The 57,267-nt window shown below is 60.5% G+C and carries 53 protein-coding genes and 2 pseudogenes (2 of these 55 running past the window's edge); 12 read left to right on the plus strand and 43 right to left on the minus strand.

Translation table 11 applies throughout. The features are described 5' to 3' along the window. On the minus strand, positions 1–62 hold the beginning of the coding sequence (locus JG743_RS33560; protein ID WP_199201109.1) for a phosphotransferase. The gene continues 949 nt to the left of window position 1, outside the view; 62 of the gene's 1,011 nt are visible here — the first part of the coding sequence; the start codon lies at positions 60–62; the stop codon falls past the left edge of the window. Between the two features lie 687 nt (positions 63–749). On the opposite strand from JG743_RS33560, the gene JG743_RS33565 reads away from it, so the two are divergent. Then, complete coding sequence (locus JG743_RS33565) at positions 750–1,226, plus strand: Lrp/AsnC family transcriptional regulator (RefSeq protein WP_199200886.1); 477 nt, start codon at positions 750–752, stop codon at positions 1,224–1,226. Between the two features lie 160 nt (positions 1,227–1,386). Beyond that, the gene (locus JG743_RS33570) at positions 1,387–2,076 is read left to right on the plus strand and encodes a haloacid dehalogenase type II (protein WP_199200887.1); all 690 of its coding nucleotides are present in this window, start codon (positions 1,387–1,389) and stop codon (positions 2,074–2,076) included. Positions 2,077–2,439: 363 nt separating this feature from the next. Here the strand turns inward: JG743_RS33570 and JG743_RS34920 are convergent. The 6 genes and pseudogenes from JG743_RS34920 to JG743_RS33600 all read right to left on the minus strand — a co-directional run. Further along, positions 2,440–2,640, minus strand: a pseudogene (locus JG743_RS34920) (Tn3 family transposase); the annotation flags it as partial. Beyond that, positions 2,640–3,167 (minus strand): annotated as a pseudogene (locus tag JG743_RS33580) (DUF4158 domain-containing protein); the annotation flags it as partial. The pseudogenes JG743_RS34920 and JG743_RS33580, both read right to left, overlap by 1 nt. A gap of 268 nt (positions 3,168–3,435) precedes the next feature. Continuing rightward, a complete protein-coding gene (locus JG743_RS33585) occupies positions 3,436–4,941 on the minus strand; it encodes an NCS1 family transporter (RefSeq protein WP_199201111.1) in 1,506 nt (501 codons plus the stop codon). 70 nt (positions 4,942–5,011) lie between these two features. Then, a complete protein-coding gene (locus tag JG743_RS33590; RefSeq protein ID WP_199200888.1) occupies positions 5,012–6,811 on the minus strand; it encodes a hydantoinase B/oxoprolinase family protein in 1,800 nt (599 codons plus the stop codon). A 17-nt stretch (positions 6,812–6,828) separates the two neighbouring features. Then, positions 6,829–8,910 carry a hydantoinase/oxoprolinase family protein gene (locus tag JG743_RS33595; protein WP_199200889.1) on the minus strand — a complete coding sequence of 694 codons (2,082 nt, stop codon included), beginning with the start codon at positions 8,908–8,910 and terminating at the stop codon, positions 6,829–6,831. A gap of 49 nt (positions 8,911–8,959) precedes the next feature. Beyond that, complete coding sequence (locus JG743_RS33600; protein WP_199200890.1) at positions 8,960–9,682, minus strand: isochorismatase family protein; 723 nt, start codon at positions 9,680–9,682, stop codon at positions 8,960–8,962. Positions 9,683–9,874: 192 nt separating this feature from the next. Between JG743_RS33600 and JG743_RS33605 the strand changes: the two genes are divergently transcribed. After that, positions 9,875–10,774, plus strand: coding sequence for a LysR family transcriptional regulator (locus tag JG743_RS33605; RefSeq protein WP_199200891.1), 900 nt, complete (start codon positions 9,875–9,877; stop codon positions 10,772–10,774). A 25-nt stretch (positions 10,775–10,799) separates the two neighbouring features. Here JG743_RS33605 and JG743_RS33610 read toward each other — a convergent pair whose 3' ends face one another. From JG743_RS33610 to JG743_RS33635, 6 genes are all read right to left on the minus strand, one after another. Next, the gene (locus JG743_RS33610; protein WP_199200892.1) at positions 10,800–12,197 is read right to left on the minus strand and encodes an L-serine ammonia-lyase; all 1,398 of its coding nucleotides are present in this window, start codon (positions 12,195–12,197) and stop codon (positions 10,800–10,802) included. A gap of 106 nt (positions 12,198–12,303) precedes the next feature. Beyond that, positions 12,304–13,578, minus strand: coding sequence for a serine hydroxymethyltransferase (gene glyA / locus JG743_RS33615; RefSeq protein ID WP_199200893.1), 1,275 nt, complete (start codon positions 13,576–13,578; stop codon positions 12,304–12,306). Positions 13,579–13,595: 17 nt separating this feature from the next. Continuing rightward, positions 13,596–14,156, minus strand: a complete 561-nt coding sequence (locus JG743_RS33620) for a sarcosine oxidase subunit gamma (RefSeq protein WP_199200894.1) — start codon at positions 14,154–14,156, stop codon at positions 13,596–13,598. Between the two features lie 10 nt (positions 14,157–14,166). Continuing rightward, positions 14,167–17,166 (minus strand): sarcosine oxidase subunit alpha, encoded by a 3,000-nt coding sequence (locus JG743_RS33625; protein ID WP_199200895.1) that lies wholly within the window; start codon positions 17,164–17,166, stop codon positions 14,167–14,169. Next, positions 17,163–17,465: a sarcosine oxidase subunit delta gene (locus JG743_RS33630; RefSeq protein ID WP_199200896.1), complete on the minus strand. Its 303-nt coding sequence runs from the start codon at positions 17,463–17,465 to the stop codon at positions 17,163–17,165. The genes JG743_RS33625 and JG743_RS33630 overlap by 4 nt, the downstream gene beginning before the upstream one ends. An 11-nt stretch (positions 17,466–17,476) precedes the next feature. Further along, positions 17,477–18,730, minus strand: a complete 1,254-nt coding sequence (locus JG743_RS33635) for a sarcosine oxidase subunit beta family protein (protein ID WP_199200897.1) — start codon at positions 18,728–18,730, stop codon at positions 17,477–17,479. A 122-nt stretch (positions 18,731–18,852) separates the two neighbouring features. Between JG743_RS33635 and JG743_RS33640 the strand changes: the two genes are divergently transcribed. Next, complete coding sequence (locus JG743_RS33640) at positions 18,853–19,854, plus strand: GlxA family transcriptional regulator (protein ID WP_199200898.1); 1,002 nt, start codon at positions 18,853–18,855, stop codon at positions 19,852–19,854. Between the two features lie 17 nt (positions 19,855–19,871). Here the strand turns inward: JG743_RS33640 and JG743_RS33645 are convergent, their stop codons facing one another. The 5 genes from JG743_RS33645 to JG743_RS33665 all read right to left on the minus strand — a co-directional run bounded on the left by JG743_RS33645 (position 19,872) and on the right by JG743_RS33665 (position 24,889). Beyond that, entirely contained in the window at positions 19,872–20,966 is a 1,095-nt protein-coding gene (locus JG743_RS33645; protein WP_199200899.1) for an ABC transporter ATP-binding protein, read from the minus strand. Further along, positions 20,963–21,796, minus strand: a complete 834-nt coding sequence (locus JG743_RS33650) for an ABC transporter permease (RefSeq protein ID WP_199200900.1) — start codon at positions 21,794–21,796, stop codon at positions 20,963–20,965. The genes JG743_RS33645 and JG743_RS33650 overlap by 4 nt, the downstream gene beginning before the upstream one ends. Further along, complete coding sequence (locus JG743_RS33655) at positions 21,793–22,638, minus strand: ABC transporter permease (protein ID WP_199200901.1); 846 nt, start codon at positions 22,636–22,638, stop codon at positions 21,793–21,795. The genes JG743_RS33650 and JG743_RS33655 overlap by 4 nt, the downstream gene beginning before the upstream one ends. Before the next feature lie 108 nt (positions 22,639–22,746). After that, positions 22,747–23,883, minus strand: coding sequence for an extracellular solute-binding protein (locus JG743_RS33660; protein ID WP_199200902.1), 1,137 nt, complete (start codon positions 23,881–23,883; stop codon positions 22,747–22,749). A 91-nt stretch (positions 23,884–23,974) separates the two neighbouring features. Next, positions 23,975–24,889, minus strand: coding sequence for a LysR substrate-binding domain-containing protein (locus JG743_RS33665; RefSeq protein WP_199200903.1), 915 nt, complete (start codon positions 24,887–24,889; stop codon positions 23,975–23,977). Between the two features lie 100 nt (positions 24,890–24,989). Between JG743_RS33665 and JG743_RS33670 the strand changes: the two genes are divergently transcribed. Beyond that, on the plus strand, positions 24,990–25,769 hold the full coding sequence (locus JG743_RS33670; RefSeq protein WP_199201112.1) for a creatininase: 780 nt from the start codon (positions 24,990–24,992) through the stop codon (positions 25,767–25,769). A gap of 357 nt (positions 25,770–26,126) precedes the next feature. Here the strand turns inward: JG743_RS33670 and JG743_RS33675 are convergent, their stop codons facing one another. Next, complete coding sequence (locus JG743_RS33675) at positions 26,127–27,341, minus strand: M24 family metallopeptidase (RefSeq protein ID WP_199200904.1); 1,215 nt, start codon at positions 27,339–27,341, stop codon at positions 26,127–26,129. 258 nt (positions 27,342–27,599) lie between these two features. Between JG743_RS33675 and JG743_RS33680 the strand changes: the two genes are divergently transcribed. Together JG743_RS33680 and JG743_RS33685 are read left to right on the plus strand one after the other, a co-directional pair. Further along, entirely contained in the window at positions 27,600–28,814 is a 1,215-nt protein-coding gene (locus JG743_RS33680; protein WP_199201113.1) for a M24 family metallopeptidase, read from the plus strand. A gap of 100 nt (positions 28,815–28,914) precedes the next feature. Continuing rightward, positions 28,915–29,808 carry a LysR substrate-binding domain-containing protein gene (locus JG743_RS33685; RefSeq protein ID WP_199200905.1) on the plus strand — a complete coding sequence of 298 codons (894 nt, stop codon included), beginning with the start codon at positions 28,915–28,917 and terminating at the stop codon, positions 29,806–29,808. A gap of 44 nt (positions 29,809–29,852) precedes the next feature. On the opposite strand, the gene JG743_RS33690 is transcribed toward JG743_RS33685, so the two are convergent. The 5 genes from JG743_RS33690 to JG743_RS33710 form a co-directional block, all read right to left on the minus strand. Continuing rightward, positions 29,853–30,662, minus strand: coding sequence for an ABC transporter permease (locus tag JG743_RS33690; RefSeq protein WP_199200906.1), 810 nt, complete (start codon positions 30,660–30,662; stop codon positions 29,853–29,855). Positions 30,663–30,666: 4 nt separating this feature from the next. Continuing rightward, positions 30,667–31,899 carry an ABC transporter permease gene (locus tag JG743_RS33695; RefSeq protein ID WP_199200907.1) on the minus strand — a complete coding sequence of 411 codons (1,233 nt, stop codon included), beginning with the start codon at positions 31,897–31,899 and terminating at the stop codon, positions 30,667–30,669. Between the two features lie 3 nt (positions 31,900–31,902). Then, the gene (locus JG743_RS33700; RefSeq protein WP_199200908.1) at positions 31,903–33,009 is read right to left on the minus strand and encodes an ABC transporter ATP-binding protein; all 1,107 of its coding nucleotides are present in this window, start codon (positions 33,007–33,009) and stop codon (positions 31,903–31,905) included. A gap of 45 nt (positions 33,010–33,054) precedes the next feature. After that, positions 33,055–34,107, minus strand: coding sequence for an ABC transporter substrate-binding protein (locus JG743_RS33705; protein ID WP_199200909.1), 1,053 nt, complete (start codon positions 34,105–34,107; stop codon positions 33,055–33,057). 267 nt (positions 34,108–34,374) lie between these two features. Beyond that, positions 34,375–34,641 carry a hypothetical protein gene (locus JG743_RS33710; protein ID WP_202303213.1) on the minus strand — a complete coding sequence of 89 codons (267 nt, stop codon included), beginning with the start codon at positions 34,639–34,641 and terminating at the stop codon, positions 34,375–34,377. Positions 34,642–34,844: 203 nt separating this feature from the next. On the opposite strand from JG743_RS33710, the gene JG743_RS33715 reads away from it, so the two are divergent. Then, on the plus strand, positions 34,845–35,090 hold the full coding sequence (locus tag JG743_RS33715) for a DUF982 domain-containing protein (protein WP_199200911.1): 246 nt from the start codon (positions 34,845–34,847) through the stop codon (positions 35,088–35,090). A gap of 191 nt (positions 35,091–35,281) precedes the next feature. On the opposite strand, the gene JG743_RS33720 is transcribed toward JG743_RS33715, so the two are convergent. After that, entirely contained in the window at positions 35,282–37,090 is a 1,809-nt protein-coding gene (locus JG743_RS33720; RefSeq protein ID WP_199200912.1) for a chloride channel protein, read from the minus strand. A 151-nt stretch (positions 37,091–37,241) separates the two neighbouring features. Here JG743_RS33720 and JG743_RS33725 point away from each other — a divergent pair, with 151 nt between their 5' ends. Beyond that, positions 37,242–37,670, plus strand: coding sequence for a MarR family winged helix-turn-helix transcriptional regulator (locus JG743_RS33725; protein ID WP_244673250.1), 429 nt, complete (start codon positions 37,242–37,244; stop codon positions 37,668–37,670). 128 nt (positions 37,671–37,798) lie between these two features. Here JG743_RS33725 and cydB read toward each other — a convergent pair whose 3' ends face one another. The 17 genes from cydB to JG743_RS33805 form a co-directional block, all read right to left on the minus strand. Beyond that, positions 37,799–38,809: a cytochrome d ubiquinol oxidase subunit II gene (gene cydB, locus JG743_RS33730; protein WP_199200914.1), complete on the minus strand. Its 1,011-nt coding sequence runs from the start codon at positions 38,807–38,809 to the stop codon at positions 37,799–37,801. Further along, positions 38,806–40,209 carry a cytochrome ubiquinol oxidase subunit I gene (locus tag JG743_RS33735; RefSeq protein ID WP_199200915.1) on the minus strand — a complete coding sequence of 468 codons (1,404 nt, stop codon included), beginning with the start codon at positions 40,207–40,209 and terminating at the stop codon, positions 38,806–38,808. The genes cydB and JG743_RS33735 overlap by 4 nt, the downstream gene beginning before the upstream one ends. Positions 40,210–40,303: 94 nt before the next feature. Continuing rightward, positions 40,304–41,464, minus strand: coding sequence for a cystathionine gamma-synthase (metB, locus tag JG743_RS33740; protein WP_199200916.1), 1,161 nt, complete (start codon positions 41,462–41,464; stop codon positions 40,304–40,306). A gap of 38 nt (positions 41,465–41,502) precedes the next feature. Further along, positions 41,503–42,135, minus strand: coding sequence for a peroxiredoxin (locus tag JG743_RS33745; RefSeq protein ID WP_199200917.1), 633 nt, complete (start codon positions 42,133–42,135; stop codon positions 41,503–41,505). 30 nt (positions 42,136–42,165) lie between these two features. Then, entirely contained in the window at positions 42,166–43,887 is a 1,722-nt protein-coding gene (locus tag JG743_RS33750; protein WP_199200918.1) for an NADPH-dependent assimilatory sulfite reductase hemoprotein subunit, read from the minus strand. Positions 43,888–43,896: 9 nt separating this feature from the next. Further along, positions 43,897–45,744, minus strand: a complete 1,848-nt coding sequence (locus tag JG743_RS33755; protein ID WP_199200919.1) for an assimilatory sulfite reductase (NADPH) flavoprotein subunit — start codon at positions 45,742–45,744, stop codon at positions 43,897–43,899. Between the two features lie 299 nt (positions 45,745–46,043). Next, on the minus strand, positions 46,044–46,277 hold the full coding sequence (locus JG743_RS34525; protein WP_244673251.1) for a hypothetical protein: 234 nt from the start codon (positions 46,275–46,277) through the stop codon (positions 46,044–46,046). Then, positions 46,274–46,888, minus strand: coding sequence for a patatin-like phospholipase family protein (locus tag JG743_RS33760; RefSeq protein WP_244673252.1), 615 nt, complete (start codon positions 46,886–46,888; stop codon positions 46,274–46,276). The genes JG743_RS34525 and JG743_RS33760 overlap by 4 nt, the downstream gene beginning before the upstream one ends. Before the next feature lie 60 nt (positions 46,889–46,948). Beyond that, on the minus strand, positions 46,949–47,260 hold the full coding sequence (locus JG743_RS33765; protein WP_244673253.1) for a cupredoxin domain-containing protein: 312 nt from the start codon (positions 47,258–47,260) through the stop codon (positions 46,949–46,951). Positions 47,261–47,271: 11 nt separating this feature from the next. Beyond that, the gene (locus JG743_RS33770; RefSeq protein ID WP_199201114.1) at positions 47,272–47,796 is read right to left on the minus strand and encodes a DUF4142 domain-containing protein; all 525 of its coding nucleotides are present in this window, start codon (positions 47,794–47,796) and stop codon (positions 47,272–47,274) included. A gap of 115 nt (positions 47,797–47,911) precedes the next feature. After that, on the minus strand, positions 47,912–48,592 hold the full coding sequence (locus JG743_RS33775; RefSeq protein ID WP_199200921.1) for an RNA polymerase sigma factor: 681 nt from the start codon (positions 48,590–48,592) through the stop codon (positions 47,912–47,914). Between the two features lie 59 nt (positions 48,593–48,651). After that, positions 48,652–49,239, minus strand: coding sequence for a GTP cyclohydrolase I FolE (gene folE, locus JG743_RS33780; protein ID WP_199201115.1), 588 nt, complete (start codon positions 49,237–49,239; stop codon positions 48,652–48,654). Positions 49,240–49,789: 550 nt separating this feature from the next. Continuing rightward, positions 49,790–51,808, minus strand: coding sequence for a hydantoinase/oxoprolinase N-terminal domain-containing protein (locus JG743_RS33785; protein ID WP_199200922.1), 2,019 nt, complete (start codon positions 51,806–51,808; stop codon positions 49,790–49,792). A 5-nt stretch (positions 51,809–51,813) separates the two neighbouring features. Further along, positions 51,814–52,152: a ferredoxin FdxA gene (fdxA, locus tag JG743_RS33790; protein WP_199201116.1), complete on the minus strand. Its 339-nt coding sequence runs from the start codon at positions 52,150–52,152 to the stop codon at positions 51,814–51,816. After that, positions 52,149–52,553, minus strand: coding sequence for a group III truncated hemoglobin (locus JG743_RS33795; RefSeq protein WP_202303215.1), 405 nt, complete (start codon positions 52,551–52,553; stop codon positions 52,149–52,151). Before JG743_RS33795 ends, fdxA begins: the two co-directional genes overlap by 4 nt. A 27-nt stretch (positions 52,554–52,580) precedes the next feature. Next, entirely contained in the window at positions 52,581–53,279 is a 699-nt protein-coding gene (locus JG743_RS33800; RefSeq protein WP_244673254.1) for a CBS domain-containing protein, read from the minus strand. A gap of 11 nt (positions 53,280–53,290) precedes the next feature. Beyond that, positions 53,291–54,103 (minus strand): hypothetical protein, encoded by an 813-nt coding sequence (locus JG743_RS33805; protein ID WP_199200924.1) that lies wholly within the window; start codon positions 54,101–54,103, stop codon positions 53,291–53,293. Between the two features lie 38 nt (positions 54,104–54,141). Here JG743_RS33805 and JG743_RS33810 point away from each other — a divergent pair, with 38 nt between their 5' ends. Continuing rightward, positions 54,142–54,444, plus strand: coding sequence for an XRE family transcriptional regulator (locus tag JG743_RS33810; protein WP_199200925.1), 303 nt, complete (start codon positions 54,142–54,144; stop codon positions 54,442–54,444). Between the two features lie 605 nt (positions 54,445–55,049). Here the strand turns inward: JG743_RS33810 and JG743_RS33815 are convergent. Beyond that, entirely contained in the window at positions 55,050–55,907 is an 858-nt protein-coding gene (locus JG743_RS33815) for a universal stress protein (RefSeq protein WP_199200926.1), read from the minus strand. Positions 55,908–56,366: 459 nt separating this feature from the next. Here JG743_RS33815 and rnk point away from each other — a divergent pair, with 459 nt between their 5' ends. Together rnk and JG743_RS33825 are read left to right on the plus strand one after the other, a co-directional pair. Beyond that, positions 56,367–56,831, plus strand: a complete 465-nt coding sequence (gene rnk, locus JG743_RS33820) for a nucleoside diphosphate kinase regulator (protein ID WP_199200927.1) — start codon at positions 56,367–56,369, stop codon at positions 56,829–56,831. Positions 56,832–56,993: 162 nt separating this feature from the next. Further along, a protein-coding gene (locus JG743_RS33825; RefSeq protein ID WP_199200928.1) for a nucleoside-diphosphate kinase crosses the window boundary here: on the plus strand, positions 56,994–57,267 show its 5' end (the start). Its footprint extends 290 nt past the window's final position; 274 of the gene's 564 nt are visible here — the first part of the coding sequence; the start codon lies at positions 56,994–56,996; its stop codon lies off the right edge, out of view.

Consider the following 57,267-nt stretch of genomic DNA (forward strand, 5'->3'; position numbering starts at 1 on the left):
GTGGCCGAGCCACGCACGCCATATAGAAGTTTGGCGATTTCTTCGGCTTCCGCCGCACCCACAGGATGGCACGCCTCGGAAAGCTCCGAGGTGCGCGCCGGCTGAACCTGATGATTGTGACCCATCTTCCACTCAATTCTTATGCTGCCTCAAGAGTGCGCAGCGCCGCTTGACTATCTCACATTCCATTTTTGTACAACAATTTGTTTCTCAATCAAGGCGATTGCCGTTTTGGGATCGAAGGTCGCAGTCCAATTTTGACCCAATTTTCGACAGGATCATGCAAGTGGCCTGGATGCACTTTAACTGGAAGGAGCAGTAATATTGAGGCATATCAATGGTATACCAAGCCGTGGTCGAGGCGCGGTTCGCGATATACCAACGCTGATGAAAACTGGCTGGACGTTTGATGCCCCTATCAATTGTTGGACAATCTATTGCAATCGCCGCCTCGCTATGCTTTTATGCTCCGGCGGAACCGGAGTGCGGCAGCCGGCGCGGCGCTCGGCCTGGGTGGGGTGGGCCGACGTGAAAATGGGGAATGAAATGAAACTGGTCAGATGCCTTGAAGGTACCCACGTCGCTACGGCATCGCGGTCCGTCGGCACGCTCGACCTTCTTAAGCAAACAGCGTTGATCGGGGGCCTAGCTGGGCGAGTTCAAGCAAGACGGTCCGCCAACAACCATGCAGCGTCGCCAATGCGAGGCGCCAGGCCACCCGCGGCACCAATATGGGACGGACTTTCCACATGAAGCTCGACAAGATCGACATCAAGATCCTGTCTGAGCTGCAGAAGAGCGGGCGGATCTCGAACGTCGAGCTTGCGGACTTGGTCAGCCTCTCGGCAAGCCCGTGCTTGATGCGGGTGAAGAAGCTGCAGGAGGAGGGCTTCATCATAGGCTATTCTGCCCGGGTCGACCTGGCCAAGCTGGGTCAGACAGTGACGGTCTTTACCGAGATCACGCTCAAGAACCATCGCCCCACAGATTATTCGCGGTTCCTCGCGACGGTCGAGAAGATCGATTGCGCGATCGAGTGTCACCTTGTGTCTGGCGGCTACGATTATCTGGCGAAGTTCGTCACGCCGGGGATCAGCGAGTATCAGGCGATCATGGAGCGCTTGCTCGAGCTCAACATCGGGATCGACAAATATTTCAGCTTCGTGGTGCTGAAATCGCCGATCGTTAAAGCGCACCTGCCGATTGACGCGATCGCTACTCACTAGAGATTGAGATTCAGAAGATAATCTGCCAAATAAATTGCAAAATACAAAACAATCCGCTTCAAATGGCGAAAAATTTGGCAAATGATATTCTGTATTCCATACTACGTTGGTGCGACTTGAACAGGAATTCTGTGTCGTAGAATTAAAGGGAACACACACCATGACCACTTTTATACCGAAATATGTCACCTTCGACTGCTACGGCACGCTGACTAACTTCGATATGGCTGGTGCAGCGCGGCGTGTGTACGCCGAGCGTCTCTCCGTTGAGGCGATGGCCAGCTTCGTCGAGGCTTTCAGAGGCTATCGCCTGGACGAGGTGCTGGGGTCATGGAAACCTTTTCTCGAGGTGGTGCACAATGCCGTTGAACGCAGCTGCAAGCGCATCGGTATCCAGTTCAAACCCGAAGACGCGCGACGCATCTATGACGAAGTGCCAACGTGGGGTCCGCACCCGGACGTCCCGGCAGGACTCACCAAGGTGGCCAAGGAAATCCCACTGGTGATCCTGTCGAACTCGATGAACGACCTGATCATGTCGAATGTGGAAAAGCTCGGCGCGCCCATTCACACCGTCATCACCGCTGAAGAGGTTGGCGCCTACAAGCCACTGATGAAGGGCTTTGAATACATGCTCGACAAGCTCGGCTGCGGTCCCGAAGACATCACTCATGTTTCCTCCTCCTTCCGCTACGACCTGATGCCGGCCTATGATCTGGGGATCAAAAACAAGGTCTGGGTCAACCGCGGTCACGAACCCGCCAATCCTTTCTATGAATACACCGAGATCAAGGATATCGGCGGACTTGCCGCCGCCGTAGGCTTGGATCCCGCCCGGAAGCGCGCCTGAAAGATCGGTAGTGAGCCCTGCTGGCTGTCTCGCAAGAACGGGGCGATCCATCCGCCCCTTTTGGCGAAACGCACGTAGGGCTTGGCTCACCAATGTGAGCGGCTGCTTCGATGCCGGCTTCAAGTAGCCGGACATGACAGAGTCGACCTACCGACGCGCTTCGTCGGAACAGGGTTGTTCGCCACGTGGCGTTTGGGAACTGGTCCAATGAATTGAGTTTGCCGAGCTTTCTGCGCCAGAGCGCACTCTTGGAGGTACTTCCTTAGGTGACCAATCCGTTGCCGACCCGAAGTGGGTTGACCAACAAGGGGTCGGAACAAGAGCAGTGCGAAATCGTACGCTAAGGTCGAACGGAGCAGGAGTTTATGCGGCACGGCGTAGCCCTGCCGGGAGGCGAAGCGACCTGAAGCCTTCGGGGAGATGTTGCTCGCTATCCCAGGTGTAGATACCTGTCAGGTTGATGTGCTCCCAACTCAGCGGCGAGATATGCTTCAACAGCGTATCTGGGATGTTCAATCCCGTTCGTTTGAGCTCTGTGACCGCGCGGTCGAGATAGACCGTGTTCGCCGACGGGCAATGGCGCGGGCGGCAAGACCGATCCGTTCGATCGTGTCGATAGGCGGCAGATGAGATCCGCGTTCACGAAACATGGAGACAGTAGCACTCGCTATCGCGCCACCGACGTCGGAGATCGCGGCCGCCTGAATTGCAGCCAACAGCGCGGCTCTACGGTCTTGCCCCGTCGCGCTCCGCGCGGCCAGATAAACCATCAAGCGAGCAATGTGATCGCGACGCGTTTCTTCACGGCGTGCATAGAGCGAAAACTTTCCAGCGTCGGCGCCGATCTGCTCAGCAACGTACTTTAGCATTGCACGAGGCGGAGTTTCGTCGGTCGCCAACACCCTGCCTGGATATCGCATCAGGCAGGGCTGAACGGCAAATCCGAGCTGATTATGTTCTCGCCTGCGAAGTCCAATCTCAAGCCTGTCCGCCGACGATAACGAATAGTGTCGGATGAGGCCGTCCTCATCGGTTGGTATATCGAAAAGTCTCTGTCGATCCTGAACCTTGAGAAGCCTCCGTTTACCCATCGCCCAGCTCCATCTACGACTAATGTGCCGGGAGCGTCGCGAAGAAATCAAAACTGGTGCCCTGCGATGGCAATCCACAGGGATCGGATGCTGCATAGCAGCATGAGAGTTCATGATCCGTTCGCCCTTAGCGTACGATTTCGCACTGCTCTTGTTCCGACCCCCCATGGGTTCAGAAAACTTCGACCTAATGCTCGCCCATGACGATGGGCGCCGCAACAGTCTCGCGGCACCCCGATTGCCTGGCAGCGTTCCGAGAGTTCTACAACTAAAGGTCTTCGCGACCTGCACTGGCAGTGCCCAATTCGGAAACGCTCATCCGCTGAAAAGCGCCCTGGCCGAGATGGACCCAGCTCTTGCCGACGGACGTTGCCAAAAAGCCGTCAGCATACCCACTTTCGATTTCCTGCTGCGGATTGGTTGGCAAGACGAGCGTTTTCATCAGCACATAATATAGCCCCACACCGAGCGGGAAGCCGATGATAAAGGCATAATCTGAATAGTATGCAGCGATACCGCCCGCGATCACCCAGGCGATCATCCCGGCCCAGTTGACGCCACCGGTATACCGAAATTGCCCGGTCATGCTGTAGAGATCGGGCACATTCAACCGACGCCGCCGGATCAGGTAATAGTCAGCCGTCATGATGCCGCCGATCGCCGACAGGAAGGCGCCGTAGTAGCCGAGGAAGACGAAGAGATTGTTGAGGATCAGCCACGGGAAGCACAGCGTGCCGATGATGCCGGCTAATGCGACGCCGAGCTTATAGTTGATGAAGCGCGGCGAAAGATTGACCAATGTCAGGGCAGATGGGATCAAGTTCGCTGCAGTATTCGTTGACCATTGTGCCAAAACGACCAGCACCAATAGCATGATCAGGGCGAAGCCTTGGCTCTCGGCCTGGATGACCTCGATGGGGTTCCAGTTACCGGTGGCGATAAACGATATGCCGCCGATGCCGGCGATCATAGCCTGGGTGAGCGGAAGGGCAAGCAGTTGCGCTGCGAAAATGCTTTTGTTGCGCTTTAGAAAGGCTCTTGCACCAGGTTCGGTCTTCACGAAACGCGTGAGGTTCGGAATGTCTATCGCCATCGTCGACCAGAAGCCGAGATTGGCAACGAAAAGCACGATGAGCGACATATGGCCTTCGGCATGGAAGTTCCAGATGTTCAGTCCTTTGGTCTGGGCAAGGCCGTCGAGTGTGAAATACATCCATACGGAGATCGCAATGATGCATGGCGCAGCCAGTGCAGCCAGCCTTTCGATCGCCTTGATTCCGTAAGCCGTGTTGACGACCTGGATTATGCCAAAGGCGGCATACCAGACGAACCAGTTGTCGAAACCGAGGAAGTGGGAGCCGATGCCATTGAGCGCCAGCGCCCCAAGATAGGTTTGGATACCGAACCACATCGAGGCGACAAGGCCGCGCGAAATAGCCGGCAGGTGCGTTCCGTGAATACCGAAAGGTGCACGCAGATAGACGGCGAACGGCAGGCCATGCTCGGTGCCGATGTCTGCGGTCAGAAGCATGAACAGGCCGATGCCGATATTGGCGAGGAAGATGGTCAGGATGACGCCTGTCAGAGAAACCCCTCCGCCGACACCGGTGGCGCCGAGCGAGTAGGTCGCGATGATGACGGCGATACCGATCCAGATCCAAGCATAGCCCAACATTGTGATAGGCCGCTGGCCAAGACTTGTAGGCAGGATCGATTCCTCGATGAGCGTGCTTCGCTCACGCTCGACTGATACCGTTTGAGCTGCAATAGTCACGGGTTCCTCCATCTAGGGTTGCAAATCTTTTCGTGTTTTTTGCGGATGCGAGTCTCGCTTCGTGACGAACCTATGCCTGGTTCTTGGCTGCTCTGAGCTTCGCGGTAGCTTCGATGTCGACTGTTTCCTCCTCGACATCGACAACCACGCCATAGACTTCGCGGGCATGGTCGGCGGAATAAAAGCCGTCCAGAACGTCTTCGAGCACCTTTTGAGCAGGCCGTTTCAGCGGCGAGCCGTAGCCGCCACCGTTGGGACTGTAGTAGGCCATCGCGTCATTGGCCTCGACGGCCAGGCCGGAGAACTTCGAATACATCTCGCGCGCACCAGCCGGGTTCGCCGTGTTGTAAACGACGCATTTGCCAACCGCGCCCTCGGTTCCGCCGAACACTCCCCAAGGAGCCTCCTTGTGGCGTTCGGATTCGTGGGTGATGAAGCCGGAGGAAAGCACGCGCTGCGCCTTGATCACGCCAAGGCCGCCGCGGAACTCGCCGGCGCCCGGCGGCATGTCGTCGCGAAGCTCATAGCGGTCGCAGATCATTGGAATGTGCATGGCCAGATCCTCGAGCGGATTGTTGCGCGTGTTGGCCATCAGATTGTCGATGCTGTCCGGACCGTCGGAGCGCGGCCGCCCGCCATACGCGCCTTCGTTCACTTCCAGGAACACCCAGTAGTCGCCGCTTGGACGCACGCCGGAATAGGCGGCGAAGGAGATCGAGGCTGAACTGCCGGCGATCACGGTTTCGGGCATCACCGGCGCGAGCGCCTTGATGATCAAGTCGATCATGCGGTTGCACTGGGTGAAACGGGCTTCGGCCGAAGCCGGCGCCTTCGGATTGAAGATCGAACCCAGCGGCGCGATCACGTTGATCGGCCGGAACGAACCTTCGTTGGATGGCACGCGGACATCCGAAGTGTAGGCGTCGAGCAGCAGTTTACGAAAGGCCGCATAGGCCGCAACCTTGGTGGATCCTTCGAACGGCACGTTGTAGGCGGTCGGCGTCTGGTCAGCCGACCCGGTCAGGTCGACATCGAGTTCGTCGCCCTTCACCCGGATCGTGACTTTGACCTTCAACTGCTTGTCGCGATTGCGGCCGTCATCGTCGAGCCACCCTTCAGCCGTGTACTCTCCATCCGGAATGTCGGAGATGCGGTTGCGCATCATGCGCTCGGCGTAGTCCATCAACTGATTCGCTGCCTGGAAGACGATGTCTTCGCCGAATTTTTCGATCAGCTCAACGAAGCGTTTGGCGCCAAGACGAGCCGAGGCGACCTGCGCTTCGATGTCGCTGACCAGTTGCTGTGCCGCGCGGCTGTTATTGCGGATGAAGTTCCAGATGGCATTGTTTGGCTGGCCCTTGCGGTAAAGCTTGGTGCCGGCAAACAGCATGCCTTCGGCGAAAACGTCAGGCACGTCGATGATGAGGCCCGGTGTCGCCGCACCGATATCGACATGATGGGCCGTATTTCCGGCGAAACCGACCAGACGGCCGCCATAGAACACAGGCACGACGATGGCGAGGTCGGGGGAATGGCTCGACCCGTGGTATGGATGGTTGTGGACGACCACGTCGCCCTCATACCATTCGCCGTCTTCCAGCGTCGCCCGGATACCGCGGAGGTAACCGGGAATCGAGCCGATGTGCATCGGGGTCGATTCGGACTCGCAAAGCGTGTTGAAGTCGACATCGAATAGTCCGGCGCCGAGATCCTCGGACTCACGAATGATGGACGAAAAGGACATGCGATAAAGCACATGCGCCATCTCTTCCGCGATGGTTTCGAACGAGCCGCGGAGCACCTGCAAGGTGATCGGATCGATTTCCGCCGGCGTTTCCTTTAGCGCCACTGCCTGGGCCATGCTTATCATGAAAAATCCTCCCTTTCTCAGGCAACGCCGGCGCGATGGACACGCGTGTTACCGTATTCGAGCGTTTCGGCGACATAGCCGGGCGGCACCAATGTCGTTGAGTCATGCTGAACAAGAATTGCTGGCCCACTGACCCGATCGCCCGCGTAAAGCTTGGTGCGGTCATAGCGCGGTGTCTCCAACGTGCGTCCGTCGTCGAAAGTCGTGGCCCTCACGAACATCAGCGCACGGTCGATGCTGGAGCCGTCGGTCGGCCGGACCTTAGGCACTTGAAGCCGTTCGATGGCCGCACGGCCGATCACTCGCAGCGTAATCAGTTCTACCTCCCGGTCGCGGTAACTGTAGCCGTAGTCGAGCTGATGCTGGTCGTGGAAACTTCCGATGATGCTCGCCTTGGTGACCTGTGTGACCAGCCCCTTGGGCATCGTTGCGCGAAGCTCGAAACCTTGGCCGTGATAGCGGCATTCGGCGACGATCTCGATTAGTTGCTTCTCGCGCGGTATTCCGTCATCGTCGAGTTCGGCGACAACTCGGGCGCGCAGCGTTTCAGCGGCGCGATTGATGCGATCCAGGTCGCTATTGCCTGCAGCGTTCAATTCGACGATCACGGCTTCGGTATGCTCGTACTGCAAGTCGGTCTTCAAAAGACCAACCGCCGCAGTGATGCCCGGCGCGACAGGGACGATGACGTCCTTGGCCGAAATCGCCTCGGCCAGCGCTACACCATGCAAAGGCCCGGCGCCCCCGAAAGGCAGGATCGAGAACTCCCGAGGGTCGATTCCGCGCGCCACCGAGTTGGAGCGAATGGCCAGCGCCATATTGTTGTTGATGATCTTGATGATGCCGAGCGCGGCATCCTTGACGGACATGCCGAGCGGCTTGGCGATCTTTTCTTCGATCGCCTTTTTCGAAAGATCCGGATCGAGCTTGAGGTCGCCGCCCAGAACCAGGTCTGGGTCGAGCCGGCCGAGCACGATCTGCGCATCCGTGACGGTCGGTTCCGTGCCGCCGCGCCCGTAGCATGCCGGACCGGGTTCGGAACCGGCCGAACGCGGACCAACGTTGAAAGCGCCGGCCTCGTCGATATAGGCGACGGAGCCGCCGCCGGCGCCGATGGTGACGAGATCGATCATCGGGGTCAGAACCGGATGACCTGAGACAAAGGTGTCGCGTGGATTCATGATCTTCACGCGGCCGTCCGGAATGGTGCTGATATCGGCGGAGGTGCCACCGATGTCGACCGTGATAACGTTCTTGACACCGGCCATTACGCCTTCCGAGGCGCCGCCGATGACACCGCCGGCTGGTCCGGACATCAGGATGCGGACCGGGCGCGTGGCGCAGGATTCCACCGTGGAGACGCCGCCATTTGACTGCATGATACGCAGCTTCGACGAAACGCCTGCTTCGCGCAGCTTCGATTCCAGATCGCGCAGGTAGAAGGCGGTTTTCGGTCCGACATAGCAATTCATCGCCGCCGTCGAAAAGCGCTCGTATTCACGCATGACATTGGCGACTTCGCTCGACAGCGTCACATAGGCGTCGGGCATTTCTTCCAGGACAATTTCCTTGGCGCGACGCTCATGCTGGTCGTTAAGAAAGGAAAACATGAAGCCGACGACGATGGAATTGATGCCGCGCTTCTTGAAAATCTTGATCGCATCGCGGACTTCCTGCTCATTGAGCTCGGTCTCTACCTCGCCCTTGGGAGGCAAGATGCGTTCCGAAATCGCGATCCTGTTGCGGCGTTTCACCAGCGGCTGGTCCTGCCACGGAACGGTGAAGTGAAGGGAAAAATTGTAGGGCCGCTTGTGCCGGCCGATATGCAAGATATCGCGGAAGCCGCGCGTCGTCAGCATGCCGGTTTCCGAGCCATTGTGCTCGATGGTGATGTTGGTGGCGGTGGTCGTGCCGTGGACGATGACGTCGACATCGGCTGTGTCGATGCCGGCGATGTGGCAGATGCCCCTGACACCATCGACAACGCCAATCGATTGATTTTTCAAGGTCGTCGGAACCTTGTGATAGAACACGCCCCTGGCGCATTCGAGTACGAGGTCGGTATTGGTTCCGCCTACATCCACGCCTATGCGAGCCATACTATTTCCTCCTTTGAAAAAAAGCGCGCCCCAAGGGACGCGCCCGATTCTACTCAGCCGCAATACGCGTGGCGTTGACGGTATTGAGGTAGTCAACGCACTCGTCGACGCTGTGGACGTCGGCGAACTTCGCGTCGATGTCGTAGAGGTTCCAGGCGACGGCGCCTGGGACGCGATCACCGATACATTCGCGCACTGCAATGGTGCGGAAGCCATCGGCGAGCCCGTCACAAATCGTGGTACGAACACAGGCAGTGGCCGTGACGCCGGTGACGAGGATGGTGTCGACGCCAGCAGCGCGCAGCAGGCCCGCAAGGCCGGTGCCGTGGAACGAGCTCGCACGCTTCTTCAGCATCGTATACTCGCCTTCGATGGGCGCGATACGCGAGTCGATCGCCCACAGGTCCTTGTTTTTCAAATCGACGACATCGATCGGGATCTTGCAGTGCCACAGGCCCATATCAGTGAAGCCCGCGTTGCGATCGGTGATCTCATAGGCCGTGGTCACGTGTATGACCGGATGACCGTTAGCGCGGCAAGCCTTCAGAAGGCGCTGCATGCCTGGAATGATTTCCTGGTCCATGGCTTCCTGATCGCAGGTGAACGGATTGCCGGGGCGCGTCCAGGCATTGGCCAAATCGACGCTGATCAAGGCTGGCCGTTTGCCGAAGCCAACACGGCGTTGAAAGCCGCGCTCCTGATATATTTTGGTCGAGGCTTCAAAGGCCTGCTGCAGCATGCGGTCGAGTTCTTTGTTGTCTACGTCACTCATAGCGGTTCCTCTTGATCGGCCGCGACAGCCGGCCTTGATTGCGATCCGATGACCTGCGGGTCGATCCCGTCTGGTTACCGAGCGAGAACATGGCGCACGGCAACTGCGAACTGAATTGGTGTGTTGCCAATTATTGTTGCGCGAAACGCATCAATCGATAGATTGCCGTCTGGCTGATATTGGACGTGCGCAATGGACCCGGAAGCCGGCCTTGAACTGACGCATTCCTTCGTCATCGTCGCGGAGGAACTGAGCTTCAGGCGTAGTGCCGAAAGGCTCAATCTCGATCAGTCGGCGCTGACCCGACGGATCCAGAAGCTGGAGCACATTCTTGGATTCGCGCTCTTCGAACGCACCACGCGTGAGGTTTCGCTGACCCCGGCGGGGCGCTCCTTCTATGAGGAGAACGCCCAGTTGCTGCAGAATTATTCGCGTTCGGTGAAAGCAGCAAAACTGGTCGCCGAAGGCAAGACCGGCGTTCTGCGCCTCGCCTACATGGCCTTCGCGGCGACCGAACTGATGCCGCATGCGGTGTCGCGGTTCCGACGGCTCTACCCGCACGTTGACGTCAATTTGCGTTACATCCGCACGCAGGGCCAGAAGCTGGCGCTCGCGCATGACGAGGTCGACATCGGCTACATGATCGGCCCATTCGACCACAGCGATTTCCACAGCCTCCTCCTCACCGCTGATCCGCTCTATGTGGTGACGCCGAGAAATCACCGCTTTACCCGGCTGCACGAGGTACGCCCGGCGGATCTAGCCGAAGAGGAGTTGATCCTCGGCGACATGATCGAATGGGAGGCTTATCGGTGGCGGCTCAACGATATGTTCTCCGGCGAAGGCGTGCCGCTCAACATCAAGCTCGAGGCATCCAACACACTCGCCTTGCTCGGCCTGGTGGCGGCGGGCCTTGGTGTGACGGTCTATCCAGAGAGCCTGATCGGCTTTCTGGGACGCAATGTCGAGGTTCGTCCGATCATACACCCCGACTTCCGTATCCAGACGGTCCTTGTCTGGAAGCGCGCCAACCGGGCAAAGGCGGTCCGGCATTTTGTCGAAGTCGCGAAAAACCTTCCCGCGCGCGGCTGAGCCTGCCTATCCTTGGGAGCGTTGCTCAGCATTCCGGCAGGTTGACGGCGAGGCCGCCGAGGCTTGTTTCCTTGAATTTCGTGCTCATCTCGACGCCGGTCTGGCGCATCGCCTCGATGCAATTATCGAGCGGCATGAAATGCGAGCCGTCTCCTCGCAGCGCGAGCGACGCGGCCGCCACCGCCTTGGTAGCACCGATGCCGTTGCGCTCGATACAGGGCACCTGGACAAGCCCCCTGACCGGATCGCAAGTCATGCCAAGGTGGTGTTCAAGCGCGATTTCAGCCGCATTTTCCACTTGCTCCGGTGTACCCCCGAGAACGGCGCATAGCCCAGCGGCGGCCATTGCGGCAGCCGACCCAACCTCGCCCTGGCAACCAGCTTCCGCGCCCGAGATCGAGGCGTTGTGCTTGATCAGCCCGCCGATCGCAGCGGCAGTCAAGAGGAACTCAGACACCCTCGCCGGGTCGGCGCCGACGCAGTGGTCAAGATAGTAGCGCAGCACCGCCGGCACGACCCCGGCCGCGCCATTGGTCGGCGCGGTGACCACTTTGCCACCGGCCGCATTCTCCTCATTCACCGCCATGGCATAGACGCTGAGCCAATCGGAAGCGACATGCGGTTGCGCGCGGTTCGAGCCGCGTTCCTGCTCAAGTTGCTGAAGGATTTTCTTGGCGCGCCGCTTGACGCGAAGGCCGCCGGGAAGTTCGCCGTCAAGCGCAAGCCCGCGGTCGATGCAGCCGTTCATCGTCGTCCAGATGCGCGCGATGCCCTCGTCGAGGTCGCGCGGCTGGCGCACCACGAGTTCATTGGCCCGTTTCATCGCCGCGATCGAAAGACCACTGTGCCTGGCCATAAGCAGCATCGACGCCGCTGTGTCGAACGGATAAGGCCAGCGAGCAACCTCGCCGGCAGGTGTCGCCTCAGATGCTTCCCGCTCTGCCGCCGTGACGACGAAGCCGCCGCCGATCGAGTAGAAGGTTTCGGCGAAGTACAGACGGGTATCCGCGTCGAAAGCTTCGAAAACAAGCCCGTTGGCGTGGCCGGGCAACGCCGGCCCGTAGTTGAACACGACGTCAAGACCCGGATCGAACGAAAGCGGCGGCAGATCGACAGGCCGCAGCGTCTTGGTGCGTTGCAGATCCATGAGCCGCGATTCCGCCTCACCCGGGTCGAGATCAGCTGGCGTGTAACCGAGCAGTCCGGTTGCCACGGCACGATCCGTCGTGTGGCCCTTGCCGGTGAAGGCCAATGAACCATAGAGCGTAACGCGCAAGCTGGCCGGCTTAGATGTTTCGCCACGCGCTACCGCGTGCTTGTTCAGCGATTGCAGGAAACGGACCGCTGCCGTCATCGGGCCCATCGTGTGCGAGGACGACGGACCAATGCCGATCTTGAACATGTCGAATACACTGAGAAACATCTGACTGCTCCGACCCATCAGGCTGGCGAATTAGGCGTGCATCACCAGGCCGCCCTGCCGGGTGGACAGGGCACATTTCGCGAAAGATTTGGCCATTGAACCGGCGCTACTGGTAAATAGGAAAACGGCGGCAGAGGTCGCGGACTTCGGCCAGAACCTTCTCTTCGACTGCGCGATTGCCCTCCGGCCCAGCCTCGGCGAGTGCATCGATCACCGACAGGATCAATGCACCGATCCGCCGGAATTCCTTTTCGCCGAAGCCGCGTGTCGTGCCGGCCGAGGTGCCGAGCCGCACGCCGGATGTGACGGCCGGTTTTTCCGGATCGAAGGGGATCGAGTTCTTGTTGCAGGTCAGTCCGGCACGCTCCAGTGCCTGCTCGGCATCCCGGCCCTTGACACCCTTCGGCCTCAAGTCGACCAGCACCATGTGGCAGTCCGTCCCGCCCGAGACAATGTCGAGGCCGCCCGAAATCAGCGTCTCGCAGAGCACCCTGGCATTGCCGATCACCTGTCCGGCGTAGGTCTTGAAGTCGGGCCGTAACGCCTCGCCGAAAGCGACCGCCTTGGCGGCGATGACATGCATAAGCGGCCCGCCCTGATTGCCGGGAAACACCGCCGAGTTGAACTTCTTCGCTAACGCCTCATCATTGGTCAGGATCATTCCGCCGCGGGGGCCGCGGAGCGTCTTGTGCGTCGTGGTGGTAACGACATGGGCGTGCGGCAGCGGATCGGGATAGAGGCCGGCGGCGATCAACCCGGCATAGTGGGCCATGTCGACCATCAGATAGGCGCCGACCTCGTCGGCTATGCGCCGGAAGGCGGCGAAATCGATGGCGCGTGGATAGGCCGAGGCGCCGGCGATGATGAGCTTCGGCCGGGCTTCCAGCGCTCCCTGCCTGAGCAGCTCGTAGTCTATCTGCTGGTCCGACAAGCGCACCTCGTAGCTGACAACGTCAAACCATTTGCCCGACATCGTCACTGGCGAGCCGTGGGTGAGATGCCCGCCATGCGCCAACGACATGCCCATGATGCGGTCGCCCGGCTTGAGCAGCGCTAGGAACACCGCCTGGTTGGCCTGCGCGCCCGAATGCGGTTGGACATTGGCGAAGCCAGCGCCGAACAGCTTCTTCGCCCGGTCAATGGCAATCGTCTCGACCTCGTCGACGAATTCGCAGCCGCCATAATAGCGGCGGCCCGGATAGCCCTCGGCATATTTGTTGGTCAGCACCGACCCTTGCGCCAAAAGCACGTCGTTCGAGACGATGTTTTCGGACGCAATCAGTTCGATCTGGTTCATCTGTCGATCTAACTCGCGGCCGATGGAGGCCGCGATCTCGGCGTCGCCGAGCGTTGCATTCAAATGGGTTTGGTGGACGGTCATTTCCTTGTCCTTTGTTCTCAGATGCCGAGCGCGATTTCGCGGCTGGCCGCCTGCAGCAGTCCCCAGACGTGATCGGCGAAAGAGCGCCAGACCTCGATGCGGAACCGGTTTTCGTCGTGGCGGATCAAGATGATCTGCGCCTTGTCGAAAATGGTGCGTGTTCCGGTGCCCGATGGCATGGTGTCGAAATCGAAGGCGCAGGCCGAGCGCAGCGCCAGCACCGCAGCTTGACCTTCGACGGCGATGCCGATCTCGCGATGACCGACATCGACCAGGCTGTGCGGGCAGCTGGCATAGAGCGCGGCGAAAGTGGTTTCGATGGAGCGGCTCTCAGCGATAGGCGCATAGAGCTGCCACTCGTCCGGGCCAAGGCAAAGCGCCAGCCTGCCACCCGAAGTCGCGGTCGCGCCGATCGTCGCCGGCAGTACGCAGCCAAAGGCTTTCGAGGCCGCTCCGAGGTTTTCCGGCGCGATGCGGAGATTGAAGCGCGAAGAATCCTCGGCGTCGTGGATGATGAGGGAGGATCGCTCGGCAAGTGAGATCCGCTGCCCCATCAGTGGGTGGCGTTCCTGCAGCATGATGGTTCTCCTAGGCGTTCAGGCGCTTGTTTTCCGGATCGACGAACACCATGCCCACGATCTCAGCTTCGTGGGTGATGTCCGGCATCGGCACATGAATGGTCTGGCCTTCCTTCGCCCGCCCGCCCTCGACGATTGCGAGTGCGATCGAGCGTCCGAGTGTCTCGCTCCAGTAGGACGAGGTGACGTGACCAGCCATCCTCATCGGCACCTTCTGGTTCGGGTCGAAGACGATCTGAGCCCCCTCCTCCAGCACGGTCTTGGGATCGCTCGTCAGCAGCCCGACCAGTTGCTTGCGGTCGGCCATGAGCATGTCGGGGCGGGCGAGCGAGCGCTTGCCGACGAAATCCGGCTTGGTCTTGCCGATGGCCCAGGCAAGGCTCGCATCATCCGGCGTCACCGTGCCGTCGGTGTCCTGGCCGACGATGATGTAGCCCTTCTCGGCACGCAGCACGTGCATTGTCTCGGTGCCATAGGGCGTGATGCCGTATTTGCGGCCGGTGTCGTACAGCGCTTCCCAGACAGCGCGGCCATAGCGCGCCGGCACGTTGACCTCGAAGCCGAGTTCGCCGGTGAAGGAGACGCGGAACAGCCTGGTCGGCACGCCGCAGATCTTGCCCTCGGCGACCGACATATGGGGGAACGCCTCGTTGGTGAGATCGATGCCTTCGACCAGCGGCTCGATAAGCTTGCGGGCGTTCGGCCCGTTCAGCGCGATCACCGCCCATTGTTCCGTTGTCGAGGTCAGCCAGACCTTCAGATCGGGCCATTCGGTCTGCAGATAATCCTCCATCATGGCGAGCACCCGCGCGGCGCCGCCGGTCGTGGTCGTGACATGGAAGCGGTCCGTCGAAAGCCGGCCGATGACGCCGTCATCGCGGATGAAGCCGTCCTCGCCGAGCAGCAGGCCATAGCGCAGCCGTCCCGGCGCCAGCTTGGTCCAGGCGTTGGTATACATGCGGTTCATGAACTCGGCCGCATCCGGACCGACGATTTCGATCTTGCCGAGCGTCGAAGCGTCGAACATGCCGAGCGACTGGCGCGTCGCCCGGCATTCCCGCGCCACGGCCTGGTGCATATCCTCGCCCTGCTTGGGGAAATACCAGGCGCGCCGCCACAGCGACACCGGCTCGTAGGCCGCGCCGTTCTCCTCAGCCCAGCTGTCGATCGCCGTCTTGCGCGTTACCTCGAACAGTTCGCCGCGATTGTAACCGGCGAAGGCGCCGAAGGTGGTTGGCGTGTAGGGCGGGCGGAAAGTGGTCAGCCCTACCGACGGCGATGGTCGCTTAACCGCGTCCGACGCGATAGAGAGGCCGTTCATATTCGACGTCTTGCCCTGGTCGGTCGCCATGCCGGTGGTGGTGTAGCGCTTGATGTGCTCGATCGACTTGAACCCTTCGCGGACGGCAAGGCGAATGTCCTTGGCGGTCACATCGTTCTGGAAGTCGACAAAGGCCTTGGCCCAGGACGCGTTCTTGTCTGACGGCAGTTCGCGGTTGCTGACGCCAGTGCAGAGCACCTCGCCTTCCACCGCATAGGAACCGGCGATTGCGCTGAAGCCGGCATCGATCGCCGCCGCGGCTCCCGCCGAAGCGCCTTCCACCAAACACTCTTTCAGACCGAATTTGCCATTGCCGGCGCCGGCGCACCGGCTGTCTTCAGTGCGCGCGCCCGGCAGGAACATCTGCCGCTCCTCGTTCCAGTCGAGCTTGCCCTTGGTGTGTGAAAACAGATGGACACTCGGCGTCCAGCCGCCCGACATTAGTAGCGCGTCGCAGGCGATCGTTCTGGCCGGACCGACCTGGCCGCTGGCGCTGACCGGATTGACCCTCACGGAGCTGACGCGGTGGCGGCCCTTGGTGCCGCTTATGGTCCAGCCGCACAGCGTTTCGATGCCCAAAGCCCTGGCGCGCTTGACGAAGTGGTCCGGAACCCGGGCGCGGATGTCCACGATCGCTGCAACCTTTGCGCCAGCCTGGGCCATATCGAAAGCGGCGAGCCAAGCCGAGTCGTGCGAGGTGACGACCATTGGCCGGTTGCCGACCTTGACGCCGTAACGATTGAGATAGACGCGGGCCGAGCCGGCCAGCATAACACCCGGCCTGTCGTTGCCGTCGAACACCAGCGGCTTTTCGATCGACCCTTGCGCGAGCACGACCTGCTTTGCACGCACCTTCCACAGCCGCTCGCGCGGCGCGCCGTCCGGCAGTTCGGAAAGATGATCGGTAAGGCGCTGGCACAAGCCGACGAAGTTCTGGTGATAATAGCCGATAGCGGTGGTGCGGTTCAGCAGCGTGACGTTCTTCATCGCGGCAAGGGCGACGCTTGTCTCCACCACCCAGTCCCATGCCGACAGGTGGTTGATTTCCACATCCGGCTCGCCGAGCAACGAGCCGCCGAATTCAGGACCCTCGTCGACAAGGATGATCTTGGCGCCGCTCCTTCCCGCTTCCAGAGCTGCCGCAAGACCAGCAGGACCTGAGCCGACCACCAGCACGTCGCAATGCGCATAGCGGCTGGCATAGGTGTCCGGATCGGGAACCGTGGGCGACTTGCCGAGACCGGCGGCACCCCGGATGATCGGCTCGTAGACCTTGTTCCAGAAAGACTTCGGCCACATGAACGTCTTGTAGTAGAAGCCTGCCGAAAACAGCATGTAGAGCGGATCGTTGATGGCGCCGACATCGCGTTTCAGCGACGGCCAGTGGTTCTGGCTGACAGTGTTCAGCCCTTCGAAGACTTCCAGCACGGTTGCCCGCGTGTTGGGCTCTGCCCGGCCGACGCCGCGATTGACCCCGACAAGCGCATTCGGCTCTTCCGATCCGGCGGAGAGGAAGCCGCGCGGGCGGTGATACTTGAACGAGCGGCCGATGAGATGAACGCCGTTGGCGAGCAGCGCCGAGGCGAGCGTGTCGCCCTGGCGGCCCTCGAAGTTCTCGCCATTGAAAATGAAGCGGACCGGCCGGTTGTGATCGACGCGGCCCTTGCCGGATACGCGATAGTTGCTCATGAACGCGCTTCCTTGATCTCGGTTTCCGTCGGGCGCGGCATGCCGGCCTTGTAGGTCATGGCGAACCGGTCGCTGACCGTATCGCGCACCGCGTTGAAGAAGCGGCCGCAGCCATGCATGTGGCGCCAGCGCTCGAAATGCGTGCCGCGCGCGTTCGAACGCACAAACAGAAAGTTCTTCCATTCGTCGTCGCTCAGCGCGGACGGATCGGCCGGTCGTGCGACATGCGCTTCGCCGGCATAGGTGAATTCGACCTCGGGCCGTTCGGCCTCGCAATAGGGGCAGTGGATGAGAAGCATCGTGTTCTCCCTCAATGCGCGACGGCGGCGGCGGCGGCCTCGTCGATCAGCCGGCCGGTGGTGAAGCGTTCGAGCGTATAAGGCGCGTTGATCGGATGCGGCTCGTCTCGGGCGATGGTGTGGGCGAAGATATGGGCGGCGCCCGGCGTCGCCTTGAAGCCGCCGGTGCCCCAGCCGCAATTAACATAGAGGCCGGGCACCGGTGTCTTGCCGATGATCGGCGAACGGTCCGGCGTGACATCGACGATGCCCGCCCATTTGCGCAGCATTCGCATGCGGGTGAAGATCGGGAACACCTCGCAGATCGCCGCGATCGTATGCTCGATCAGCGGCAAGCCGCCGCGCTGGCTGTAGGACACGTACTGGTCGGTGCCTGAGCCGATGACCAGCTCGCCCTTGTCGGACTGGCTCATATAGGCGTGCACCGTGTTCGACATGACGACGCAGGGGAAGATCGGCTTGACCGGTTCGGACACCAACGCCTGCAGCGGAAAGCTCTCCAGCGGCAGGCGGACCCCGGCGGTGTCCATCACTACGGACGTATGGCCGGCGGCTGACACCGCCACCTTCTTCGCCTTTATGAAGCCGCGCGGCGTGTCGACGCCGATGACCTTGCCTGACGGATCGCGGCGGATCGCCGTGACTGGGCAGTTCTGAATGATGTCGACGCCACGCGCGGCCGCGCCACGTGCGTAGCCCCAAGCCACGGCGTCGTGACGGGCGACGCCGCCGCGCCGCTGCAAGGCAGCTCCCATGACCGGATAGCGGGCGTCGCTGGCGATGTTGAGCGGCGGGCAATAGGCCTTGGCCTGTTCCGGCGTCAGCCATTCATTGTCGACGCCGTTCAGTCGGTTGGAATGGATATGGCGCTTGAAGCTCTGTACATCGTGGACGGAGTGCGCGAGCATCATCACGCCACGCTGTGAGAACATGACGTTGTAGTTCAGCTCCTGGCTGAGCCCTTCCCACAGGTCGAGCGCGTGGTCGTAGAGCCGCGCGCTCTCGTCATAGAGGTAGTTGGAGCGGATGATGGTGGTGTTGCGGCCGGTGTTGCCGCCGCCGAGCCAGCCCTTGTCAATGATTGCGACATTTGTGATCCCATGTTCCTTCGCGAGATAGTAGGCAGCGCCTAGCCCATGACCGCCGGCGCCGACGATGACGACATCGTACTCGGCCTTCGGTTCGGCATCCGGCCATTGCGGCTGCCAGTTCTTGTTGCCGGTAGCGGCGTTTCGCAGGAGCGCGGAAAAAGAAAAGCGGGTCATGATTTACCCCGGGTTCAACATGCCGGGATTATTCACGCAACACCGGGCCTTGAACAGAATGCCTGCGTCAGAGTAGTATTACCTGTGCGACAGGCACGGCCACGTGAGGCGCGACGAAACCGATGGAAATCCGGACAACATCGAAACGTGCGCCAAAACGTGGCGGCCCAAGGCGTCTTTCAGTCGGGTTCATCCTTGCCCGGCGCTTTACGCTCTGCGCTTTCGCCAATTTCGTCGACGTGCTTCGCCTCTCCGCCGATGAAGGCGACCGCAGCCGGCCGATCCTCTGCGGCTGGCGCGTGCTTTCCGCCACGATGGACCCTATCGTCTCCAGTTCGGGCATCGCGGTCCAGCCCGAGGAGCGGCTAGGCGATCCAGCCCGCTTCGACTACGTGGTGGTGGTCGGTGGATTGATCGACGAGATAGAAAACCTACACCCGGACTATGTGCATTTCTTGCATCAGGCGGCCGTCGCCGGCGTACCGCTGGTCGGCGTCTGCACCGGCGCCTTCGCTCTGCACCGCGCCGGCCTGATGGACGGCTACAAATGCTGCGTCAGCTGGTTCCACCACGACGATTTTCTTGAACAGTTCGACGGGCTGAAGCCGGTCTCCGACCAGATATTCGTCATAGATCGCGACCGGCTGACCTGTTCGGGCGGCGCGAGTTCGGCGCACCTGGCCGCCTATCTGGTCGACAGGCACGTTGGGCGCGCGCAGGCCCGAAAGAGCCTGCACATCATGATCATCGATGAGGCCGAACGGGCCGAGACGCCCCAGCCCGGCATACCGCTCGACCTTCACACCGATGACACGATGGTGAAGAAAGCGCTGCTCCTGATGCAACAGACGATCGACACGCCGGTTTCGGTCGAGGAACTCGCCCGACGGCTTGGAGCCAACCGGCGCCAGATCGAGCGTCACTTCCAGCGCACGATCGGTATGGCGCCGACAATGGCCTACAAGATCATGCGTTTGGAGTATGCCGAGTTCCTGCTTAAAAATTCACAGAATTCGGTAACGGAAATCGCCGTTTCGACCGGGTTCTGCGATTCTTCACACTTCATCCGCGCCTTCCGCGAGCGGCGTGGCGTGACGCCGGCGGCATTTCGAAGTAACGCTTAGGCAAGTAGCGCCGGCGCCTAGTCGCCCGGCAAGATATGGCTCGACTCGGCGCGCCAGGACATCCAGATCTTGGCGCCCGGCGTCAAATTCAGCCGCTCCAGTTCGTCGTGGCTCTTCTGCGCCTTGAGTTCCAGCCCGTCGGCGCCCTCGAGGTGAATGACGGCGGTGGCGCCGACAAACTCCTCGCCGACCACCGAGGCCTGCATGCCGTTGACGCCGCCGGCAGGCTTCTCGTTGGTCAGTTGCACGCGGTCGCCGGACACGACGAAGGTCGCCTTGTCGCCCTTGACCAGCGCCTTGGCGGGATTGCGGGCCACGTCGAATTCCCCTGAAGGCGTGGCGATCCTGATCGCGTCGCCGTTCGCCGCTGAAACCTTGCCGGCGAAGACATTGGATGAACCTAGAAATTCTGCGACGAACCGCGTTCGAGGCGCACGATAAATCTCCTGTGGGTTGCCGATCTGCTCAATGCGGCCACGGCTCATGATGACGACGCGGTCGGCCATCGAAAAGGCTTCCGACTGGCTATGCGTGACATAGACGAAGGTAATGCCGAGCTCTTTTTGGAGATTGGACAACACGGTCTGCATGCGCACCTTAAGATGCGCGTCGAGCGCCGACAGTGGCTCGTCGAGCAAGAGGATTTCGGGCTCGGTCACCAGCGAACGGGCCAGAGCCACGCGCTGGCGCTGGCCGCCGGAAAGATGGGCCACGTTGCGATCGGCGAATTCGGTGATCTGCATGCGCTCGAGCCACTTGTCGACGCGTTTCCTGCGCTCGGCCTTTTCGACGCCCCGCATGCGCAAGCTGAACTCTACATTCTCGCGCACCGTCAGGAACGGGAACAATGCCAGGCTCTGCCACACCATCGGTGTGTCGCGCCGCCAGGTCGGCAAGTCGTTGATGCGCTTGCCCGCAAGGCGGATCTCGCCTTCGGTCGGCGCTTCGAGGCCGGCCAGCATGCGCAGCGTTGTCGTCTTGCCGCAGCCGCTCGATCCCATGATGGCGAGAAACTCACCCTTTCGGATTTCGAGGTCCATGCGTTCGACGGCGTTGAAACTGCCGAAGCGTTTGACGACGCCGTCGAAGACGACAAGGGCTTGATCGGTCATGGCACCAACTCCGGCGCGCTGCCGCCTGCTTTCGGCACGGCGCTACGTTTCATCAGAAGAATCTGAGCGAGGATCACTAATGTCATCGAGGCAAGAAATACGAAGGTGCCGATAACGTTGATACGCGGGCTGACCTGCCCCTGCAGGAAGCCGAGCACTTTCACTGGCAGCGTTTCGTGCAGTCCGGATACGAACCACGATACTGCGAATTCGTCGAACGACACCGCCATTGTGATAAACAGCGCCGCGAAGAGGGCAGGCCGGCAGAACGGCACGATGACATGCCGCATCGCCATCCATTCCGACGCGCCAAGGTTCCAGGCTGCGGCTTCCAGCGATGGATCCATCTGCGACAGGCGCAGCCGGCAGATCGCCATGGCGAAGGGAGCGCACATTACCACATGGGCGATGATCACCGAATGGACCTGTCCGGACAGGCTGACATTGGACAAGAATGCGAGCATTGCTAGGCCGAGGATGACGACCGGAATGGTTGGCGGCAATAGCGCCAGCGCCAGGTAGAACGGCTTGCCGAAGAATTTGTAGCGAAAGTCGGTGTAGGCGGCGCCAAAGCCGAGCGCCGTGGCGACGACCGATACGACGGCGCCGACGACCAGGGTGTTGCGCAACCCCTCCCAGACAAGAGGATCGGCATAGACCGCCTCGTACCAGACGGTCGAGAAACCGCCTAGCGGCAAGGACGGAAAACGGTCGACGTTCAAGGAGAAGACGAAGCTCGCGGCGATCGGCGCGAAGATAAAGGCGAAGGCCAGCAAGATATAGAGCTTCAGCGCCCAGTCGATTAGCGGATTGCGGTTGAAGTCACTCATCGCCCGCGCTCCCTGTAGGCGTAGGTTACTGCCGCGAACGCCACCGCCAGCAAGGTCGCAATCATGGTTAGGGCGATCACCGCTGCGCGAGGCCATTGCTGGCCCGACTTGGTTGTGTCGGTGATAAGGATGGACAACGTCGGCGGGTCGCCGCCGCCGAGATAGAGCGGGCTGACGAAATCGCCGAAGGTGAGGATGAAGCAGAACAGCGCCGCGATCACCAGCCCGACCTTGGCCGCCGGCACCACCACCTCGAACACCGTGCGCAGGCGCCCGCAACGGAGATTGTGTGCTGCTTCGAGCAGCGTGCGGTCGACGAACATCAGGCTGAACAATTGCAGCAGCACGACCAGCGGAAAGCTCAGCGTCAGGTAGCCGATCATCGTTCCGAAGACCGAATTCAGCATGCCGAATGGCCCGATGCCCGCCTTTGCCAGCAGCGCATTGATGATGCCGTTGTCGGACAGGAAAATTTGCCACGAATAGACGCGCACCAGATAGCTGGTGAAGAACGGGATGACCATCAGGAACACGGCCCAGCGCCGCGCCGTTTCCGACAGCTTGAAGGCGATGCCGTAGGCGCAGGGAAAGGCGAGCACACTGGTGATGACCGAGGCCGCCGTTGACAGGATAAGCGTGCGGAAATAAGCGTCCCAGAAGACGCCGCGGCCAAGCATCCTGACCCAGTTGTCCGGATTGAAATCCGGCTCCATCCGGAAATTCCGGACCGTCCAGAAGCTCAGCGCGATCAGGAAGACCAGCGGCGCCAGGAAGAACATCACTTGCCAGATCAACATCGGCAGCGAGAATGTCAGTCCATAGAGGGTAATCGATTTCCGCATCGATGCAGGTCCTGCCCGTTGAAGCACGGCTCATCCGTCTGCACGACGCACGACGATTTTTTAGGAAATGCCGGACGGCCTAGATGCCCGCCCAGCGGTTTATGACCGTTACGATCCCTTGTATTCGGACCAGAAGTCGTTCCAATCTTCAAGGCTCTGCTGAACCGGCAACTGACGGTATTTGATGCGCCCGTTGCGAATCATGTCCATCACATTGCTTTGGTTGAGCAGCATGCCTTGGCGCTTGGCCTCAGCCGGCGTTTCAGTGGCCAGGAGTTCCCAGCCCTTCTTGTTCGGGATGAGGCAGGGATAGGCCACCATGTTGGCCGACTTCACCTGGCCCTTGGCCGAGGTGATGTACTGGATCCATTTCTTCGCCAGATCGGCCTTCTGCGAGCCTTTGCCGATCGAGAAGGATTCGGTGAACTGCAAGCCACCCTCTTCCGGAATGACGGTGCGCACCGTGGCGCCGCCCTTTTCCAGCGCCCCGGTGATCCAGTCGCCGATGCCCGCCATGGCCAGCATCTGGCCATTTTGAAGCGACGAGAAGGTGCCGCCATAGTCGAAGAAGCCGCCGATCTGCGGACGCAGCGATTTCGTTTTTTCCTGCACCTTGCTCCAGGCCGCATCGTTAATGTCATAGGGCGAGGCGTTGCCGTTGAGCAGACTCATCTGGCCGAGATTGGGCAGATGCCAATCGAAATGGCCGACCTTGCCCTTGAGCTTGTCGGCCCAGTAGACATTGTAGGTCGAGGCTTCCTTCTCGGTGATCGCCTCGGTGTTATAGGCCACACCGAGGAACCCGAAACGGGTGATGACCGAATAGAGGTCGTTGCCCTGCCAGTGCCCTGGAAAATGCTGGAATTCGGGGAAGAATTCATCGAACGGGTAGTCGGCGGGATCGAGCTTCTCGATGTAGCCGGCCGCGTTGAGCTGCTGCACATACTCGGCATCGGACAGGATGACATCGAAGGTTCCCGGAGGCGATTGCGCGATCAGACCGAGCATGTTGTCGCCGCCAGTATAGTATTTCGGCTTGAACTTGACGTTGTTGGCGGCTTCGAACTCGGCGACCACGTCGGGCTCGGCATGGCCATACCAAGCGAGCATAGTGAGTTCGACCGGCTCGGCGAAAGCTAGCCGGCTTACAAATGGCATTGCCAGAACGCCGCCACCCAGAATGGTTGCACCCTTTAGAAAGTCGCGGCGCGTGCTGCCGTTGGACAAGCTTTTTTTGATTGTCATGGTTGTTCCCCTTGGCTTGTAGTTCCGGCAAGCCTACGAAGGGGTCAGCCATTTGGAAAATTAATTCTCATAATAAATGCATTTACACCCCTTATTGACGATCTAGCTCGATCGGCCGCCGTACCGGGTCGCCGGAGACACCGGCTTCATCGAGCCGCGCGACGATGTGATTGACCAGTCTGATTCCGGCATCTGACAGACGGGGATGCTTGTAGAACAAGCCGACCCGGATTTCAGCGAGCGCTGGAAACCCGTCGCCGTCGTCCAGGACGCGCATGCCTGGTAGCATCGTGTAACGGGTGAGCGCGCTGACGCCGAGGCCGTTCACCACAGCATTCTGCAGCCCAGCGATGCCGGAGCCGGTATAGGCGACCCGCCAGCGGATTTGTGCGGCATCCAGAGATTGGATCATCCGCGCCCGATAGGCGCACCCTTCAGGGTGCGCCGCCAGCGGCACCCCGGTTCCCAAGTCAAAACGGGCGGCTTCGGCCGCAGCCCAGATCGGCCGCTCGATCCATGAACGCGACAGATATTGGGAGCGCTCATTGTTGACCATCGCCACCGCCAGATCGAGTTCGTCGGCGCGCAGGCGATCGAGAATGTCGGCGCTCCAGCCGCAGTGGATTTCCAGCGAAATGCCCGGATGCTGGCTGGTATATTCAGTAATCACGCCTTGCAGGAAGGCGACCGCATAGTCGTTCGGCAGGCCGATCCGGAGCACGCCGGCTATCTTCGACCGATTGAAATAGGAAGCAGCCTGATCGTTGAGCCGCAGCATCTCGCGGGCGTAGCTCAGCAGCATCTCCCCTTCGCTGGTCAGAGTGAGCGTGCGTCCGACCTGTTTGATGACCGGCGCGCCGACCAGTTCCTCGAGCCGGCGTATCTGCAGCGATATGGCCGGCTGCGTGCGCCCCAGCGCATCTCCGGCCTTGGTGTAGGCGCCAAGATCGATGACCGAAACAAAGGTCCGCAGCAGATCGGTCTGAAAATTGACGATGTTGCGCATGGATTTCGATTTCTCATACGTGGATCATGAATATAAATTTTTCATATCACGATTATCACCACTAATCATCAGTCCCAACAGCCGAAGTTGGGAGGACAACATGCCGGATACAAGTGTTTTTGCCGCCGAACTGCCTTGGCCGGAGTACGACGCGAAGGTCGGGGACGGCTCCGTGCCCATCCTGCTGCCGATCGGGTCGATGGAGCAGCATGGCCACCACATGCCCATGCATGTCGACGTGCTCTTGCCCGTCGAATTCTCCCGCCGCGTCGCTGGCGAGATCGGCGCGCTTGTGGCGCCCCCTTTCACCTACGGCTACAAGTCGCATCAGAAGTCGGGGGGCGGCAATCACCTGCCGGGCACGACCAGTCTGGACGGCGCGACACTGGTCGCAGCACTCCGCGATGTCATCAAAGAATTCGCCCGCCACGGCGTGCGCAATATCTGCTTGATGAATGGCCACTTCGAGAACTCGTGGTTCATCGTCGAAGGCATAGATCTGGCACTGCGCGAACTGCGCTGGGGTGGCATTAGCGACATGAAGATCGTGGTGCTGTCTTATTGGGATTTCGTCGACAAGCCGACGATCGCGCGGCTCTATCCAAACGGGTTCACCGGCTGGGATCTGGAACACGGCGGCGTGCTCGAAACATCGCTGATGCTGGCGCTCTTTCCGAACTTCGTTCATCTCGAGCGCGCCGTCGATCATGAACCGGCGAGCTTTCCGCCCTATGATGTGTACCCGCCCAGGCCTGAATGGACACCGGTGAGCGGTACATTGTCCTCACCCAAGGAAGCCTCGAAAGCCAAAGGCGACATCTTGCTTGATGTCTGCGTGACGGGCATAGTCAAAGCCCTGCGGGTCGAGTTTCCGCGCTGAAGCTTTCCTGCCTGACCTGCCTGACCTGCGGAATTCGACGGATATCAGGTTTCAGAACCTGCGATCCAAACCGGAAGCTCCGATTCGTTTTAAGGCAGGGCGCGCAGGCCGTCCGGGCGACCCGGCCCGGGCACCATCAATATGGGAAGGGCCAATTCGGTGGCGCCTGTCCGGCATTTTCGTCGCACGAGGGCTCGTCGCCGCGCTTCACGAGGGAGTCGGATGTGAGCAGCGTCTTCAGGAAAATGAAGAACTCGTGGGCGAGACCATAAACCGGCGACACCGAATAAGGGTCGGGCGGGTTTGTCTGGCCAGGCTCGCCCCGATGCCAATCGTGGGGGATGTGGAACACGTCCGTCAGTTCCTGACGATATTGTGGTCCGGGCCGAAGGGGAAGCTGGTGATGTTTTCCGCGCTTTCCTGCTTCACGATCAGGATATCGTGCTCGCGATAGCCGCCCGCACCCGGCATGCCTTGCGGCATCATCACCATCGGCTCCATGGACACAACCATGCCGGGCTCCAGCACTGTGTCTATGTCCTCGCGAAGTTCGATGCCCGCTTCGCGACCATAGTAATGACACAGCACCCCGAAGGAATGGCCGTAGCCGAAGGAGCGGTATTTCAGCAGATCCCACTCCCGGTACATCTCGTTGAGCTCAATCGCGATATCCTTGCAGCGGGCGCCGGGCTTGATAAGTTCGAGACCACGGCGATGGACAGCGACGTTCTTCTGCCAGATGTCGAGGCTGGCATCGTCGACATGGTCACAGAACAGTGTGCGTTCGAGCGCGGTGTAATAGCCGAAGATCATCGGGAAGGTGTTGAGCGAAAGGATGTCGCCGGACTGGACGCGGCGGTTGGTCACCGGGTTGTGGGCGCCATCGGTATTGATGCCGGACTGGAACCACGTCCAGCTATCCATTAGTTCGACATAGGGGTATGATTTCGCGATCTCCCGGATCATCGCGTTGGTCGTTGCAATAGCCACCTCGTGCTCAGGCGCGCCGGCCTTAACGGCAGCCACGCAGGCGGCGCCGCCGATATCGCAGACGAGTGCCCCCTCGCGGATCAGTTTTTGCTCCTCCAGAGACTTGATCGAGCGCATCCACATGGATGGCTGGGCGACATCGACGAACTCAACGCCTGGGAGCGCCTGCTCGAGTTGACGGCGGAAATCGAGGTTCACATGGTCGAACTCGATCCCGATGCGCTTTGAACTGGCGGTGAGTTGGCGCACCGCGCGATAGAAATTGTCGCGGCGCCAGTCAGTGTAGGTGACGTTGTCGCCAAAGCTGCGGCGATAAGGCTGACCGCCGTCGATACCGGCGGAAATCGTCGTCGCTTTGTTGTGGTCGATGACCATACCGTATTTGCGACCGAAGTAACAGTAGAGCCAGCCGGAGTAATAATTGATGCAATGATAGGAAGTGAAGAGTGTTGCATCCACCTTGTTCTCCGCCATCCAGCGGCGAATGTCGGTCTGGCGACGGTTCATCTCGACGTCCGAGAAGGGCGAATACTCCTTTTCGCCATTGTGCCACGCCATCACGTGCAACATGTCGTCGGTCATCGCGCTGTTCCCCGCTAGGTTGATTGCAGGAAGCTACGATCGGCGGGCATATCAGGAAAATTTATTCACCTGATGGCTATATTTCGAAAAATTATGCAGATCGTCGAAGCATGTTGTCGCGACCGCGACCGATTAGGAACCCTTATCCTCCGATATCGACTTCTCATTTCCAGCGGGAGAGCCGAATTTTTATAGTCCGCTTCCAACCTGAAACCCGATTTGGATGCGGAGGAAAGAATGAACGTCTACGCCAAGGGCATGCCCAACGAATTACTACGTCTGCAGAAGATGCATAATGGCGAGAAGGCTGTCGCGACCTTCAGCGCCGCCGAGATGAAGCGCCGTCAGGACGGGCTACGCAACATTCTGGCCGAGCTGAAGCTCGACGCGGCGGTGCTGACATCCTACCACAATATCTGCTATTTCTCGGACTTCCTGTTCTGCTATTTCGGTCGCCGCTATGCTTTCGTGGTCACCCCGGAGAAGGCGGTGTCGGTTTCGGCCGGCATCGATGCCGGCCAGCCATGGCGCCGAACCTTCGGCGACAACATTACCTACACCGATTGGCAGCGCGACAATTACTTCTACGCCCTGCAGCAGACGCTGCCGGGCGTTAAGCGTATCGGCATCGAGTTCGATCACGTCAACCTCGAGTTCAGGAAACTCTTGCAAGACGCCTTTTCGAACGTCGAGTTCGTCGACGTCGGCGCGCCGACCATGTGGCTGCGCACGATCAAATCGGCCGAGGAAATTGTCCTGATCAAGGAAGGCGCACACACCGCCGATATCGGCGGCGAAGCCATTCGTAACGCGATCCGCGAGAACGTTCCCGAGTATGAAGTCGCACTGGCCGGCACGCAGTCCATGGTCCGGCACATCGCCAAGACCTTTCCGCATGCCGAACTGATGGACACCTGGGTCTGGTTCCAGTCGGGAATCAACACCGACGGCGCCCACAACCCGGTGACCTCGCGCAAGGTTCAGAAGGGCGACATCCTCTCGCTCAATTGCTTCCCGATGATTTCGGGCTACTACACCGCGCTCGAGCGCACGCTGTTCCTCGACCATGCCAGCGATGAGCACCTCCGTATCTGGGAGATCAACTGCGACGTCCACCGTCGCGGGCTGGAACTTCTGAAACCCGGCGCGCGCTGCGGCGATGTCGCGACGGAACTGAACGAAATCTACCGCAGTCACAATCTGCTCGGCTATCGTTCGTTTGGTTACGGCCACTCCTTCGGAGTGCTGTCGCACTACTATGGCCGCGAAGCCGGCGTCGAACTGCGCGAAGACATCAACACCGTGCTCCAACCAGGAATGGTCGTCTCCATGGAACCGATGCTGACCATCCCTGAAGGGCTGCCGGGTGCGGGCGGCTACCGCGAACACGACATTCTCGTGATGACCGGAGACGGCGCCGAAAACATCACCAAGTTTCCGTTCGGCGCGGAGCATAACATCGTCAAGGCATGACCGCCGACCGACGCGAATTCAAGCGGGCCTTCCTGGAAAGGAAGGCCCGCTTGCGTTTGTTTGGAGCGGCGTGATCTAATCGGTAAAGGTGGAGCCGACCATGCGCAGCATCCCGACCGACCTTCTCCGCGCCTTCGTCACAGTCATTGACCTGCGCGGCTATACACGGGCCGGAGAAAAGCTCGGCCGCACCCAACCGGCGATCAGCCTGCAGATGAAGCGGCTTCAAGAGCTGCTCGGCGTCTCGCTCTTCGCCAAAGAAGGCGGTGCACAGATCACCGAACAAGGTGAGCTCGTCGCCGGCTATGCTCGCCAGATCCTGGCCCTCAACGACGACATGATGTTGAAGCTCTCAAAGCGCGACAACAAGGGCCGGCTGCGACTCGGCATCCCTAACGACTACGCCGATCATTTCCTGCCCAAACTGATGGCAAGTCTGGCGCGCGACGGCGGCGACCTCACCTTCGACGTCGTCTGTGATCTGTCGCACAATCTGCTGCAGGGCCTGCGCAACGGCCTCTTCGACATTGTCGTGGCAATGACGCCTGACGGGCCTTCCGAAGGCGCGTTCATGACCTGGAAAGAGACGCTGGCATGGGTCTCCGGAGAACAATCCCCAGATCTGCCGGGGTATGTTGCACGACAAGGGGAACTGCGCATCGTCTGTTATCCCGAGGGATGCCTCTACCGCCGCAACATGCTGACCGCGCTGCAGCGCGACGGTCGCAATTTCGAGATCGTCTACACAAGCCCGAGCCTCGCGGGACTTGAGGCGGCGGTCGGCGCCGACTTCGGCATTACGGTGCTGGCGCGCCGGATCATTCCGGCAAAGCTCAAGATCATCGAACCTTCGAGCCATCTGCCCCGTCTCGCAGATGTCGTAGTCGGCATCTATGTCAGTCCGGACCGCAAGCGGTCCAGTGTGGCGCAGAGTTTTGCCGCTCGATTCGCCGATATGTTCGTCGCCGGCGAAAGCGCTAGCAAGGCTGACTGAGAACGGCATTCAAATTCCAGCCGCCAAAGCGGCGGCCGGGTCGACTACTTCAGGCGACGTCGGGTCAGCAGGGCCAGCATCGCGAACAGGGTGATGGACAGCGCAAGCAACAGCGTCGCGGCTGCCATGATGGTAGGATTGATCTGGTCGCGAATGCCGGAAAACATCTGCACCGGAAGGGTGCGCTGCTCGGCCGCCGTCATAAACAGCGCAACGACCACCTCGTCGAACGATGTCGCAAAGGCGAAGATCGCGCCGGACACCACACCCGGCATGATGCTTGGCAACGTTACGCGAAAGAACGCCGACGATGGCGAGGCGCCGAGGCTCAATGCCGCCCGCGTCAGATTTGTATCATAGGTGGAAAGTGTCGCTGTCACCGTGATGACCACGAAAGGCGTCGCCAGAGCAGTATGCGCCAGGATGAGGCCGGTACGCGTGTTCGTCAGGCCGAACTGGCCGAAGAAGAGATAGCTGCCGACAGCCACAATGACGATCGGCACGATCATCGGCGAGATCAGCAATGCCATGATCAGCCGCCGCGCAGGGAAATCGGGACGCGAGATGCCGAGGGCCGCCAACGTGCCGAGCGTCGTGGCCAAGATCGTAGTCATCACCGCTGCAACGGCGCTGTTGAAGATGGCGTTCATCCAGCGCGCATTGCCAAAGAAATCCGCATACCAGCGCAGGGAATATTCCCGCACGGGCAAGGTGAAGAATGGGTCCTTGGAGAAGGACAGCGGCACTATAATGAACAGCGGTGCAATCAAGAACATGAGCACCGCCAAGGCGAACGCCACCACCAGCGTGCGCATCAGGCGATCGGACAGCGTCGCGTAAGAAGGCAGCCACATGGCGTCACCCCAGCTTGATCTTGTCCGCGCCGACGAGGCGCAGGAACAACAGGTAGATGGCAAGCGTCACGACAAGCAAGACCACACCGAGGGCGGCGGCCAAACCCCAGTTGAGATCGCGGTTGATGTAAACTGAAATGAAGTTGGACACCATCTGGTCGCGTGGCCCACCGACAAGCGCCGGCGTGATGTAGTAGCCAAGCGATAGTATGAAAGTCATCAGGCATCCGGCGACGACGCCAGGCAGCGTCTGCGGCGCGTAGATGCGCCAGAAGGCGGAGGACGGCGGAGCCCCGAGCGAGCGAGCCGCTCTGAGCTGTGTGGTCGGAATCGAGCGCATGACGCTATAAATTGGGAGGATAGTAAAGGGCAACTGAATGTGCGTCATCGCGATGACCGTTCCGACGCGCGTGAAGATGAGTTGAAGCCTCTCGCCTGTCAGATGCAAGGTCATCAGCACGTCGTTGATGATCCCATCTGACTGCAGAAGCACCACCCATGCCGTGGTGCGAACGAGCAGCGATGTCCATAGCGGCAGAAGCACCATCAGAATCATGATGCCGGCGATTGCCTTGGGAGCGATTGTCAGCACGTAGGCGACGGGATAGCCTAGGATCAAGGTAAACAGCGTCACCAACCCGGCTACGAACAGCGTGCGCCCCAATACGTCGAGGAAAATCGCCTGATCGCCCTGGACACGTTCGATCGAACCGTTCGGTGTCTGCTTGAGGTCGAGCGCGGTCAGCAGATAGTAAGGCGTGAAAGAAGCACCATTGCGCTTAATGATCGCCCAGGTCTCTGGAGAGCCCCAATCCCTGTTCATCTCGAGGAACTTTTCCCTATACAGGCCTGTATCGAGTTTTTCGACCATCCGCGCTGCCGCTAGCACGCGGCTGCGCATGCCGGAAATCTCGTAGTTGAGACGCTTGCCCAGCAAGGCAGCCGTGCTGTTGGCCTTTGCGACCTTGAGATCAGCGGCGAGCGCGGCGTAGACCGGCTCGTCCGGCGTCGAAACACCATCCCAGCTTTCGAGAGCGCCCAATGTGCGAGGCAGCACCTCATTTGTCTCCGGATTGCCTACCGCCGTGACCAGCAGGTAAAGGATTGGAGCGACAAAGGCGACCACCAGGAAGACGATCAGCGGCAGAGCTAGCGAAAGCGCAGCGCGCCTGGCGGGTTTCTCGGCCCGACGTACGGCCATAAAGATGTTGACGCGGTCTATCTCTGCTACTGTCATGGCTCACACCTCCAGCAGACGGCATTCGGAAATGCCGCATTCGAGGGCGACATCCGTGCCCAATGCGAAGTGCCGCGCCTGCCGCGCCGGGATGCGCGCGGTGATGAGTTGGCCGCCAAACGCCTCGACCGACAGCCGCATATGGTCGCCGAGGAAGAAGACGTCGCGCGCCTTGCCCGTGAAACGGTTAAGACCGGCACGGACACCCTCGCCGGCCAGCGAAATGTTCTCCGGCCGTACGGATACACTCATGTCTTCTGCGCCCGTGCCGGACACAATAGCGCCGGCGGCCTTCAACGTCGTGCCGTCGGCCATACGCACGACGGTCACGCCTCCTTCCCGTCCGAGCAAGGTGCACGGCAGTGTGTTGTTCTCGCCGATAAATGAGGCGACGAAGCGATTGGACGGCTCGTCGTACAGTGTTTTCGGATCCGCAAGCTGCTGGATACGCCCATCGTGGAAGACGGCGATGCGGTCCGACATCGTCAACGCTTCGGACTGGTCGTGAGTAACGTAGACCATGGTGATGCCGAGCGTGGTCTGGAGTTGCTTGATCTCGATCTGCATGCGTTCGCGCAACTGTTTGTCGAGCGCGCCGAGCGGCTCGTCCATGAGCACTAATGAAGGCTCGAATACCAAGGCGCGAGCCAAAGCGACGCGCTGCTGCTGGCCGCCGGAAAGCTGCGCCGGGCGACGATCGCCCAGCGCTTCGAGACTGACGCGGCCGAGCGCCTGGCGAACCTTTTCCTTGGCGGCGGCGCCGGCAATGCCGCGATAGCGCAGCGGAAACGCAACATTCTCCGCCACCGTCATGTGTGGAAACAGGGCATAGTTTTGGAACACAAAGCCGATGTTGCGTTTCTCGGGAGGCAACCGCTCGACAGGCTTGCCGTCGAGCAGGATATGGCCGAGCGTCGGCTGTTCGAAACCGCCCAGCATCATCAACGTCGTGGTCTTACCCGAGCCTGAAGGACCCAGCATGGTCAGGAACTCGCCGCGAAAGACGTCGAGGTTGAGGTCTTTCACGACGAAGTTGACGCCGTCGTAGGATTTTTTCACGTCCTCGAATCGAACGAGGGCATCGACTGGGTTGTCCGTCGCAAGTGACATTCGCTGGGAAAAATTCATCGATGCGCTCCTCCGCAAGCCCGCGCGCTACTGCGAAAGCCAGGTCGTGAACCGCTTGCGTATTTCGTCTCCGTTGTCAGCCCAGAAACCATTGTTGAGGGTTAAGGAAACCGTCAGATTCTGTGGACTGGTCGGCAGATTCTTGGCATCCTCGGGTGCCACGAACTCGGCCGCCGATTTCCGCACCGGTCCATAAGGAATGTATTTGGTGATGCCCGCCAGAACTTTAGGCTCAACGGCGTACTTAATAAAGGCAAGCGATCCGTCAGCATTCTTAGCACCCTTGGGGATTACCCAGTAATTGGAATCGAGGATCTGGTTGTCCCAGACGATCCGGAAATCCTTGCCTTCCTTGTTGGCGTTGTAGATGCGACCGTTCCACGCGGTCGTCATAGTCACCTCACCCGAAGCGAGCAACTGCGGTGCCTGGGCGCCGGCTTCCCACCACACAATGCTGTCCTTGATCGTGTCGAGCTTGGCGAAGGCACGATCGACGCCCGCCGGGGTCGACAGCGTTTCGTAGACCTGGTCAGGCGCTACGCCATCGGCGAGCAACGCGAATTCCAGGTTGGTTGCAGGGTTTTTCCAGAGGCCGCGCTTTCCCGGGAACTTCTTGTTGTCGAACAAATCCTTGATCGTCTTCGGACCGTCCGCCAGCTTGGCGCCGTCGTAAGCAAGGATCGTCGCATAGACGATCGTACCGACGCCGCATTCCGAGGTCGTGCCCTTGATCCAATCGTCCTGGGGTCCGATTTTCGCCCAGTCGATCTTTTCGAAGATACCTTCGTCGCACCCTTGCAGCAGTGTCGGCGCATCGACATCGACGACATCTATGGTGGTATTGCCGGATTCGATCATCGCCTTGATCTTGGCGATCTCGCCGCCATATTCCTGCTCATCGATCTTGGCCCCGGTCTCGGCGGCATAGGTTTCGAACACTGCCTTGCGTTGCGCTTCCTGGTAAGCGCCACCGAAACTCATGACCGAAAGCGTGTCTTGCGCTCGCGCTGCATTCGAACAAAGCGGGGCAAGCGCCACCAGTGATAAGGTCAGCACGCGACTTGTTAAGCGATGTCTCATTTCCGCCACTCCCATTGGTTGGAAACACGGCCTCGACTTCGTCTGAGTGAGCCTTGGCCGGTGCAAAACGGTAATTTGGCAAGGGCGCGACAGCAAATAAGTACATCGCATGACTCCATGAGAAAGCGTTATCGCGGCGCGCGCCACGTCATGGTTGGGCGCCGTGGCAACCCCATGCTTCAAGGCGCGACCAGGTTCTGTCTGGCGCCTTGAATCACCGAACTCAGCAAAAGAACACACCCGGCATCAGTAACGCATAGGAGGGACTCAAGAACGCTCGGCTTTGATACGATCGGGGATCCAGTCGCAAAATGCTCTGATGGCCGAGCGAATTTCAGCAGCCTCCGGGTAGAACAGAGCAACCAATTTGTTCGCGTCGCAATCAAAATCGAAGGCCGGACCAACTGACTGTGGCGGATCATGCTCGACCAATGGCCGCACGGCGATACTGATAGGTTGGCCGAGCAGGGCTGCCTCGATAGCCAAGGCCTTGCGGCGTGCGGCCTTCGGCAGTTGCGTTGACAGGTCTGGCACATGACGGCCAAAAACGGGGCGAACATGATGGACTCCGAGAGGCGCTCGCCAAGCGACATGATCGGTGTGACACGTTCGGTAGACAATGCAATTTGTCTCGGGCGATCCCGTCCACACCTACTCACACAACGGTGATAGCTGTTCAACGAAACCGTTCGGCGACACGTGCGTTTTGTTCAGTACGATTTATCTGAGGTTCCATCATGTCCGAAGCGTGGTTTTCCAAGCCGGTGTCGGTCACCACCGGCATTGGCGGAGACATTCGCAATCTCTTGAACGCTCAACAAGCGATAGATTTGCTTGGAGGCAATTGGCGCGATGCAGGAAGTCAAAAACATCGGTCCGCGTTGAGAGCTTGCCGGCAGGCCATAAACGGTGGCGTTTCCGCCGATGTCGCAAGAGAAGTTTTTGTCGAAGCTGCCCGGGAGGCGCATATTTTGGTTGAATGAGATTACAGATTGTGCGGCGGATTCCTCGTTCGGCCTCCAAGGTTTCCCATTTGTCGGTAGGAAGGTTTCCGGTCACTCGGCCCTTTGAAAGTCCCTCAAGGATAAACAATACCGTATCGCGATTGAGAGCCGCGTAATTGGTGGCGAGGCAGATCGATCGCGTGTCGAGAAAGCTTGCATCTAGTGCGTGTTCAACCAACGCGGTCTTGTTCAGCGCCATCCTGTTTTCTAAGGCGGGTGCCGAAGCCAAGCAAGGTCGAACGTTCGCGCTCCTCGGCCTGTTTCCTCGACCGCACGCGCATCAGATCCTTCCAGCCGACATAGCCGACCAGCTGCGAACCTTCACGGGTGACGACGGGCAGATGGGAGACGTTGGCCAGCAGCAGTTTGTCGGAAAGGCCCTCGAGATACTCATCCGGATAGGCGAGCGTCACCTTGCTGCCGGCCAGCAACGCGCCAAGCGTCGTGGTGCGATGGGTGCCGGCACGTCTCCAACGTAGGATCGCCGGGGGGTCGATGAGGCCAAGTACATGCCCGTCTTCGTTCACCACTGGGAAGCTCGGATGCTGCGTCTCCGGGGCGGTCAGGAATGCTGCGGCGCCATGCAGCGTCATCGTCGCTGGCACACTCTCGACCTCTGAGGTCATGACCTCCCGCACCCTGGTCAAGGCAAAGGGATCGACGCGATATTCGCGAACCAGATGGTGTCCCCTTCTGGCGATCTTCTCGGTCAGGATCGAACGCTTCAGCAAGAGCACGGTGACGGCGTGCGCTGCCGCACAGGCCGCTATCAGCGGCACCAGCACATGCGTGTTGCCGGTCAACTCGACGGCGAAGAAGGTCGCGGTCAGCGGCGCCCGCATCGTGCCGCCCATGGTGGCGGCCATTGCCAGCAGCGCCCAGAAGCCCGGGTCCGCCGCAGGCAGAACGCCGGCGAGCACTGCTCCCATCGCCCCACCCATGATCAGCAGCGGCGCCAGCACGCCCCCGGACGTTCCCGAACCAAGCGCCACCGACCAGATGATGGCCTTGACCACCAGCAGGATGAATGCGGCGGTGGCGAGCGTGCGGCCGTCCAGCATGTCGGCGATGTTGTCATAGCCGACGCCGAGCGCCCGCGGCTCGATCAGCCCGCCTATGCCCACCACCAGGCCGCCTAACATCGGCCACCACATCCAGTGGATGGGCAGCCTCTGGAAGCCGTCCTCGCAGGCATAGACCATCTGCGTCAGCAGCCCCGACAACAGGCCGGCCGCAACGCCGATCGAGATCCAGCCGGTAAGGCCGATGAAGGACACTTCCATGCCGCCCTGGAACGGGAAGATCGGTCCGGGTAGATGCAGCACGGTGCGCTCCACTTCGGCGATGATCGCCGCGACCGCCACGGGAATGAAGGAGCGCGGCGTCCATTCGAAGAGCAGCAGTTCCACCGCCAGCATGATTGCGGCAATCGGTGTGCCGAAGACGGTGGTCATGCCGGCCGCCGCACCTGCCACCAACAGCGTCTTGCGTTCATTATCGCTCACCGGCAGCATCTGCGCGATCAGCGAGCCGATCGCGCCGCCCGTCATGATGATCGGGCCTTCGGCGCCGAAGGGACCGCCGGAGCCGATCGAGATCGCCGACGACAGCGGCTTCAGGATCGCCACCTTGGCGTCGAGTTTTGACCGCCCGAGCAGGATCGCCTCTATGGCTTCGGGAATGCCGTGGCCGCGGATCTTCTCACTGCCGAAGCGCGCCATCAGGCCGATGAGCAGCGCGCCGATCACCGGCACGAGGACTGAGGCATAGCCGAGTGGCGTGTCTTCGAGTTTCAGATCGGCGAGAGTGAACTGGCCAAAATAGGCGATGTTGGTGGCGAGCCGGATCAGCTTCAAGAGCGCGATGCCGGCAAACAGCCCCGCCGTCGCCACCACCACCGCAATGGCGGCGACCAGCAGCACCCTTGCATCGGTCGTAAAATCTCGGAGATGGCTGGGGTTGGCGTGATCAAGTTTCATTGCTGCTCTCATTCTGCGGACGCATCGCATGTGCCGGATGACTGTGTCGCCGGGACACGGCATGCTTGTCGGTTCGTTATGTATCGTAATACGATATAAATAGACAAGGCCGTTCTTGCTAAAGCCGATCGGAATGGAACAAGTGTCAAAAATGACGCATCCGCAAAAACCACGCCCCGCCATCAGCCAGGCCGACTACCAGCGGCTGTCGGAGTTTCGCTACCTGATCCGCCGCTTCCTCGAATTCAGCCAGGTCCAGGCACACGATGCCGGGCTGACCCCGCGCCAGCATCAGGCACTGCTGGCAATCAAGGGGTTCCCGGGCGGCGGCCCGGTGACGGTTGGCGACCTGGCCGAGCGCCTGCGTATCCGCCACCACAGCGCCGTCGAACTGGTCAACCGCCTTGGCGAGGCAGGGCTGGTCGCAAGGGATCAGGACAAGGATGACCACCGCCGTGTACTGCTACAGTTGACCGTGCGTGCCGACGACCACCTGGCCGACCTTTCGGCCGCGCATCTCGACGAGCTTTCGCGGATAGAGCCGATGCTGAGACGCTTGCTGCTTCGTGGCGACAAATGATCCGGACAGTTTGGGTCGAATTCATTGGCATTGGCTCATCGCGGCACGCAGCCTCTTGCACGAGCCAGTTAGATGCCATGCAATAAGGAGGCAGCTGAGCCGGTCTGCGTCCGAAAAACAAAACCTATTCAATGGTAACCAACGTCAGCGCGAACTTTGCCGCGGAACACCCAATACGACCAGCCGGTGTACATCAGGATCACGGGCAACAGCACAAGAGTGCCCACGAGCAGGAAAGCCTGGGTGCGTTCTGAAGAGGCCGATTCCCAAAGCGTGAAATGGTAGGGAACGATCATCGGGAAGAGGCTGATGGCGATCCCAACATAGGAAAGCACAAAGAGGCCGATGGCGCCGACGAAAGGCTTCGTCTCACTTGCACTGCCCAGTACCCGCCAGGTGAAGAAGGCGACGGCCGCAGTCGCAACAGGTACCGGTGCCAAATACAGAATGTTGGGCCAAGCGAACCAGCGCGCGGCGATGGCCTGGCTCATGAACGGGGTCCAAATGCTGACCACGCCAATACCGACGAGGACGCCAACAAGGCACATGCGGCCGTGGCGTCGCGCCGCCGCCTGAACCTCCCCCTCGGTCTTGAGGATCAGCCAGCCGGCGCCCAGAAGGCCGTAGCCGAACAACAGGGCGATACCTGTCAATAGCGAGAATGGTGTCAGAAAATCGAAGGAACCTCCGGAAAACTGCCTGCCGGTGACCTCAAAACCCTGGATGAAGGCGCCAAGCACGACCCCTTGAGCAAAGGTGGCCACAGCTGAGCCATAGCAGAAACCATGATCCCAGAAGGTCTTGTGCTCAGCGTCGCGGAACCGGAACTCGAACGCCACGCCGCGGAACACCAGCGCCAGCAGCATGACCAGGACCGGAAAATACACCGCCGGGATGATGATGGCGAAGGCAAGCGGAAACGCCGCCAGAAGCCCGAGGCCGCCCAGCACAAGCCAGGTCTCGTTGCCGTCCCAGATCGGCGCGATCGAGTTCATGATCGTGTTGCGGGACGCAGTGTCGGGCGCGAAGCCGTAAAGCATGCCGACGCCAAGATCGAAACCGTCCAGAAGCACGTAGAAGAACACCGCCATGCCGAGGATCAGCGTCCAGATTGGCACGAAATCGAGGACCTGGGTCATCGCACTTCTCCCTCTCGAAGTTCGACGGCTCCGGCGCGGACCGGCGCCCCGGGCCGTCCTCCCTCGATCTCCACATCTATCTCGGCAGCAATTGCCGGGCCTTTGCGCACAATGCGCAGCATGAGGAAGAGGCCCGCAGGATAGATGATGAGATAGACCGCGACGTAGCCGATCAGCGAGAGCGTCACATCAAAGCTTGTCAATGAAGGTGTCACTGAGTCCGCCGTGCGCAGAAGGCCGTATACTGTCCAGGGCTGACGCCCGACCTCGGTGGTGATCCAGCCTGCGATGACCGCCACGAAGCCGATGGGCGCCGCGATCTGGGTGATCGCGAGAAAGGCCGGCGAGGCGTCCAGCCGGCTGCGCCAGCGAAGCCATCCGCCGACAAGGACGAGGCCAAGCATCAGGATGCCGCAACCGACCATGATCCGGAAGGCGAAGAAGGGGATCGCGACGGGCGGACGCTGATCAGCCGGAAAGTCCTTGAGGCCCTTAACCTCGCCGTCAAGCTCATGGGTGAGGACGAGGCTGCCAAGCCATGGAAGGTCTATGGCAAAGAGGTTGCGCTCGGCTTTGTCGTCCGGAATGGCGAAAAGGGTAAGCGGCACTTGTCGGGCAGTTTCCCAGCGCGCTTCGATCGCGGCGAGCTTGGCCGGCTGGTGTTCGCGCGTATTCAGACCGTGCTGGTCGCCGATGAACATCTGCAGCGGGACCAGCACGGTCAGCAGCCAGAGCGTCATCGACAGCATCGTTTGGCCTTCCTCAACGGACCGCCCGCGACGCATCAAATAGGCGCCGACGCCCATGACGACGAAACCTGTCGTGACGAAGAAGGCGACGACGGTATGCGCCAGCCGATAGGGAAAGGAAGGATTGAAGACCACCTTGAACCAGTCCGTCGGGAAGAAACGGCCATCGATGATCTCGTAGCCGGCCGGAGTCTGCATCCAGCTGTTGGCCGACAGGATCCAGAAGGAAGACAGCAAAGTGCCGAGCGCCACCATTAGCGCGGCAACGAAATGCGCCCAGCGCGGCACCAGTTGCCGTCCGAAAAGAAGGACGCCGAGGAAGGCCGCCTCCAGGAAAAACGCCGTCAGGCCCTCATAGGCGAAAAGCGGGGAAAGCACATTTGCGGTCGCGTCGGAAAAGCGGCTCCAGTTCGTGCCGAACTGGAAAGGCATGACAACCCCGGTGACGACGCCCATGCCGAAAGCAATGGAGAATATCTTGATCCAGAACGTCGAGATGCGGAGATAGATGTCCTTCCCGGTGAAAAAATTGAGGCCTTCCAGCATCGCGATGAACGCGGCCAATCCCACGGTGATGGCCGGCAACAGGATGTGCCAGCCGATGACCCAGGCGAATTGCAATCGCGACAGGAATACAGGATCGAAGTCCATCACTCGTCTCTCCAAACGAAAAGCTATAGCAACTAGCGACGGTGTCGATAGCGCCGTTTTTTAACCACCTCTTCTCCCAGTAGATCGGCCCCTCCTAACTAGCGGCTTTGGAAAGCGCTAGCTCAAGGTCGGCGATCAGATCAGTCTCCGCTTCGAGGCCGACCGATAGCCTCAGAAGGCTGTCGCTTATTCCGGCGACCTTTCGGGCCTCGGCGCCCATTCCGGCATGGGTCATGGTAGCCGGATGGGCAACAAGGCTTTCGACGCCGCCGAGAGACTCGGCCAGCGTGATAACTTCGACCGCTTCGACGAAGCGCCGAACCGCCTCCACGCCTCCAGCCAGTTCGAAGCTCAGCATCGCTCCGAACCCGGCTTGCTGAGCCTTGGCGATTGCATGGCCGGGATGGGATTCAAGACCCGGATAGTGGACGGCGCTGACTTGCGGCTGCTTTTGCAGGAAAACGGCCACTGCCGCCGCGCTGGCTTGCTGCCGCTCGATACGCGGGAACAGCGTGCGGAGGCCCCTTAGCGTCAGGTAGGCATCGAACGGCGCACCTGACACGCCGGTGATCTTGGCCCATTCGGCGAGTGCGTCCGCATCGCTCTCTTGCGTCGCGACGACGGCGCCACCTACCACATCGGAATGGCCATTCAGGTATTTTGTGGTCGAATGGACGACAAAATCCGCGCCCAGCGCGATCGGCCGCTGTAGAGCAGGCGACAGGAAGGTGTTGTCCACGGCAACCTTCGCGCCGACGGCCTTTGCCTGAGAAGCGATCGAGCGGATGTCGACGACGCGCATCAGCGGGTTGCTGGGCGTCTCGATCAAGATGAGGGCCGGCTTCCTCAGCAACACTGCCGATAAAGCCGCTGCATCGCCCTGATCAACGAAGATTACATCGAAATGCCCTTTGTCACGGCGAATTGAAAGCAGCCGGTAGGTGCCCCCGTAGCAATCATGCGGCGCAACGACGAGATCGTCTCGTCTCAACTGCCCCAGCACGAGATCGACCGCCGCCATGCCGGAGGAGGTGACGATCGCGCCGGCGCCGCCTTCCAGCCTGGCCAATGTATCGGCCAGCATGTCGCGGCTCGGATTGCCGGCCCGCGTATATTCGTAACGCCCCGCCTGGTCATAGTCCGGAAAAACGAAGGTGCTCGAAAGATAAACCGGCGGCGTGACCGCGCCGAAGCCACGGTCGGCAGCAATGCCGTTTGCCGCCGCAATGGTCCGTGGATCTTTGGGCTTTGTCATCTAGAACGTCTCGCACTAAAGGCGGCGGTGGGCGGAAATCAGTTCGGCAGTTGGACCATGCGCAGATAAGGGCGCAGTTCCTTCCAACCCTGAGGGAAACGCTCCTTCGCCTGCTCGTCGGTGAGACTTGGCGAAATGATGACCGGCTGGCCCGGCTCCCAGTTCACCGGCGTCGAGACCTTCTGGTTGTCCGTCAGTTGCAGGCTGTCGATGGCGCGCAGGATTTCGGAAAAATTGCGGCCCGCACTCGGCGGATAGGTCAGGCTGAGACGAATCTTCTTGTTTGGATCGATGACGTAGACAGCGCGCACTGTCACATTGGGATCCGTCTCGGCGTGGATCATCCCATAGAGGTTGGCAACCTTCTTGTCGGTATCGGCAAGCATCGGGAAATTGGGTGCATGCCCTTGCGTCTCCTCGATGTCTTTTTCCCAGAGATTGTGCGCCTTCACATCGTCGACCGAGAGACCGAGCGGCTTGACGCCACGTTTGTCCCATTCCGGCTTGAGGCGAGCAACCTCGGCCAGTTCGGTGGTGCAGACCGGAGTGAAATTCTTCGGATGGCTGAAGAAGATGCCCCACGAATTGCCGAGCCATTCATGGAAGCGAATTTTGCCCTGCGTGCTTTGCTGCTCGAAGTCCGGGGCAATCTGGCCCAGTTGCAATGACATGTCTTGTCCTTCCTTTTCGATCTTGAATCATCAGTCGTTGAAATGCCGGCCTTCCCTCACCTCCGCGACATATCCGGCACGGATGGCGAAGTCGCCGAAACGCTCGTCCGGCAGGCGGTCTTTCGCGAATTTCGCGATCACCTTGCCGAGCATCTCCAGAATGGCGGCTTCGCCGACATTTTCGAGAACCATCTTGTTCAGACGCTGACCGTGAAAGCCGCCGCCGAGATAGAGGTTGTACTTGCCGGGCGCGCGGCCGGTCAGGGCGATTTCCGCGATATAGGGCCGCGCGCAGCCATTTGGGCAGCCGGTCATGCGAATGGTGATCGGCTCTTGCGTCAGACCATGTTCAGCCAGGATGGCATCGATCCTGCCGATGAGGTCCGGCAGATAGCGCTCGCTTTCGGCCATGGCGAGACCGCAGGTCGGCAGCGCTACGCACGCCATCGAGTTTAGCCGCAACCCGCTTGCCTTGTTGAGGAGGTCGAGTTCGAATTCCCGCATCAGGCTTTCGATGCCGGGCCGCGCATCTGGCGCGATATCGGCGATGATCAGGTTCTGGTTGGGCGTGATCCGGAATGTGCCCTGATGGATACGGGCGACTGCTCGCAGGCCATCCATGACCGTGTCGACGACGCGGCCGTTCTCGATGAACAAGGTGCAGTGTTCGCGCCCGTCTTCGCCGCGCGTCCATCCAATCGGGTCGCCATTCGAAGTGAACTCATACGACCGGGCGGGCGCCAGTGGAAAGGCCAGGCGTGCCTCGATCTCAGCCCTGATCCAGTCGAGGCCCTTGTCGTCCACGGTGTATTTGAAGCGCGCGCGGCCACGATCGACCCGATCTCCATAGTCGCGTTGCACCTGCATGACCGCGTCGCAGACCTCCAGCACCTTGCCGGTGCCGACAAAGCCGATCACGTCGGCCAGCCTTGGATAGGTTTTGGGTGCCTGGTCGGTGCGGCCCATGCCGCCGCCAATGGCAATGTTGAAGCCTTCAAGCTTGCCGTTGGCGGTTATGGCGATGAAGCCCAGATCCTGCGCGTAGACATCGATGTCGTTGATTGGCGGTATGACGAAGCCGATCTTGAATTTCCGCGGCATGTAGGTGCGGCCGTAGAGCGGCTCCTCCGGGCCTGAAACCTCTGTCCGCTCCTCGCCATACCAGATCTCGCGATATGCGCCGGTCTTGGGAATGGCGTGATCACTGGCGCGCTTGGCCAGCGCATAGACCTCGGCGTGCAATGTGGAGAGCTGAGGATTGACCGAACACATGACGCCACGGGAATCGTCGCCGCAGGCAGCTTTGGTGTCCAGAAGCACATCGCGCAGACCTTGCATGGTCGCACGCAGATTCTGCTTCTTGACGCGATGCAGCTGGAACGTTTGACGCGTTGTCAGCCGCAGCGTCTCGCCTGCATAAGCGCGCCCAAGTTCGTCCAGCTTCAGCCATTGGCTGGGACTGCAGACCCCGCCTGGCAGGCGGATCCGGGCCATGAAGGTGTAGGCCGGCTCAAGCTTTTGCCGACGGCGTTCGTCGCGGATGTCGCGGTCGTCTTGCTGGTAGAGACCGTGAAACTTCATCAGCTTGATGTCATCACCGGGCACGGCGGCGGTGAGCTCTTCGACGAGGCCCGCCGCTATGGTGCCACGCAGCTGATCGCTGTTAGCCTTCATCCTCTCGTCGGGGCCGAGCTTTTCCAGCGGCTGCGAGAGGTCTCGGCCGCGGTCCGTGTTTGACTGGTGCACTGTCATGCGCGGACCTCAATAGACGTCGATCTGGTAGCGGTGGTCGCGCTGCAGGGCGCCGAGATAGTCGACGGCTTCGGCCTTGCCGCATGCCCGCTGCTGTTGCACCACACCAACAAGAGCGACGTGCACGTCGGGGGCGAGATGTGTGCCGTCGCCGCAGACATAGACATGCGCGCCCTCCTCCAACCACGTATAGACATCGCGCGCGTGTTCGGTGAGTCGATGCTGGACATAAGTCTTGGTGACACTGTCGCGAGAGAAGGCGACATTCATCCGGCTCAGCACACCATCCTTCAGAAAACCCTGCCATTCGGTCTGGTAGAGGAAATCGCTGCTGAAATTGCGCTCGCCGAAAACGAGCCAGGATTTACCCGCGGCTCCTTGCGCTTCGCGTTCCTGCAGGAATGCACGGTAGGGTGCGACGCCGGTGCCTGCCCCGATCATGATGATGGGAACGTCACCGTCCGGCAGACGGAAATGCGGGTTGGCCTGGACATAGACCGGTATTGTCGTGTCCGGTGCGCCACGTTCGGCGAATTGGCCAGAAGCGACGCCTGCGCGCGGCTGGCCATGCAGATCATAGCGCACCGTGGCGATCGTCAGATGCGCTTCATCGGGCACGGCGGAAGGACTCGATGCGATCGAATAGAGCCGCGGCTGCAAAGGCCGCAAGCCTGCGGCAAAGGTTTGCGCATCGATGCCCGGAACCGGGAATTCGCGGACGATGTCGATGACGTGATGGCTGCGCAGAAACGCAGCGCGAGCCTGAAACTGGTGCTCGCCAAGCAATTCCTGAAGCTTGCTTGCGCCTGTGAGTTCTGCCCATTGGTCGAGGAAACGCGGCGTGGCGGCGGTAATTTCCAGGTGCTCGGTCAGCGCGACACCGAGCGTGGTCGTGAGCCCCTTGACGGACAAGCTTGCATCGGCGCCCATGGACAGCTTATCCAACAGCGTTTCGACCAGGGCCGGATCGTTGCGTGCCATGACACCAAGTGCGTCACCCGGCTCGAATGAGAGTCCCGAGCCAGCCAGCGACAGTTCGATATGTCGCGTTTCCTTGGACGATCCGCGTCCGGTGAGTACAAGATTGTCGATGATGGCTGCTGGGAATGGCGTGCGCTTGTCGAATGTCGGCGCTTCAACTACTGCCACGCAAAAAGCGTTTGCAGGACTAGCCGCCCTGTTTTGCAAACCTGGTCCGCAAGCGGCTGGCGCGAGATTGGCGACGGCGGTCGCGATCCAGCCAGCGGCCTCGTCTTCATAATCAACGTCGCAATCGACCCGGTCCTGCAGTCGCGACGCGCCAAGTTCGGCCAGTCGCCGATCGAGTCGCTTGCCCGCTTCGCAATAGTGTTCATAGGTGGAATCACCAAGTGCAAGCACGCCATAGCGCACGCCTTCAAGGCGCGGCGCCTTTCGGCTCTCGACGAATTCGAAGAAGCCCATGCCTGAAAGCGGTGGATCGCCCTCGCCATGGGTACTGGTGACGATCAGGATGTCCTGCTCGTCCTTGAGCTTGCGCGGCTTGTAGTCAGCCATGTCGATCAGGATTGGCTCAAGTCCTTGCCTGCGGACGGCTTCCCCGAGTGCCTTGCCGAGAGTGCAGCTGTTGCCAGTCTCACTGCCGAACAAGATCGTCAGCGATCGCGAGGAAATCGCTGGCGGCGCGACCGACACAGAGTGGTCAGATGGTGATGGAGAAGCAATGTCTGCGAGCAGTGAGCGCGCGCCGTGATCGATCCCGGCGAAGTAGCCGCTGATCCAGAGCCCTTGTCCAGGCTTCAGCGAGATCGTCAGGGCGTTAATCCGTTCCCATTGCTCGGCCGTAAAGCCTGGGCCCGGAAACTCGAATGCCGTCATCTGATCACTTCCTTCGGCACAGTCCCGGCTGTGCTTTTTGCCTGATTAGGGAGCGTGGCGGAGCTCGCATCTGAGAGCTCTGCCGGCTGCCAGGCGCGACCATTGCATCTGAGTTTTGGCCAAGACAAACGAATGCTATTGTTAGATTGATGCAAGAATTTTGCTGCAAATGACTGTTGAAACGCCCATCCTGCGGTTCTTTCGATCACGTATCGTTCCTTCTAAAAACGATGCCTTCCGTGGTCGAAAAATGCGTCTGACCGATTCCAGTTTTTGCTGTGTTGAGATGGCGCACGCGCCTAACTTGCGTGTTTGTGCGTGCCTAGCTGCGCAAGGACACCCGGTCGGTCGAGACCGCCCGCGGCGATCCAAGCCTCGGTGCTCCTTGCGGCCCTCTCGATCAGATCGCTTGTCTGGGAGAAGTCATGGGGCGACCCGACCAGCGGGCAGAGCGGCGGCAGGACGAAAAAATCGATGCTGCCGTCCAGTCCCTCCAGTTCGCTCCACAATTGCCGCGCGACAAGCAGCGTCAATGCGTGCAGCGCGTTCGCGACCGCTCCCACAGGAGGCTTGTCGAGGGCACAGGCGAGCCGGTGGGCAGAACGACTAGGCGCTGTGCACCTTGTGCTACCGCCACCTTGACTGGTGTGTTGCTCGATACGGCGCCATCGGCAAGATAGAGATCGCCATGCTGCACCGGGGCGAAGGCCGCCGGAATAGCTGCGCTGGCGATGATGGCCTGCGCGGCCGAGCCTTTCGACAACACGACTGTTCGACCTGTCAGAATATCAGTCGTCACGATGTGTATCGGGATCGGCGCGTCTTCCAGGTTGAGGTAAGGCAAGTTCCGATTGACGAGTTGGCGCAGCCCGTCCGACGTCACCAGAAAATCGCGGCGGTACATGAACCCGGAAAGACGTCGCGCCGGCGCAATCCGCGCCAGATCCCCTCCAGCCGCCGGATTCCCTTCAATCGTGGGATCGCCGGCATAGTAGGCCCCGTTCAGTGCGCCAACGCTCGAACCGACAACCATATCAGCCGCAATACCGCGGCGCGCGAGCGAACGCAGCATGCCAACCTGAATGGCGCCGAAGCTGCCGCCGCCCGCAAGGACAAACGCGGTCTTTGCTGGTGCAACCTCCATGGGCACGATGCACCTCCCAAATTGTGGGATCGCGGCGCCTGCCGCGATCCCATGCTCCAGCTACGGTGCCACAGCGATGTGGCCTTTCATGTTGGGGTGGAAGCGGCAGAAATAGTCGATCGCTCCCGCAGCCTTCAATGTCATGCTTGCGGACTTTTTCGGCGGGATCATCACCTCCCAGCCGCCCTTCACCGTGGCCGTGTGGGCGAACATGTCCTTGTTGACCCACTCGATCGTGTCGCCAACCTTCGCCTCGACCGTCGCCGGCGAGAACACCAGCTTGTCGATAGTGACCTGGATGGTTTCGGCCTTCACCGGCGCGGCAATGACTGTCAGCGCCAGTGCAATCCAAAGATGACGTTTCGGTACCATCAGCGCCGGCCTCATTTCAGCATACTGGCGACGTGTTCGGCATGCTGCTCATGGCCCTGGAATATCTTCAGGCCGGTCTCCAGCAGGCTTTTCAACTCGGCATTGCTGGCCGACGGGATGAGCAGCGTTTCGAGAGCACTGTCGACCTGTTTGTGATAGGCAACCTCGTTGTCGACGTAAGCCTTGTCGAAGGCCGCACCTTTGAGCTTGGCGAGTTTGGCTCGCTCCTCCGCGGCAGCTTTGGTCAGCGCCTTGCTGGTCGCGTTGTCTTCCGGCGTCACCTTGAGTTTCTTGACCAGGTCGAGCGCCTGCACATTCACCGCCTCGTGGTCGCGCACCATGTCCTTGGCGAAGGCGAGCACCTCCTTGTTCTTCGACTTCTTCAGCGCTTGCTTGGCCGCCTCGACATCGATCACGCCGGCTGTGTAGGCGATGTGGGCGATCTGCGGGTCGGTCGGTTTGTCGGCAGCTTGTGCGAGCGGGGCAGTGCCGAGCAGAAGCAGCGTGGCCAGGGTAGCTGTGTGACGAATAAGCATGAAATCTCCTTCTCCGGACGCGGGAAGCGCGCCGGCCAGTTTTTCTTGGTTGACGGTCATTGGATGCGGGGCGGCGGCAAACGTTCCCGCTAAAATCAGCTGAATCTGACGAGGGTCAGCCTTCCAGGCCGAGCCGCTTCATCACGGCAGCTGTCAGCCGCTCGCAGCGCCGACCGGCGAAGGGGAAGGCCTCGAGCAGCACTGGCCCGATCTGGTCATCCAGCGCCTTGCGTAGCAGGGCGCGGGCGCGGTGCAGTCTTGTCTTGACGGTTTGTGGCCGCACGCCGAGCAGTTCTGAAGTCTCTTCAATGCTCAGGCCCTCGATCACCCGCGCCACGAATACCATCCGGTAGACATCGGGAAGGCTGTCGGTTGCCCGTTCCACTAGTTGGAGGATCTGCCGTTGCGCCATGGTCCGCTCCGGATCGTCGCTGGGGTTGAGAGGGAACGGGATGATCTCGGCCTGCGAGTTCTCGGGCATCGCCACCGTTCGCCGTCTTTTGCGCAACCGGCCGAGCGCTTCGTTGATGACGATGCGCGACAGCCATGTGCCGAGCGAGGCATCGCCGCGAAAACTCTCGAGATGGGCGAAGGCCCTGACATAGGCCTCCTGGACAATGTCCTCGGCCTCGGCGTCGTTGCGCACCACGCCGCGGGCGATGCGGTAAAGCCGCTGGTTATGCGTCTTGATGATGGTGCGGAAGGCGGCGCCGTCGCGCGCCACGGCCCGCCGTGCCAATTCCAGGTCGCTAGAGGCAGCGATGATTTCGGTCGCGTCTCGTCGAACGTACGACATGAGCAGTCTCCTTGCCCTTCAATAGATGGGTCTCGACAACAAGGGTTCCCGGAAATTCGTCACACCGGAATCGACGACAGGAATTCACGCCTGAGATCGACGTTCGTGTCGAAAGCACCAAGCATGCGTTTGGTGACCATGCGCGTGCCGTGCGCGTGGACGCCGCGCGATGTCATGCAGCCATGCTCGGCGACAAGCACGACAGCCACTCCACCCGGCTGCAGGGCATCCTCGATGGCGCGAGCGATGTCATCCGTGAGCCGCTCCTGTATCTGCAGGCGGCGGGCGCAGGCTTCGACAACCCTTGCCAATTTGGAGATACCCACCACTCGGTTGACGGGCATGTAGGCGATGTACGCTTTGCCGCGGATTGCTGCCATGTGGTGTTCGCAGAAAGAGTGAAACGCAATGTCGTGCAGTTCGACCGCCTGGTCATAACCGCCGATCTCATCGAACGTCCGTTCGAGCATCACCGCAGGATCTTGCCGATAGCCGGCAAACCACTCTTCATAGGCACGCACGACACGCGCAGGAGTATCGACAAGCCCGGGCCGGGCCGGATCGTCGCCGGCCCATGAGATCAGCGTCCTGACCGCGGCCTCTGCATCGAAGCGCGTCGGGCGAGCGCGTCCGACTGTCCTGGGCATGCCGTTTCCCGCTGAATTTCCCTGGGCGGCGGCCGGCACGCCGTCTTCGGTGCCGTCCAGAATTTGCGAATGCAGGTCCATCTGTCTCTCCAGTTCCACGTTCGAACCATTGGATGCGCCTAGCGAGGATTGGTTCCTGGTAGGCACGACACAGGGAGGAAGTCCCCACCCATGGCGAACCAAGGGAACCTTTCGAAAAGCGCTGCATCCAATTTCATGTCCGGCGCACGGTCAACGTAAGCCGTCGGGATCGTGAAGGAGAACCAAGATGGTATCGCAACAGTCCGTGGAAGCCGACCCCGACCTCGCTCTTGATGTGTTCATCGTGGCAATCGCGATAATGCCCATGCCGCCGGTTGGCTGGTGGTCCTGGTACGCGTCGGCGACGATATGCTGGCGGTCGACGGCACATGTACCCACTGCGGCGCACCGCTGGCGTGCTGAGTCGTAATTGGCTGCATGGTTCGCTGTTTCTGGCACCAGGCCTGCATTGGTCTTCGTACCGGCAAGCGCTCGGTGCGCGTGACGCGCGGCGCGGCCCTGGTCCACGTCAAGACGCGATCCGCGGCCGCCCGGTGGCTGTCGCGACGACGATGGCTTCGACGAAACTGCGCTCGCCCTCGATTGTGGCAACCCGTATGTCCCGTGAGATCTCGATCCGTGCCTGATCGGTCCCGGCGCGCTCGGCGAGACCTGCCGCCAAGGCGCGAATGTGGGCTTCGGCGGCGGCCATTGCTTCGTCCTCGGTGTCAAAGTCGTCCAGCCGCAGGCCGGAATTGAGACGAAAAAGCCCGATCTCCGGCTGGCTAACGCGGGCTTCTGCCGACATCCGTACCTGCCCGACCACCGCGCCTAGCGCATTGGCGACGTCGGCATGTTCGGCGATCTTGCACGCATTGCCGATGATCGGCGGCAGCCCCGCGTAGTGAAGCGATGCCGAAGCGCCGAGGCCGATCACCGGCCGGTCGAGTGCGATCGACAACTGCGCCATGCCGCCTCGCCGGCCAACCGCCCGCTGAACCAGCGGGTTGGCAATGGAGACGTCGCCATCCAGCCCGTCCTCGGCAAAGACTGTTTCAAGAATGGCTTCGCCCGAACGCCGGGTCACCGCGGCAAGAACCATCTCGGAAAAAGCTTCTGGGCCTTTGGCGACATGATGCCCCTGGCCGTCACGCTTGCGTGCGAACAATTCGGCGCCCAGTCGAGCCGCGACAGGATCCCAGTTGTCCTGCCGACCGAGCACATGGGCCGCATCGGATGGCGTGAAGCCCGCGATATGCACCAGACCGCGCGCGACCAGGCGATTGAGTGTCGCGACCTGTGACGTCGATACGAGCAGCCGATCAAGCGCGGCGGGAATTGCCGAAATGTCAGCATAGAGCCGCGCCTCGGTAACTGTTAGGCCCGCAGCCAGACGCTCGGGCACTCCTGTGCGCAATGCAAAGCGGCCGTCCAGCCGGCTGGTGTTAGGGCTGAGCAATTGCCGCTTGAGGCCTTTGTATATGGCATCGTCTTGCTTCACCGCGGCCAGCGCCAGCGGCACGAGCCGACGGGGGCCTAGGACGATCGTCGAAGTCAGCGACCGCTCATGGAGCGAGACTTCCGAATCTCCACCGAGGCCAAAGGTGCGCATGGCGACGGCTTCCACCATGGTTCGCATTCCGCCAACGGTAGCGCCTTCCGGATCGAGCCGCAGGCGGCCGCCGTCCAGAACGGCGATGTCGGTGGTGGTGCCGCCGATGTCGGACACCACTGCGTCATCGATGCCGGTCATGTACCGGGCCCCCACCAGGCTTGCCGCTGGTCCTGACAGGATGGTCTCGATCGGCCGGGCGCGAGCGAATTCAGCGGCGATAAGCGCGCCGTCGCCGCGCACGACCATGAGCGGAGCGACGATCCCGCGTCTTGTCAGAAAGCCCTCGGTGGCGTCGACAAGGCGATCGATCATCGAGATCAGTCGCGCATTGAGAAGCGTGGTCAGCGCCCGACGCGGGCCGCCGAGTTTCGACGACAGTTCGTGCGAACAGGTCACCGGAAGCCCGGTGCGCTCGCGGATGACGTCACGTGCCAAGATCTCATGTTCAGGATTGCGAACCGCAAAATAGGAGGCCACGGCGACGCCTGAAACCGTGTCGGCGAGAGACGGCAAGGCTGCAACGAGAGCGTCCAGAACCAGCTGACGCGGCTCGCCGTGGGCGTCATGTCCGCCCGGGCAAAGAATCACGGGATCGGCGCCAAGAGCTTTTGACAATTCGTTCAGGGCAAGATCGGCTTCAGTGAAGCCGATCATCACAAGAGCGACCCGTCCGCCCTGACCTTCGACGAGAGCGTTAGTTGCAAGGGTGGTCGACATCGAGACAAGTTTGATCGCGCTGGATGCGATGGCAGCCTCGGACAAAACAGCGTCGACCGCGCCGGCGATGCCCTCGGCAAGATCGTGCCGCGTGGTCAGCGATTTGGCCTTGGCCACGATGCCGCTGGATTCCGACCACAGCACGGCATCGGTGTACGTGCCGCCGGTATCGATGCCCAGATACAGAGGTGACGGCTGGTGCCCATATGCGTTCATTTTGATCAGTCACCCAGCCCGGGTTCCGGAGAGAAATATTTCGCGAGCTTGTTTGCCTCGCCGTCGAACCCCTTGGCGTCGGCGGGCGGATCACGCCTGATCGCAATATTAGGCCACACAGGCGCGTACTCAGCATTCAGCGCGAGCCAATCGTCGAGACCAGGCGCGGTGCCGGGAAAAATGGCCTTCGCGGAGCATTCGGGTTCGCAGACGCCACAGTCGATGCATTCATCGGGATGGATGACGAGCATGTTCTCACCCTCGTAGAAACAGTCCACGGGACAGACTTCCACGCAGTCCATGTATTTGCATCTGATGCAATTGTCGGTGATCACGAACGTCATGCGGCGTGTCTCAGCCATGCCGGGTCGGGACGATAGAACAAGGTCAGCTTCAGGCTTTCGGCGAGGTGGGCCGCCTTCAGCCAACAGAGCCCCGCAGCCTCGCTGTCAAGCAATTCGTCGCAACTGTCGCCAAACAAGGCGAGGCACCGGTCGAGCAGACCGATTTCCAACCCACCCATGTGCTTGCGGACCGCGACGAGACTTCCCTTGTAGTACCCGGTTGTCAGCATGACCGAGGACCAGAAATCGTACATCTTCGCCAGACCCGTTTCCCGATCTTCGGCAACGGCGCGCTCGAGAATCGGTCCGAGATCTGCGTCGGCACGGATCTTGCCGTAGAAGGAGTCAACGAGCAGTCGGCTCTGCTCTTCGGAAATCGGGGCTGTCTGTGTCAAGGGCATACTCTGATCCAGCGCTCATCCGGCCCTTCAGACCACGATGTAGGTCATATCGAGGGGAATGCGGTGATCATCGATAGCCCGCACGCCAGCGGTGTTTTCAGCCAGAATGAGCGTTGCTTTCCGCTCCTGCTCGGACAGGTAAGCTCCCCAGAAGGTAACCACGCCGTTGGTCACGGTCACGTCCGAACGTCCGGTCGAGGGCCATGATTCGGATTGCAAGGCGTCAATAATCTCCAGCCTGATGCTGCTGTCGTCATGCGAGACCGGAGCGCGCCAACCTTTCCTGGCGACGACCAGGGCCTGCACCAGATTCGCACGGCTGACGATCCCCACCACCTGTCCGTCGCGCAGCACCGGAACACGCTTGATCCGATTGTGTTCAAGCAGGGTTGCGATCTCGACGACTGGCGTACTCTCGACCACAGTCGCAACCTGCTTTGTCATGACGTCGGTCACATGCTCGGAATGAGACTTGACATAGCCTTCTGCAAGAGCGGCGTTGTTGGCGAAAAGCCGAAGCCACCAGGAACGATGTTGCGGGGCGGTGCCGATCTCTGCCCGGCGGATCAGGTCTCCTTCACTAACGATGCCCAGCAGCGCACCTCTATCAATCACCGGCACGGCGCTGATCCCGTGCGACAGAAGGGCATCGGCAACCTCATCAACCGTACTGTGCGGCCCAACCGCGATGACCGGTGACGTCATGACGTCCTTGGCGATCAGCATTTCGTTCTCCTTCACCTGTCTGTTGACGGCAGGACCGCCGGCAAGGCCTTTCCCGAGCCTTGCCCGTCGTGTGACAGGCCAGCATGGAGGCGGATCGCGCGATAGAACTCCCTTGCATGGAAAGCATAGGCTTCCAGATCGGCCGGATCCCCAGCGAACAGCCCCATGCCCTCGGCTTTCCGGAAAAACCAGGGAGCGGGCAAACCAGGTTCGAGCGCCTTCACCGCAACAGCAGCAAGCAATGGCAGGCCCTCGTCCGCATCGTCGTCCATCAGTTGTTCGAGTGCATCCCGGATCACCCCTGTTGCGTCCGAACCAACCATACTCTCGGCCAGTCTTGCATAGGTGATCGGCAGCCGGCTCCGTGCTTGCAGGAGCAGTTCCTCACGGAGCCGTGTTTTAAGAGCGTTGTCATCAGGAGGAGCGATTGGGACGCGGTCATCTACGTCGAGGCGGTTGGCAGATACCATTCGACCGACCACATGGCGCTGAATGTCCGGGCCGGAAAGTATCCTGCCGAAATCGTGTTCAAGCCTGTCCATTATCATCATCGCCGAGCCCAAGGGTGCCCTTCGCGCGATATCGCCAAGAGCTCCCCCTGGCGTTGAGACCTGCTGGCTGGCACCCGATCCTGTAAATTTCGCTGCGACGGAGCTTGCCTCGTCCTTACATGCAGGACAAACGAAATTTATTGCCGCTTTAGCACAATTATTTTGCATCAGGATTTCGATTGCGGCGGGGGGCGCAGCCCTTCCCTTTTCGGATTCGATATGTACTTTTGATTGGATGAGCCGCCGCACCCGAAGTGTCCTGGCTTTCAGCATGCGGTGATTTCGGGCCGAATACGGTAGCAGGAGATTTTATGATGATCACTGGTGCTCAATGCCGTGCCGCTCGCGCGCTGGTCGAATGGACCCGTGATAAGCTCGCCGGCAATTCAGGCGTGGATGCGTTGGTCATCGAAGAATTCGAGCGTCGGATCAGCCTTCCCGACCGGGATGTCCGCGACACGTTGCAAACCGCGCTTGAAAACGCCGGCGCCGTTTTCATCGCCGAGAACGGCGGCGGTATTGGCGTTCGCCTGAAACTCAACCGCTCGGAAGTCAAGCGGATCGGCGTCCTTGAGAATGAAGGCGGCATTGTCGGTATAGATGCCGTTCCATAGGCCCAAGGGTCTTCGGAGCTCGATGGATTCACGCTTACAGCCCCCTGCTGGACAATTCAGACCCCGCTTAGCTGGGCACAAGCAAGGAAGCCCTCATGACGGTTATCTGGGACGATCTCACCGAGGAGGAACGAACGGCACTCAAGCGAATGAACCGCGGACCTTACCCATCTCTATCGAAAGCCTTGGCCGAACGCCTTGTCTTTCTCGGACTGGCGGAAGCAAGACTGGGCGGGACCGGGATAAACAGGGCCGGAAGAGAGCTAGTGATAGGCACCTTGCTTAGCGCCCGCCGCGACTAGGCCTGCGTCAAACCGATTGGATAACATCTGGCGGCGACAGGTGCCGCTGACGGCATGCCGGAAGCAGCCGAACGCCACCTTTCTCGGAGGCTCCGCAGCGGGCGCTCCCGACAGGGATATCGTGCGCGGCGAACCCTTGATCGTTGTCAGCGAGCTGTCCAGGCGGCTCCCGCCTCCAGCTGAGTGGTCCTCACGCGGCGCTTTACCGGGACCGCAGCGAGCGCAAGGATGGCGTCCCGTCATTCGAGGCGGCCGCGGAATCCCAGGACGAACAACGACGATCATCCAACACGTAGGTCTCGATCAAGTTCGGATCGGCGGCACCGCAAAAACATCCACGTCGACCGATCGCAGAATGCTTTCCGTCACGCTTCCCAGAAGTACCTTGATGAGGCCCGAACGACCATGCGTTCCGATCACCAGAAGATCGGGCGCCACCTCCTTGATCGCCTCCATGATCGCTTCGACGGGGCCTCCTTCCTTGATACGCAGCGACCAGTTGTCGACACCAAAGTCGTTCGCTTCCAAAAACGCGACCAGTTCCCTGTCCACCTGCAAACGTTCTGTCGCCACGTAGCGCGCGATCTCGTCCTTGCCTATTCCAGCATTTGACATTTTTCCCTTGGCGAACGCATCGAAACCATGGACCAGCGAAAGACTGGCGTCGCCTATTAGTCCAGTATCCCTAGCCATTCTGATTGCGCGCGCGGACGGCTTGGACATGTCCACAGCGGCCATCACTTTTTTGTAGGAATGTTCTACCTCTGCATTCACCATGAGCACCGGGCATGGTCCGGTACGGATCACACGTTCGATAGTCGTTCCGACAAAAATATCGCGTAGCAACTGCTTGCGGTGCGCGCCCATGACAATGAGATTGATCGAACGCGCCTCGGCCGCCTTCAGAATGCCGTCGAACGGATCACCAGCGACAACCGCGGAATCACACTTGAGTCCTTGGAGTTCGGCGATCGAGCCCACTTGTTCTTCAAGATACCTCTGCGCCTCCCGTCTTTCGAGGTCGACCATGCCTGAGGGTTGGTCGTCGTCGACGACATGAACGAGCGTGAGTTCCGCGGTAATCTCCCGGGCCAAGAGGCCGGCCCGTCGCAATGCCCGTTGTGAACGGGTGGAAAAATCTGTCGCCGCGAGGATTTTCATGGCAGCTCCGTGTTCCTCGTCCGTGAGATCGCAACCGCCTTCCTTCGGCAGATTTTGGGTAGTGATCTAATTTGACGATGGTCTCGCTTGTCCAGAGAGTCATCCTAGGCGCCGGCTCCACAATGCTGCAAGTGCCGCTCCAGAAATCCTTGAATGGCAGGTCTTGCGGTTGAGCCTGCCATCGTCCGCCTTGACTTCGCGAATTGCTTCACCAACTATAGCTATATGAACACCGCAGCCAAAATCCGTCGTGATTTTCTTTTCCGGGTTTGCCCCATCGCGGGATCGTGACCCCCGGCTCGGCTGCCATGCGCCCCGAGCCGAGGGGCAACGCCTAAGTCAACATATGATCCGTTGGGTGCACCGCCTCTGGGCTTTGGTGCATCGACGAAGATTCCCCGAATTGGCCAGTTCCGCTACCTTTGATGACGGCTGGCCCACTACAATATGAGTATCCCAATGCAGAACAACACGAAAACCCGGCGTAAGCCGAATATCCGCATCTCGCAGTCGGATCATGCGCGCTTATCGGCGCTCGCGAGCACTTTCGCCGCACGAAATCCGGAGGCGTCTGATGAACTGCTCGCCGAACTCGAGCGCGCCCGCATCGTTGCCGATGGTTGGGTCTCCGCCGGCACCGTCCGGATGGGTTCAACTGTGACGTTCAAGCCCGACACTGGCGATCGGAAAACGGTCACGCTGGTATTTCCTGGCGATGCCGACATCTCCGAAGGCAAGGTTTCGATCCTCACGCCGATTGGCACGGCTCTGATCGGCCTCTCGGCTGGGCAGTCGATCATGTGGACCGCCCGGGACGGGCGTCGACACGAATTGTTGGTACTTGCCGTTAGCCAACCTGCTCCAGAAGGCGATGCAGCTGATCGGCGCGCGCCAGCGTCTTCGACGATTGCGGCGGGCGTATAGACATGGGCGTTTCCATCCGTCTCCTCAATCACGCAGGCAGCCTGATCGCGGGAGTCTGACCCCTGCGCCGGCCTATCTCGGTCCGGCACAGGGGTAGCTTTCCACACACCCGATCAATTTTCTGTCGCTGGATCCGCTGCGCGGGCCGGCTGGAGACGCACCATGTCCAATACCGATACCTGTCAGTTGACGACGAAGGATTACACCATTCTTGAAGTGATGCAGGAACGCCACCCTGCCCGCGGCGATCCCTTCTCGGCTATCCTTCAACGGAAGATTTCGAGCGCAGTTGTAATGTTTCGGGAAGACATCCCGGCAACCGTCGTGACACTCAGCACCCGCGTGGCTTATCGGGTGAACGACGGCCCTGCCGAAACCCGCATCGTCGCACATGACGAGATGCGCGGTCTGGTTGGCTTGCTTTTGCCGATCACCA

This window comes from Mesorhizobium sp. 131-2-1 (assembly GCF_016756535.1).
In the GTDB taxonomy this organism is placed as follows: Bacteria; Pseudomonadota; Alphaproteobacteria; order Rhizobiales; family Rhizobiaceae; genus Mesorhizobium.

Coding starts and splice junctions, on each gene's coding strand:
- cydB (WP_199200914.1), bottom strand. CDS start 38,809: ATGACCCAGGTCCTCGATTTCGTGCCAATCTGGACGCTGATCCTCGGC.
- fdxA (WP_199201116.1), bottom strand. CDS start 52,152: ATGACGTTCGTGATCACCGACAATTGCATCAGATGCAAATACATGGAC.
- JG743_RS33685 (WP_199200905.1), top strand. CDS start 28,915: ATGCGCAGCATCCCGACCGACCTTCTCCGCGCCTTCGTCACAGTCATT.
- JG743_RS33705 (WP_199200909.1), bottom strand. CDS start 34,107: ATGAGACATCGCTTAACAAGTCGCGTGCTGACCTTATCACTGGTGGCG.
- rnk (WP_199200927.1), top strand. CDS start 56,367: ATGCAGAACAACACGAAAACCCGGCGTAAGCCGAATATCCGCATCTCG.
- metB (WP_199200916.1), bottom strand. CDS start 41,464: ATGACAAAGCCCAAAGATCCACGGACCATTGCGGCGGCAAACGGCATT.
- JG743_RS33620 (WP_199200894.1), bottom strand. CDS start 14,156: ATGCTGCAGGAACGCCACCCACTGATGGGGCAGCGGATCTCACTTGCC.
- JG743_RS33640 (WP_199200898.1), top strand. CDS start 18,853: ATGGAAATCCGGACAACATCGAAACGTGCGCCAAAACGTGGCGGCCCA.
- JG743_RS33570 (WP_199200887.1), top strand. CDS start 1,387: ATGACCACTTTTATACCGAAATATGTCACCTTCGACTGCTACGGCACG.
- JG743_RS33660 (WP_199200902.1), bottom strand. CDS start 23,883: ATGACAATCAAAAAAAGCTTGTCCAACGGCAGCACGCGCCGCGACTTT.
- JG743_RS33630 (WP_199200896.1), bottom strand. CDS start 17,465: ATGCTTCTCATCCACTGCCCCTATTGCGAGGCCGAACGGCCCGAGGTC.
- JG743_RS33655 (WP_199200901.1), bottom strand. CDS start 22,638: ATGCGGAAATCGATTACCCTCTATGGACTGACATTCTCGCTGCCGATG.
- JG743_RS33785 (WP_199200922.1), bottom strand. CDS start 51,808: ATGAACGCATATGGGCACCAGCCGTCACCTCTGTATCTGGGCATCGAT.
- JG743_RS33590 (WP_199200888.1), bottom strand. CDS start 6,811: ATGATAAGCATGGCCCAGGCAGTGGCGCTAAAGGAAACGCCGGCGGAA.
- JG743_RS33695 (WP_199200907.1), bottom strand. CDS start 31,899: ATGACAGTAGCAGAGATAGACCGCGTCAACATCTTTATGGCCGTACGT.
- JG743_RS33665 (WP_199200903.1), bottom strand. CDS start 24,889: ATGCGCAACATCGTCAATTTTCAGACCGATCTGCTGCGGACCTTTGTT.
- JG743_RS33595 (WP_199200889.1), bottom strand. CDS start 8,910: ATGGCTCGCATAGGCGTGGATGTAGGCGGAACCAATACCGACCTCGTA.
- JG743_RS33750 (WP_199200918.1), bottom strand. CDS start 43,887: ATGACAGTGCACCAGTCAAACACGGACCGCGGCCGAGACCTCTCGCAG.
- JG743_RS33700 (WP_199200908.1), bottom strand. CDS start 33,009: ATGTCACTTGCGACGGACAACCCAGTCGATGCCCTCGTTCGATTCGAG.
- JG743_RS33815 (WP_199200926.1), bottom strand. CDS start 55,907: ATGAAAATCCTCGCGGCGACAGATTTTTCCACCCGTTCACAACGGGCA.
- JG743_RS33610 (WP_199200892.1), bottom strand. CDS start 12,197: ATGTTTCTCAGTGTATTCGACATGTTCAAGATCGGCATTGGTCCGTCG.
- JG743_RS33670 (WP_199201112.1), top strand. CDS start 24,990: ATGCCGGATACAAGTGTTTTTGCCGCCGAACTGCCTTGGCCGGAGTAC.
- JG743_RS33650 (WP_199200900.1), bottom strand. CDS start 21,796: ATGAGTGACTTCAACCGCAATCCGCTAATCGACTGGGCGCTGAAGCTC.
- JG743_RS33625 (WP_199200895.1), bottom strand. CDS start 17,166: ATGAGCAACTATCGCGTATCCGGCAAGGGCCGCGTCGATCACAACCGG.
- JG743_RS33810 (WP_199200925.1), top strand. CDS start 54,142: ATGATGATCACTGGTGCTCAATGCCGTGCCGCTCGCGCGCTGGTCGAA.
- JG743_RS33600 (WP_199200890.1), bottom strand. CDS start 9,682: ATGAGTGACGTAGACAACAAAGAACTCGACCGCATGCTGCAGCAGGCC.
- folE (WP_199201115.1), bottom strand. CDS start 49,239: ATGCCCAGGACAGTCGGACGCGCTCGCCCGACGCGCTTCGATGCAGAG.
- JG743_RS33800 (WP_244673254.1), bottom strand. CDS start 53,279: ATGCTGATCGCCAAGGACGTCATGACGTCACCGGTCATCGCGGTTGGG.
- JG743_RS33775 (WP_199200921.1), bottom strand. CDS start 48,592: ATGTCGTACGTTCGACGAGACGCGACCGAAATCATCGCTGCCTCTAGC.
- JG743_RS33720 (WP_199200912.1), bottom strand. CDS start 37,090: ATGAAACTTGATCACGCCAACCCCAGCCATCTCCGAGATTTTACGACC.
- JG743_RS33795 (WP_202303215.1), bottom strand. CDS start 52,553: ATGCCCTTGACACAGACAGCCCCGATTTCCGAAGAGCAGAGCCGACTG.
- JG743_RS33805 (WP_199200924.1), bottom strand. CDS start 54,103: ATGCTGAAAGCCAGGACACTTCGGGTGCGGCGGCTCATCCAATCAAAA.
- JG743_RS33605 (WP_199200891.1), top strand. CDS start 9,875: ATGGACCCGGAAGCCGGCCTTGAACTGACGCATTCCTTCGTCATCGTC.
- JG743_RS33675 (WP_199200904.1), bottom strand. CDS start 27,341: ATGACCGACGACATGTTGCACGTGATGGCGTGGCACAATGGCGAAAAG.
- JG743_RS33680 (WP_199201113.1), top strand. CDS start 27,600: ATGCCCAACGAATTACTACGTCTGCAGAAGATGCATAATGGCGAGAAG.
- JG743_RS33565 (WP_199200886.1), top strand. CDS start 750: ATGAAGCTCGACAAGATCGACATCAAGATCCTGTCTGAGCTGCAGAAG.
- JG743_RS33645 (WP_199200899.1), bottom strand. CDS start 20,966: ATGACCGATCAAGCCCTTGTCGTCTTCGACGGCGTCGTCAAACGCTTC.
- JG743_RS33725 (WP_244673250.1), top strand. CDS start 37,242: ATGACGCATCCGCAAAAACCACGCCCCGCCATCAGCCAGGCCGACTAC.
- JG743_RS33690 (WP_199200906.1), bottom strand. CDS start 30,662: ATGTGGCTGCCTTCTTACGCGACGCTGTCCGATCGCCTGATGCGCACG.
- JG743_RS33735 (WP_199200915.1), bottom strand. CDS start 40,209: ATGGACTTCGATCCTGTATTCCTGTCGCGATTGCAATTCGCCTGGGTC.
- JG743_RS33765 (WP_244673253.1), bottom strand. CDS start 47,260: ATGGTACCGAAACGTCATCTTTGGATTGCACTGGCGCTGACAGTCATT.
- JG743_RS33760 (WP_244673252.1), bottom strand. CDS start 46,888: ATGGAGGTTGCACCAGCAAAGACCGCGTTTGTCCTTGCGGGCGGCGGC.
- JG743_RS33745 (WP_199200917.1), bottom strand. CDS start 42,135: ATGTCATTGCAACTGGGCCAGATTGCCCCGGACTTCGAGCAGCAAAGC.
- JG743_RS33770 (WP_199201114.1), bottom strand. CDS start 47,796: ATGCTTATTCGTCACACAGCTACCCTGGCCACGCTGCTTCTGCTCGGC.
- JG743_RS33635 (WP_199200897.1), bottom strand. CDS start 18,730: ATGACCCGCTTTTCTTTTTCCGCGCTCCTGCGAAACGCCGCTACCGGC.
- JG743_RS33715 (WP_199200911.1), top strand. CDS start 34,845: ATGTCCGAAGCGTGGTTTTCCAAGCCGGTGTCGGTCACCACCGGCATT.
- JG743_RS33755 (WP_199200919.1), bottom strand. CDS start 45,744: ATGACGGCATTCGAGTTTCCGGGCCCAGGCTTTACGGCCGAGCAATGG.
- glyA (WP_199200893.1), bottom strand. CDS start 13,578: ATGACCGTCCACCAAACCCATTTGAATGCAACGCTCGGCGACGCCGAG.